This window comes from Chromatiales bacterium, from assembly GCA_024234935.1.
Taxonomy (GTDB): domain Bacteria; phylum Pseudomonadota; class Gammaproteobacteria; order Steroidobacterales.
On the sequence record JACKNI010000001.1, the window covers coordinates 1 to 57,671 of the forward strand.

The following is a 57,671-nucleotide window of genomic DNA, read 5'->3' on the forward strand; positions in this document are numbered from 1 at the left end:
GGCTATGTCGACGAGGCGCAAATGCCAAAGCTGATCGACGAGATAAATGTCTCTGGCGCACAGATCCTGTTTGTTGCACTCGGCAGCCCGAAGCAGGAACTGTGGATGGAGAAGTATCTGCCCCGGCTGCACCACATACGCGTCTGTCAGGGCGTCGGCGGCACTTTCGATGTGATCGCCGGCCGTGTGCGCCGGGCGCCGGCAGCGTTTCGCCGCGCCAATCTCGAATGGTTTTACCGCCTGATCACCGAGCCGAAGCGTGCGCTCCGCCAGGTGGTGTTGCCGCAGTTCACCCTCGCGGTATTTCGTGCCAAGCTGTCCAGCCGTTCCTGAAGCCGCTGGTATCTGCTCATGAGCAACGCCCCGCCGTCGGTCCTGCCCGGCGATCTCCTCGATTCCCTCGCTGCCATCGTCGGCCCCGACCATCTGCGTACCGACGACGAATCCCGCACCTTTTACTCCACTGATGTCTTCCGCCAGGCCGATGTGCTGACTGCCGCGGTCGTCACGCCGGGCAGTGTGGCCGAGCTGCAGGAAGTGATGCGGCTCTGCGCCCGGCACCGGACGCCAACGGTGGTGCGGGGCGGCGGCGCCTCCTATACCAATGCCTATCTGCCGGTGCGCGCCGGGACGCTGACGCTCGATATGGGCCGGCTGACCGGTATCGAGATCAACGAGGAGGATCTCTACGTGACGGTCGAGCCGGGCGTGACCTGGGCCCGGCTTTACGAGGCGCTGGCGCCGCGCGGCCTGCGCACGCCGATGTGGGGGCCGTTTTCCGGTTTGGTGGCGACGGTCGGTGGCGGCATGTCGCACCAGGCCGTGAATTACGGTTCCGGGCTCTATGGCGTGTCGGCCGAGTCGCTGCTGTGCATGGATGTGATTCTCGCCAGCGGGGAGATGCTGTCGACCGGTTCCGGCGGCGGGACGAACAGTCTGCCGTTCTTCCGCTATTACGGGCCGGATCTCACCGGCCTGTTTGTCGGTGATGCGGGTACGCTCGGCGTGAAGGCACGGATCACGCTGCGCCTGATGCAAAAGCCGGAAGGCTTTGCCGGCAGTTCCTTCGGTTTTCCCGACGGCGAGAGCTGTCTGCGCGCGCTGATGGAAATTGCGCGCCTCGGGGTGGTGGCACAGAACTTCGGGCTCGATCCGCGCCAGCAGAAGACCGCGCTCACCCGGATGGCCTCGGCCAATCCCTTCGATGCGGCGAAGTCGGTGTTTTTCTCGGCCCGCAATCCGCTGGACGGTGCGCTGCAGGTGGCGAAGATGGGCCTCGCGGGACGCAACTTCCTGCGCAAGGCGGTGTACTCGGCGCATTTCGGCACGGAAGGGCTCACGAATGCCGAGGCGCGGCTGAAGCTTGCCAGCGTGCGTGCCATCGCGGCCCGGCATGGGGCGGAGGTGGCGAATTCCATTCCGGTTTACTTCAATGCCAATCCCTTCATGGAGCTGACGCCGATCCTCGGTCCCAATGGCGAGCGCTGGAAGCCGACCCACGGCATTCTGCCGTTCTCGGCGGTACTGAAGCACCACGCGGATTTCGAGGCGCTGCTGGCCGAGTATCGCGACCGGATGCGGGAGCACCGGGTGCAGCTGACGCGCATGCTGATGACTTTCAGCACCAATGCCTTCATCTATGAGCCGACCTTCCTGTGGGAAGACGAACGCAGCATCTATCACCGGCGGGTCTATCCGGCGGCGCTGCTGCCGAAGGTGCCGGAACATGCGGCGAATCCGGCCGGCCTTGCCCTGGTCCACGAGCTGAAGGAGCGCATCCAGGAACTCTGCACCCGCAACGGGGCGAGCCATCTGCAGATCGGCAAGGATTACCCCTGGCTGGAGACCCGCAAGCCCGAAACCGGGACGCTGGTACGGCAGCTCAAGAGTCTGCTCGATCCCGAGGGGCTCCTGAACCCGGGTGCGCTGGGGTTTTAGCCTCCCCAAGGTAGGAGCGGGGGCGGACATTGGGGTATTCTGTGCGCCCCTTCCGCGATACCCGAGAGCGACTCATGGCCAGCAAGAAAGCATTTGATCTCCTTATCAAGAACGTGCGCCTCGTACGCCCCAATGCGGCGATGGTGGAGCAGGGCGATATCGCCATCAGCGACGGGCGCTTTGTCAGGATCGCGCCGGAAATCGCGGCGGCCAGCGCCAAGACCGTCTATGACGGCAAGAACCGGCTGGCCTTCCCCGGCCTGGTCGATCCGCACATGCATACCGGCATCTATTCGCCGCTGGCCGAAGATGCACTGACCGAGAGCCGTGCCGCTGCCCAGGGCGGCGTCACTTCCAGCCTCAACTACATGCGCACCGGTGGCTACTATCTGAACAAGGGTGGCTCCTACAAGAAGTTCTTTCCGGAAGTGCAGGAGATTTCAGCCGGGCGCTTCTATGTCGATTACGCCTATCACCTCGCGCCGATGGACAAGCGCCATATCCGCGAGATCCCGAGCCTCATCAATGATTTCGGTGTGACCTCCTTCAAGATCTTCATGTTCTACGGCGGTCACGGCCTGCATGGCCGGTCCTCGAACCAGCATGAGTTCCTGATGATCGGTGAGGACGAGAAGTACGATATCGCGCACTTCGAGTTCGTCATGCGCGGCATCCGCAAGGCGATGAGCAAGTATCCGGACAAGGCCGATGCGCTGTCATTGAGCCTGCACTGCGAGACGGCCGAGATCATGTCGGCCTACACGAAGATCGTCGAGGAGGAAGGCACACTGAAGGGGCTGCATGCCTACAGCGCGGGCCGTCCGCCGCATTCCGAGGGCCTGGCGATCTTCATCGCCTCGTACCTGGCCAATGAAACCGATCTGCCGAACATCAACCTCCTGCACCTGACCTCGCGCAAGGCGGTGATCGCGGCGTTGCAGATGGCAGCGGTTTTTCCGCATATCGATTTCCGCCGTGAAGTGACCATCGGCCACCTGATGCTGGATACCGACTCCAAGGCAGCAGCGCTCGCCAAGGTGAATCCGCCGATCCGTCCGCGTGAAGACGTGGACTTCCTCTGGGAGCAGCTGGTAGCCGGCAACCTCGACTGGGTGTGCAGCGATCACGCCTGCTGCAAGCACGAGATGAAGATCGACAAGAAGAAGCCGGGCAATATCTGGCTGGCGAAGTCCGGTTTTGGCGGTACCGAGTACCTGCTGTCGGCACTGATCACCGAGGGCCGCAAGCGCGGTCTGAGCTACAACCAGATGGCGAAGCTGACCAGCCTCAATGCCGCGCAGCGCTTCGGCCTGCACAGCAAGGGCGATATCGCCGAGGGCCTGGATGCCGATATCGTGCTGGTGGATCCGAACGATACCTGGACGGTGCGCGCTGCCGACTCCGAGTCACAGCAGGGCTATACGCCCTTTGAGGGCCTGGAGATGACGGCACGGGTCAAGACGACCTTCCTGCGCGGTCAGCGGATCTATGACAACGGCGAGGTGCTGGGTAACCCGGTCGGCAAGTATCTGCACCGGCCGTATTGAGGGGATCGACCGAATATCGTGGCCGTAGGAGCGGCTTCAGCCGCGATTATTTGACCAAGAGATCGCGGCTGAAGCCGCTCCTACGAGCGGGCGAGGAAGGTCGGGACGCGGATATCGTTGCTGGAGCGGGCAAAGGCGCCGGTCTTCGGGCCATCGCTGCTGTTCAGCCTTTCACCGCTGTTCTTCACGCGGACCAGTTCGGCGAACATCATGAGTATCGACAGGGTGTAGCGGCCGGCATCGGCCGGCGACATCTTGCGTACCGATACCTGGACGGCGGTTTCGCGCTCGGTCGGCGGCACGCTGTTCATGGCCTTGCGCAGGGACTCGAAGCGCGGGCGGATGGACTCGGGGATGTCGTCGGGGTGCAGGGTTTCGAGGTGCTCGACGTAGGCCGTGATCAGCCGTTGCTTGGCCGGCTCATCGGCGGTCAGGGCACGGACGGCGGCGAAGAATCGATCCGGAACCGGGCGCATGCAAGGGTTCACCTGAAAAACTTATGTACAATCAGTATCTAACAGCAAAACTATATAGGGCTTTCTGCTCCCGGCCCAACTCCCGGTGGTGGATCTGTGCGGCGCTTCACGCATGAGCGGTACCGAGCCGACGAGCAACGCAGCAGAAGCGCCGGGGCGCGATTTCATCCGCCAGATCATTGCCGATGACCTGGCCAGCGGGCGTCACCGGCAGATCGTCACGCGCTTCCCCCCGGAGCCCAATGGCTACCTCCATATCGGCCATGCCAAGGCGATCTGCCTGAACTTCGGCATCGCCGCGGAAACCGGCGGGCGCTGCTTCCTGCGTCTGGATGACACCAATCCGCTCAGGGAAGACCAGGCCTATGTGGACTCGATCGTCGACAGCGTGCACTGGCTGGGTTTCGACTGGGGTGACCGGCTGACGCATGCCTCGGATTATTTCCCGAAGATCCACGCCTGCGCCGTGCAGCTGATCGAAGCCGGCAAGGCCTATGTCGACAGTCTCACGGCGGAGCAGATGCGTGAATATCGCGGCACCCTGACGGCGCCGGGCCGGGAGAGTCCGCACCGCAACCGCAGCGTCGCTGAAAACCTCGAGCTGTTCGAGCGCATGCGGAGCGGCGAGTTTGCCGACGGTGAACATGTGCTGCGCGCAAAGATCGACATGGCGTCGCCGAACATCAACCTGCGCGACCCGGTCCTGTACCGGATTCGACGCGCCGTCCATCAGCGTACCGGCGATACCTGGTGCATCTATCCGATGTACGACTTTGCGCACACCATTTCCGATGCGCTGGAAGGCATCAGCCATTCGCTGTGCACGCTGGAGTTTGAGGATCACCGGCCGCTTTACGAGTGGCTGCTCGCGCAGCTGCCCTTGCCGGCAAAGCCGCGGCAGATCGAGTTCTCGCGGCTCAACCTGGCCTTTACCGTGACCAGCAAGCGCAAGCTGGCCGAGCTGATCGAGCTCGGGCACGTGTCCGGCTGGGACGATCCGCGCATGCCGACGATTGCCGGGATGCGCCGGCGCGGCTATCCGCCGGCCGCACTGCGCGACTTCGTGCAGCGCACCGGCGTGACCAAGAAAGAACACCTGATCCAGATGAGCCTGCTGGAAAACTGCGTGCGCGAGGATCTGAATGTGCGGGCGCCGCGGGCCATGGCGGTACTGCAACCGCTGAAAGTCGTGTTGCTGAACTATCCCGAAGGCCAGACGGAGATGCTGCGCGGGGCGAATCATCCCGACCGGCCGGAACTGGGCGAACGGGAAATACCCTTTGGTCGCGAACTCTGGATCGAGCAGGATGACTTCGCCGAGAATCCGCCAAAGAAGTTTTTCCGGCTGCAGCCGGGCGGTGAAGTCCGCCTGCGCTACGGCTACATCATCAAGTGCGTCGCCGTGATCAAGGATGCGGCCGGGCAGCTCACTGAAGTGCACTGCAGCTACGACCCGGACACGCGCAGCGGTCTGAGCGGCGCCGAGCGCAAGGTCAAGGGCACCATCCACTGGGTCAGCGCGGTGCATGCGGTAACGGCCGAGGTGCGCCTCTACGACCGCCTGTTCAGCGTGCCGCGGCCGGATGCCGGTGCGGAGGGCCAGGACTTCAAGAGCTTCCTCAATCCGGGCTCATTGCAGCTCGCCGAAAACTGCCAGCTGGAGCCCGCGCTGCAGTCGACTGCGCCGGGCGATGTCCTGCAGTTTGAACGCCTCGGCTACTTCGTTGCCGATCGTTGCGAGCACAGCGCCGCGCGACCGGTCTACAACCGCATCGTCACCCTGCGCGATTCGTGGGCGAAGCTGGAAGAAGCGGGGTAGGAGCGGCTTCAGCCGCGATGCTTTCCCCCGGCTGGAAGAATCGCGCCTGAAGGCGCTCCTACCTGGTTGTGCTGACGACCGTTACCGGCGCGCCGCGACCCAGCCCGAGGCCATCCGCGGCGCTGCCTTCCGCACGCGCAATCTCCAGCACGCCGAAGGAATTGAGCAGGGCCAGAAAGTCGCCGGGCTGCGCTTCGCCGTAAGTCCGGCAGACAGGCATGCGCCGGCCGCCGGCGAGCACTTCGGCCTTGCGCAGACGGGCGAGCAGCCCGGCATCGATGTTGGTGATCAGGTTGCCGAAGTTGTCGATCGCCACCACGGTGCCACGTATTTCCTGTTCGCTGCACAGCGGATCCTCGAGCAGCGAGGGCACGAGTTCGCCGGCCGGCGGGCCGATGTCGCTGATCGAAAAGCGCCCGGCAGCGAGTCCTGCGGCAAGCGGCGCAAAGATGTCGCGACCATGAAAGGTATGGCTCGGCACGGGCCAGCCCTGCCGGGCACGCCAGTCTTCAGCGAGACGGTGGCAGCGCGCCCCGGGCCGGCTCAGCAGGGGCTGCAGCAGGCCGTTGTCCGGCGCGAGAAACAGGTGGCCGTCGAGTTCGCCGGCGATGATGTTGCGCTGCGTGCCGACACCGGGATCCACCACGGCCACATGCACCGTCCCCGCGGGAAAGTACGCGTAGCTGCGCGCCAGCCAGAAACCGGCTTCGATCGGCCAGTGCGGCGGAATTTCGTGGCTGAGGTCGACGATGACAGCCCCGGGCAGCTGGCTGAGGATCGCACCCTTCATGACGCCGACGAAGGGCCCCTTGAAGCCGAAATCCGTCGTCAGCGTGATGATGGGTGACATGTGTCAGGTGGTGATGTCTGCGGGTCGCTGGCCGGTATTTCCGGCCTTGCCGCGACGCTGCTGCCACCGGCGGCCGATGTTGGCCTGGAGCATGAGGATGCTCGGCGTCAGGATCAGCGTGAGGATTGAGGCGAAGGTCAGGCCGCCGACGATCACGGTGGCCATCTCTGCCCACCACTGGCCGCTCGGGCTGCCGAAGGTGATCCGGCGGTCGAGAAAGTCGATGTTCATGCCGAGTGCCATCGGCAGCAGGCCGAGGATCATCACGATCTTGGTCAGCAGCACCGGGCGCAGGCGCTGGGCGCAGGTGCGCAGTACCGCTTCCCTGGCATTCATGCCGGCTTCCGCGAGCTTGTTGTAGGTGTCGATCAGCACGATGTTGTTGTTGACGATGATGCCAGCCAGCGCAATCGTGCCGATACCGCAGTTGACCAGGCTGAAGGGCTTCCCGGTGATCATCAGCCCGATCAGCACGCCACCGGTCGAGAACACCACGGCGGTGAGCACCAGCAGGGGCTGAAACAGGCTGTTGAATTCGGCGACCAGGATCAGCGCGATCAGGCCGAGACCGATCAGAAAGGCCTTGACGAGAAAGCTCGCCGTTTCCTGCTGGGTTCTCGCGCCACCCTTGAAGCGGATCGCCACACTCGGATCGAGCTTCAGCGAGGGCAGCGCCGCGGTCACTTTTGCCAGCACCGGGTCGATCTGCACGCCAGGGTCGAGATCGGCCTGTACGAGCATCGTGCGGCGCATGTCGGTGCGCATGATGGTCGGCGTGGCCGGGCCAGGTGTACGCGATACGAAGCTGCCGATCGGCACGTTGCCGGTGCGTGTGGGGATGCGCAGTTCGGCGAGCTGGTCGAGGCTGCGATCGTCGGCCGGGAAGCGCACACGGATGTCGATTTCCTCATCGGAATCGTCCGGCCGGTAAGTGCCGAGCTTGATGCCATTGGTGACCAGCTGGATGATGCTGCCGACCAGTGACACATCGGCGCCGAACTTGGCCGCCTGGGCGCGATCCACATCCATGCGCCATTCGATGCCGGGCAGGGGCTGCGTGTCTTCGGTATTGCGCACACCCGGAATCTTCTCGACCACGCCGTGTATCTTAGTCACGGCATCGCGCAGCGCATCGAGCGATGGCGACGAGGCCTCGATGGTGACCGGTTTGCCCTGTTCGGGTCCGGTGTTCGGCAGCCGCGCCTCGATGGAGAGCCCGGCGATGTCCGCGATGCGTTCGCGGATATCGGCCATGATCTCGGCTGCCGGGCGCCGCTGGTCCCAGTTCTCGAAGTTCAGGCTGATCGAACCGATCTGGTCGGCTGGCGCGCCCGCATTGCCCTTGCCGGCGGTTGCATACGCGGTCTTGATGCCGTCGACACCGACGATGCGCTGTTCGACGAGGCGTACCAGGCGGTCCTTCTCCTGGGTGGACAGGTCACCGCGTGCGCGGATGTCGACGCTGCCCTGTGGCGGGTCCACTGCCGGGAAAAGCGTGACACCGTGACCAAATGTGCCGTAAGCGATGAACACGAGGATCAGCATGGTGGTCAGCAGACCGACGGTACGACCCGGGTGATTGATCGCGCGCGTGACGACGCGCATGTAGACACCAGTCCATCCGCCGATCTCGTTGAGGTCGCCCTCTTCGGCAAGCATGAGCTGGCGGCGGTTCTCCGGCGTGAGGTGACCGGCCCGGCCAAAGATCGAGCCCAGCGCCGGGACCACGAACATGGCGATGAGCAGCGAGGCGACCAGCGTATAGACCAGCACGATCGGCATCGACTTCAGGAAGCTGCCGATCAGGCCCGGCCAGAACACCAGCGGCAGGAATGCGACGATGGTTGCCGAGATCGAGGCGAAGATCGGCCAGGCCATGCGCTTGGCAGCCTCGGCATAGGCCACGCGGCGATCAAGGCCTTCCGCCATGCGGCGATCCGCGAGTTCCACGACGACGATTCCGCCATCGACCACCAGGCCCACCGACATGATCAGGCCGAAGAAGACCACCATGTTCATGGTCATGTCGGACATGCCGATGAGCAGGAATGCGGCACAGAAGGAGCCGGGTATCGAGATCCCGGCGAGCAGGGCATTTTGCAGGCCGAGGATGCCGATCAGGCAGATCACCACCAGCAGGACGGCCACGACCACGTCATTGACCAGCTGGTTGACGTCGTCGCGCACGAAAACGGATTTGTCCCGCGAGTAGGTCAGGGAGATACCGGGCGGCCAGGACTTCTGTGCCTCGGCGACAACCAGCTTGATGTTCGCGACGACGTCCAGCAGGTTGGACCCGTTGCGCTGGACCACGCGGATGCCGACCGCCGGTTTGCCGTTCAGGCGCGAGTAGCTTTCCGCATCCTTGAAGGTACGGTGCACCTGGGCGATGTCGCGGAAATAGACCACCTTCTGGCCGTCTGTTTTCAGCGGCAGGCTGAGCAGGTCTTCGGGCGATTCGATCAGGCCCGGCACCTTGACGGCGAAGCGTCCCTGTTCCGACTGCAGGGAACCCGCAGCGACCAGCCGGTTGTTCCGCTGCACGAAGTTGAGCACATCGGCCGGCGACAGCCCGTAGCTCTCCATCGCCAGGGGATTGATGACGATTTCCAGCACTTCGTCGCGTATGCCGGCCAGGTTTACCTCCAGCACGCCATCAACCGCCTGCAGCCGGTCCTTGAGCTTCCGGGCAATGGAGTTCATCGTGCGTTCGGGCAGACTGCCGCCGAGGTTGATGACCAGCATCGGGTCGAACTGCGAGAACTTGATCTCGTTGACGGTCGGCTCACGCGCATCGGCGGGCATTTCCGCCTTGGCCTGGTCGACCTTCTCGCGGACATTCGTCAGCGCCTGTTCGATGTCGATCTCCGGCTCGAACTCGAGCGTTACCGATGCGCGGCCCTCGGTCGCCGAGGCGACCATTTCCTTGATGCCCTCGATGTTGCGCAGTTGCTGCTCGAGTGGCCGGACCAGCAGCCGCTCGGCGTCCTCGGCCGATACACCCTCAAGGACCACCGCGACGCTGAGGTAGGGGAAGTCGACATCCGGCTGTGCTTCTTTCGGAATGCCCCGGTAAGCGACCGTGCCCGCAACCAGCAGCACGAACAGTGCCACCAGAACCGCACGGCTGCGGCTGACACAGAGATCGATCAGCGCATTCATCAGTTCAGATCCGGCGTCTGGCTGGCAGCGAGAGCTTCGGTTTGCGCCGGTACGGCCTTGACCCTCTGACCGGCGGAAACATAGCCCTGGCCGACGACGATGATGTTGGCCTGTTCGGGCAGACCGGTAACCCATATGCCGTTCGCACCGGAGCGGGCGATGGTGATCTGGTGAAAGGCCACGGTGCCACCCTCGTCAACGGTCTTTACGCCAAGCTTGCCCTCGGCATTCAGCGTGAGGATGGAGGGCGAGATCCGGTAGGCAAGCACCTTGCCCGCCGGGATGCGCATTTCCGCGGTCACGCCGGCCGGCAGCTTGCCGCCTGGATTGGGCAGTTCGAGTTCAACCGTGAATGTGCGCGTGGACTCGTCGGCAACCGGTGCGATGTAGCGGATCTTGCCGCCGACTTCCTGGCCGGTGACAAGGCTCGCGGTGGCAAAACTGCCGATGCGGGCAAAACCCGCATCCTGCTCGGCGATGCTGCCGGTGACGATGAGGCTCGTGTTGTCGACGAAGGTGACCACCGGATCGCCGGCGCGCACGTAGTCGCCGATCTCCACTTTCCGTTCCTGCACCGTGCCGTCGAATGGTGCGCGGATGGTCATGTAGTCGAGGTCGAGTTGGGCGCGGGTCAGTTCAGTACGCGCCGTTTCCAGTTTGGCGAGCGTTTCGGCGAGCTGGGTGTCCGAGACGTAGCCTTTGGGTTTGAGCTCAAGCTGTCCCTTGTACGCAGCTTCCTGCTGATTGACGCCGGCCCGTGCCTGTTCCAGGCGAGCCTCGCGGTCGCGCAAATCGAGCTTCAGCAGTACGTCGCCCTTTTTTGCCATCGCCCCGCGCCGTACGCCAAGTTCGCTGACCCGGCCACTGGTTTCCGCCTTCAGTTCCACCTGGCGTACCGGGGCAGTGCGACCGTAAATGCTCAGATTGCGGGTCACTGGTTGTGCGACCTGTGCCTGGATCTGTACGCTCATGGTGCCGGCCGGGGTCTCGGCGCTGGCTGCGCTGTCTGTTTCTGCAGGTTTGTTGCTGAAGAGGCCGGACAGTAACCAGAGGCTGACGAGTATCGCGAGACCGACGGCAATGAACTTGGGGCGGCTCGTCAGCTGGTCGAAGATACGCATGCAGGATCCTTGATGGAGTCGGGTGTGGGGCGGCGACGAAACTCTAGAGGCTCGTGCCTGGCCATGCCATCAGCACCTTGCTGCAATCCGCTAGCCTGAGCTGAAGCCAGTCCGGTGGAACTGATAGTACCGTCAAAAAAACCTATATCAATCATCCGGATAGATGGCTCTTTGTGGATGACGCAGGAGGCATCGGGGCTTTGTAACTTTTTGTAACCGCAAGCGGTTGCCATCGATAACGAAGCATGAGGCGCTGCCCGCCGACACGGGATTTCCCGGATGCGCCTTTCGGGGGGCATTGTTAAGATGCATCACCCCCGCGCTTTGCCGGGACGCACAAGTTTTTTAACCGAAGGGAATCCAAAATGAGTCAGGAATTTACTCGCCGCCGTTTCCTCGCAACGGTTGCCGTCGCGGTACCCGCCGGCGCCGTGCTGATGAGTGCGACCACTGCCACCGCCGCTGATCTGCCCCACCTTGATGTCAACGATCCTTCTGCCAAGGCATTGGGCTACGTTACCGATGCGAAGAACGTCGACCGCAAGAGCCCGCTGGCGGCCCGCTATGCTGATGGTCAGCACTGTGCCAACTGCCAGGTGATCCAGGGTACGGATGGCGAAGCCTTTCGTCCCTGCGCGATCTTCCCGGGCAAGCTGGTTGCCGCTACTGGCTGGTGCAGCGCCTGGGCGAAGAAGGCCTGATCAGGGTATTCGGTGTTGCCGGTTACAAGAACTCCGGCAAGACCACGCTGATCGTCGATCTGGTGCGTGAGCTCACCCGCCGCGGTTGGCGGGTGGGCACCATCAAACACGCACACCACAGCTTCGATATCGACCATCCTGGCAAGGACAGTTACCTGCATCGGGCAGCCGGCGCGGCGGAAGTGATCGTCGCGTCGGCATCGCGCTGGGCGCACATCCGCGAACTGGCGGATGAACCGCCGGCCGGTCTCGATGAACTGCTCGGCCACATGGGTCCGCTCGACCTGGTGCTGGTCGAGGGCTGGAAGCATGGCACACACCCGCGGCTCGAGATCCGCCGCAGCGACGCTCCGGCGCCGCGGCTTGCAGGGCACGATGCCGCGATACTGGCGATTGTTTCTGATCTACCGCTGCCGGAGGAGAGCTGTCCGGTCCTGGCCCGCGGCGATGTCGGGCTGATTGCGGATTTCGTATTGCAGTCGGTGGGGCTCGCGTCAGCGCCCGTTCGGCAATAAATTCCGCTACGGGGTGTCGTCGGGATACAGCGGTGCTGTCAGCACCGTGCTGCCGGCAGGCAGCAGCTCATGCCCTTCCGGAATCACCGCCCAGCAGTTGGCCTTCAGCAAGGCGCCGATCCGGAATGACTCCTGTCCCGGCAGGATCCGTACCCGGCTGCGGGCTTCCGTATCTACAGTGCGATGCGCTTTGGCAAAGAAGCGCAGCTTGCCTCGGCTGCGCACGGCTTCGTCACAGATCGCCGGCCGGAAAACTTCGGCGGCCATGCCCTGCATGGCGCGCAGTGCGGGTATCACGAAGAAGCGCATGCCGACGGCAACCGCCAGCGGATTGCCGGGCAGGCCGAACAGGTGTTTGCCGCCGGGCAGTCGTGCATAGAGGATCGGTTTGCCCGGCCGGATCGCGACCTTGTGAAACAGGATCTCGCCGCCAAGCGAACGGACCACGTCCGGTATCAGGTCGAGCCGGCCTGCTGATACGCCGCCGGTGGTGAGAATCAGCTCGCAGCTGTCGGTGAGTGCGCGCAGTTCGTCGCGCAGGGCCGCGGCACTGTCGGCTGCCGTACTGCGTGTGATGCCGGCGATGCCGAGCTGTGCGAGCAGCGCACGCAGATAGGGGCCGTTCGCGTCACGGATCTGGCCGTTCTGCAGTTCGCTCCCGCTGGTGGCCAGCTCGCTGCCGGTGGTGAGGATCGCCATGCGTGGTGTCGCACAGACGGACGCTTCGTCCAGCCCGCAGGCGGCGAGGCCCATCAGGTGATGTGGCGCCAGGCGTGTGCCGGCATCGATCACCCGCTCACCGCGCCGGAAGTCCTCGCTCATCAATCGTACGTTCTGGCCGGGCTGCGCCGGTTGCAGCAGGCGGATGCTGGTGAGGGCCGGCCCGCCGGGCACGTGGTCCGCGATACGTTCGACCGGCACCACGGCATCGAGGCCGGCTGGGACCGGTGCACCTGTCATGATCTCCCAGGCGCTGCCAGGTGTTGCCTGCGGCGGTGCAAGCCCGGCGACGGCGGTGCCGGCGACCGGCAGGATAACGGGCTGGTTTTCGCTGGCCTTGAGCGTGTCGCCGGAAGCCACGGCATAGCCATCCATCGCCGCATTGGCAAATGCCGGCACATCGAGGCGGGCAAACAGCGCTTCAGCACTGACCCGGCCGGCGGCCTCATGCAGTGGAACGCTGTGCCGGGCAAGCACGGCTGACTCGGCGAGAATGATGCCGAGCGCTTCCTGGTAGCTGATCACGGTCGGTCCTGATGGTGCGCGGCTTGTTGCCGCTCTGTTGTACCGGTATGTTGCCACACTTCCGGGCGTCGCCCGGGCAACGCCTGAATGCGATGCGCCACGATTCCTGGAAGCAGAATGGATAGCCAAGCAAGTCACGACCGGTCTGCAGAAGAGCACATGAGCACTACAGCGGCGTCAGGCGTGACGCGTCGCGTGGTCAATCGGGATACGGCGGCGACAGCCGCGCTGCGCTGTCTGTGTTATGCCGCCTTTTCCGAACTGCTGGCCTCACCGCATGAAGTCGATGCGCGCGCGGGTCTGCTTGCGCGGGTGGGTCTCGGCGAAGCGCTGGATACGCTGCTCACCGAGGTCGGCAACTCGGACCTGCGGCAGCTGCAGGCGGAATACAGCGGGTTGTTCGAGGTCGGCAGTGAAGGGCCGCCGGTGCCGATCCGTGAGGATCTGCAGACCGGACAACGGGCGGGTACTCGCGAGGATGTGGTGCGCTTTTACGACTACTTCGGTTATGTGCTCGACGAGAAATTCTCCTGGCAGCCGGATCACTTGTCCCTGGAACTCGAGTTCATGCACTACCTGTGTTTCCGCGAGGCAGAGGGCGGGGCTGAGGTGCTCTCATACCAGCTGGCACAGGTGGACTTCGCCGAGCGGCATCTGGTTCGCTGGGTACCGCGCTTTGCTGCCGAAGTGGAAAACCATGCGCCCGGTTCGCTGTATGCGCGGGTAGTCGGCGCGTTGCGGGATTTCATCGAGGAAGATTTTGCCTGGCAGGCTGCCACGATCGCCCTGGACAGCCAGCAGTCGCCCTGATGGCCGCACCGGGGAGCGACACGGTTACATCCCGGCCGGAGCAGCCCTGGCCACGCCCGAGAGTGGCCTGGTATGCGCTCACCATTCTGGTCATTGCCTTCATCTTCTCGTTTATCGACCGCATCATCCTCGCGATGCTCGTCGAGCCTCTCAAGCAGGATCTCGGGCTCACCGATACCGAACTGGGGATTCTGCAGGGACTGGCCTTTGCGGTGTTCTACGCGGCTGTTGGATTGCCGATCAGCCGTCTGGCCGACCGCTACAGCCGTCGCGCAATCATCGGCTGGGGCATCCTGCTGTGGAGCCTGATGACGGCAGTCTGCGGCCTGGCACGGAACTTCTGGGAGCTGTTTCTGGCGCGTGTGGGCGTGGGTGTGGGTGAGGCTGCGCTCTCGCCGGCCGCCTACTCGATGATCGCCGACTATTTTCCGCGCGAAAAACTCGGTCGCGCAGTCGGCGTCTACCAGGCGGGTGCATTCTTCGGTGCCGGTCTGTCCTTTCTGGTCGGCGGACTGGTGATACAGGCGGTCAATCGGGCCGGTGCCGTGAGCCTGCCACTCATCGGTGCCGTTCGGCCCTGGCAGGTGGTGCTCTTCAGTGTCGGCCTGCCTGGCGTGCTGATCGCCTTGCTGATGCTGACGGTGCGTGAACCGGTGCGCCGCGGGATACTGGCCGGGCATGGTGCGGGCATTCCCTTTGGTACGGTGGTGCGCTATGCGGTTCAACGCTGGCGTGTCTTCGTGATGCACTTCATCGGCTTTGCGCTGCTTGCCGTGCCGATCACCACGACGATCACCTGGGGCTTCAGTTATTTCGTCCGGGTACTCGGTTTCAGCCCGCCACAGTCGGCGCTGACCCTGGGCGGTATTCTGGTCGTGTTGTCGCCGCTCGGTGTCTACAGCGGCGGGTGGCTCGCCGACATCTTCCTGCAGCGCGGTTACCGTGACGGCACGCTGCGTGTGGGTCTGCTGGCGGCGATACTGCTGGTGCCGCTCTGTGCGCTCGCCACGACGATCAGCACACCAACTGTGGCCGTGGTGCTGTTCTGTCCGCTGGTGTTTGTGGCCAGCCTGTCGATGGCAGTTGCGCCGGCAGCCCTGCAGGTGATTGCGCCGAACCAGATGCGTGCGCAGATCTCGGCCACCTGGATGCTGGTGCTCAACCTGATCACCGCAGGACTCGGGCCCACGGCGGTCGGCGTGATCACGGATTCCGTATTTGGTGATCCGCTGGCAGTCGGGTCTTCGATGGCGCTGGTCAACTGCATCAGCGTGCCGATCGGCGCGCTGGCACTGTGGGCGGCGCTTGCACCATTTCGTCTTGCAGCCGCGGAGCAGGCGGCAGCCGGCTGATACTTGGCGACGGAGCCGGCCTTTTCGTCGCTTAGCCTTTGGGTTAGCATCGCAGCACGGGGCTTCCGCTGGCTGGTCCGGTGTGCCCGTTTTCGACGCGGTGGGGGGGTTCATGAGTTTTCAGTTGATGCGGCGCTCAACCGCGTGCGGCCTGCGTGCGCAAATTCTGCTGGCGAGCTTTGCGCCGGGCTTCGTTTCACCGCTTCTGGCCCAGTCTCCCGGACCGGAGCCGGCAGCCGGTGTCACGGAAATCATCGTGACTGCGCGCAAGCGTGAGGAAAGCCTGCAGAACGTTCCGCTGTCGATTGCCGCGTTCAGCGCCGAGCAACTGCAGGGGCGCGGCCTCAACAGCGACTACGACATCGCCAATTTCACGGTCGGTTTCCGGACCCTCCAGCAGACCGGCCGCGATATCGACCGGCCGACGATCCGCGGCATGGGTGCGCCGGTGAGTCGCGGTGAGCCCAATGCCTCGTACTTCATCGACGGCGTATACGTGTCGGGCAGTATCTCCACCGCGGTGACGGGCGCCGTTGAGCGGGTAGAGGTATTGCGCGGGCCGCAATCGGCGCAGTTTGGCCGGGCGACATTTTCCGGTGCGGTGAACTACGTCACCAGGAAGCCCACCGATACCTTCAAGGGTGAAATCAACAGTCGCGCCGGTACCCACGACGACTACGGTCTCAGCGGCTGGGCCAGTGGTCCGATCGGCGACAGCGCGTTTTCATATCTCGTCTCTGGCAGCTGGTCGCAATATGGTGGCCAGTGGCGCAACGAGCTGCAGGCAGACCAGGCGGGCTACGACTCCGATCCGCGTGCGCCACTGACGCGTCCGCCCAACCTGTTTCTGGATAATGCGCCCCAGCAGGCGGATAACACCCGCCTCGGCGCGGAGAAAACCGGCGACGTGCTCGGCAAGCTGGTCTGGCGTCCGGTTGACGGGACCGAGGTGACCCTCAAGTACAATTTCACCAAGAGCGACGATTCACATTTTCCCAATCTGCTCGCCACCGATCTGAACTGCCATCTGCCGTATGCGGGTACGGAGGGTGAGCCCTGGTTTGCGACCACCAATGGCGATTACTGTGGCAAGTGGACTGCCGCAGGGCGGGTGAACCGCATCAACCTGCCGGATATCCGCGAGGGCATTACTTACCGCAACGCCGACCAGTTGCCGACACCGGAGGATCCGCATCCCGAGGATTACTCGATTGCGGGTACCGAGCCGGGCACTTTCCGGACGCAGAACCGTGTGCTGTTCGAGTATGCGCAGGACATTGGCGGGTTCTCGCTGACCACCCGCGGTGCCTGGAACAAGGACGATTTCCAGCAACTCTTCGATCTTGACCATACCGAGACACGCGCGATCTGGGGCCTGTTCCATTTCGACAACCGGCGCAATATCGAGGACAAGTCGCTTGAGGTACGTCTGGATTCGCCGGGCGATGAGCCGCTGCGTTACAGCCTCGGGGTCTACTGGTATGACCAGGATCGCGAGAACCGGCAGCGCAGCTACCCGGGCCCGGCAGTCGCGCTTAACAATTTTTTTATCGCGGGTGGCCCGGTCACCACGGATTTTCCGCCCTCGACATTCATCGATGTAAGCAACAAGGCCTTGTTTGGCAGCGTCGAGTTTGACCTTGCCGAGCGGTGGACACTGGCGCTGGAAGGGCGCTATGCGAAGGACGAAAAATCCCTGGCTGGCGGATCCTTGGGCACCTGCGCCGGTAGTCCGTCGGTGTGTACACCGGATCAGGTCGACCTGAGTTTCAGCAAATTCACGCCACGCGTAACCCTGCGCTACCAGGTGACTGACGAACTGATGACCTATTTTCTGGCTGCCAAGGGCAACAAGCCAGGCGATTTCAACAGCGAGTTCTTTCGTTCGGGCAACGATCCGCGGGCGACGAATGCCGGGCTGAACGGCTGTGTGCCGTCGGTTCCTGAGCTGGTTACGCCATGCCAGAGTACATCCCTGGCCATCGTCGAGGAGGAAGAGCAGTGGACCTATGAAACAGGGATAAAGGCGACCTGGCTCGACCGCCGGCTGAGTACCAATCTGGCGGCGTACTACATCGATTGGCAAAACCAGGGGTTGTTCACGCCCATCAAGATCCTGCAAACCAGTGGCAGTTATCTGACCACGACCGTGATTACCAATGCCGGACGGTCGGAAGTGAAAGGCCTTGAGCTCGAGACCTCGTTTCGCTTCACGGACAATCTCTCGCTGGTTGCCAACTACGGCTACACCGACTCGCGCTATATGGAAGGTTTCGATCCGGCGCTGTTTGATTCGACAGGTGATGGCGATATTTCGCACAAGCATGTGCCGGGGGTGCCGAAGCACACGCTGATACTCGGTGCCAACGTAACGGCCAACCTGCCTTCGGGCCTTGGGCTGTTCATTACCCCGGACCTCGTCGTCAACAGCAAGCGCTACACGCAGGCGGGCAACTTTTCCTGGATCGGTCAGGAGACGACGCTCAATCTGCGTGCCGGCCTCCAGTCGGAGCACTGGACCCTGACAACCTATGTGCGCAATCTGACGGATGACGACACGCCGGTTGCGGTACTCGATTTCTTCAATTTCGGCAGCGTGGACATACAACCGCTCAGGGATGCCGGCCTGATCGATGTGTACGGCAATCTGCGCAATTCGCCGATCACCGGCGATAACACCGCGGATGCGAATAATGCCAAGGATCCAAGGCTCTATGGCATCAACCCCAAGCGGGGCCGCGATGTGGGCGTGGAGTTCCAGTATCGCTTCTAGGTCTTTTTTTGGTCGGTTGTCCACGTGTTGTACGGGCGTTGTCGAAGATTGTATTAACATCATCTCCACACTGTTGTCCTGATGGAGATGTTCGATGACTGAATCCGCCACGCCCATGGTCCGGGCCGACGGCACCTACGCCACCGTGGCACTGCGCCAGGAAGCGATCACCGCCACTGCAGTGCAGACCCGCGTGCTTGGTGTCGATGGCGCCAATCCGGCGCCGGATATCCGGCGCAATCTCGACTACTTCCTCGAATGCATCGATATCGCCCAGGGCTTTGGCGGGCGCAGCGATCTTCTGCTGTTCCATGAATTTCCGATTACCGGTTTCTCCGACTGGACCCGCGACCAGCACTACAACCTGGCGATTGAGGTTCCTGGTCCGGAAACCGAACTGGTCGCGCAGCGCGCAAAGAAATACAACTGTTACATCGTGTTCGGCACCTATGCCAAGGACCCGAAGAACTGGCCGGGCCACATTCTCCATCTGATGGTGATGGCGAAGCCCGACGGATCGATCGTCACGCACTGGAAGCAGCGCAACGTGCGCGGGATGTTCCCCGGAGGCGAGCAGTACACCTCGGTCATCTACGATGTCTACGACCGCTTCGTCGAGATGTATGGCATCGATGCAGTGATTCCGGTCGAGCGTACCGATATCGGCAACATCGCGATGTCGGCGGTGCAGTTCGAGCCGGAGCTGTTTCGCTGCATGGCCTTCAAGGGTGCCGAGCTGATCTGTCGCGTCGCGACCGGCGGTTTTGAATTCGACGATATGCGGCTGACCTCCTACCACAACAGTCTGTATACGCTGATCGCCAACAACTGCGTGAACAGCGGCGAGCGCAACCCGGGCTTCTTCGATGACCAGGCCCACGGCGGGTCGGGCCGTTCGGCAATCTTCGGGCCGAGGGGCGTCGAGCTGTGCAAGGCCGGGCCATTCGAGACCAAGGTCTCGGCGCGGATTCCCATGGCTGAGTTCCGGCAGCGGCACCGGATTCCGGATCTGCACATGCATCTGTACCGGCCGGTTCTGGACCAATACCAGGAGCGCTACGCACCGGGCGGCTATATAGACTATATTCCCAAGGACAAGCGCGATGCCTTCCGCTATTTCCAGGAACGTTCGCGCTGGACTCACTACTGGTAGCAAATGAAGTGGTTGCCGCACGCAGCAAGCTGACGCCTACAAGCGAACGCACCCGCGAACAGCTGATCCTTGCCGGCGAGCGGCTGTTTGCCCAGCGCGGGCTGGACTGCGTTTCGCTGCGGCAGATCAATAGCGCGGCCGGGCAGCGAAATTCCTCGGCCGCCCACTATCACTTCGGATCCAAGGACGCGCTGGTCCATGCGATTCATGAATACCGCGGTGAGCGGATCAATGAGCGGCGCAAGGTCGTGCTGGCGCGGATGTCCGTACATGACCGGGAGCAGGTGCGGCCCCTGATCAAGGCGCTGGTCTATCCCATCGTCGCAGAGATCGAGGAGGCCGAAGGGGGTGGCAATTTCATCATTTTCCTGTCCCAGCTCTACTGCAGTCCGGCGCTCGACCTCGTCAACATGTGGCGTACTCACCTGAGTGAGAGCGTCGGGGAGGTTTATCAGCTGCTGCGCGCCGTGCTGCCGGAGATTCCCGAAGAGATGGCCGGCATGCGTTTCGGGCTGATGTGGGTTGCCATGATCAATACGCTGGCAAACCGGCAGCGCCTGAAGATGGCCAAGGGCGATGAGCCTGCCGTTTCCCGTACCCTGCCCGTGCTGCTCGTCAGCAACCTGATCGATATGCTGTGTGGTGCAGCCGCCGCACCCCTGTCAGCCGATACCGAAGCCGAGTTGCGGGAGCTCCGTGCAGCGACCAGCCGGCAGTCAGCCTAGGAACGCTGCCGCAATTACAGGCCGTGCTGGCTGAGCGGGTCCGGGCGGGTCAACAGCGAAACGAGCAGCCGCCGCAGGAAAACCCCGGGCGGCAGCCGGTCGATCGGGCCTTTTCCCTGCAGGATCCGTTCCACCAGCCATGGCGTGGCCGCCTCCGGTGAGTCGGCGATCGCATTCATCACCCAGCGGATTTTTCGCCATCGGGCTTCGCCGATGCGTTCGCGGATGCGGCAGTTCTCCTCGACGGTCATCGGCGTCAGCACGAAGCCGGGATTCAGCCAGCTGACGCGTACCGGACAGTCCCCGAGTTCTTTCGCCGTCGATTCAGTGAAATAGCGGGCAGCGACCTTGGTGGTGCCGTAGACGGTGAGATCGTTCTGCTTGCGGCCGTCGTAACCGAAGCCCACGGTGTTGTATATCGCGCCGCCACCCTGCCGCAGCATTCCGGCCAGTGCAACCTGGGTGCCGTGCATCAGTCCCTTCAGGTTGACGTCTATCGCTCGGTCGATCCAGTCGGGCGGCACGCTGTCGAGCCGGATCACCGGCGGGCCGACGCCTGCATTGTTGAGCCAGAAATCGATGCGCCCGAAGCGTGCGACAGCGGCATCCCACAGTTTCTGCAACTGTTCGCGCTGGCTGACGTCACAGGGCTGGCTGGCAACGAGTTCCGCCATGCCGAGCCTGCTCACCGCCGAATCAAGTCGATCGCCGGACAGATCTGACAGCATGACGCTGCATCCGCGCGCCACGAATGCCTGGGCCAGACCGTAGCCGATGCCGCTCGCGCTGCCGGTGATGACGACTACAGGTGTCTGCCGCATGACGGTGTTCCGGATCCCCGAGTGCACCGGTCTATGCGGGAAGGCTGACGGGCGGTCCGTCGACGATCAGTACCTGAAAGCGCCCGGTACCTTCGCGCAGCTTTTTGGCCTGCTCGTACTCGGGCGAGTTCCAGAAGCGCAGCGCGTGTTCCCGGCTCGGCCACTGGGAAATCAGCGCGCTGGGATGGTCGCACCAGCCGCCTTCCAGAAAGGTACCACCGGCGCCGCGCAGCAGATAATGCCCGCCGAACTGCTTCACGAGTGCGGGAACCACGCTGGCGTAGTCGGCCAGAAAGCGCTCCCGATTGTTCAGTTCAGCGAGAACGATCATGTAGCAGCATTGGGTCATGACAGTGTTCTGCCTGGCGTCTGGACTCAGTTTAGCGATACCGCCCGCCTGACGTTCGCGGTGCAGACACAATGCTACAGTACGACGGTCCGGCCTGCATGTTCTGGCATGGTATCGACCGGCCATCTGAAACCTGATTCCGGAGTGAGCGAGTGAGCAAGCCGATCCGCACCGCAGACGATTACATCGCCAGCCTTCGTGGCCGACAGTTGCGCGTGTTCCTGTTTGGCGAACTCGTATCCGAACCGGTCGATCATCCGCTGATCCGCCCCTCGATCAATGCTGTCGCGGAAACCTACGATCTGGCTATCCGTAATCCGGAACTCGGCACTGCGGTCTCTACCTATACTGGTGAACGCATCAATCGTTTCCTGCATGTGGCCGGCGGTGCTCACGATCTGGTCATGCAGAACAAGATGCAGCGGCGCCTCGGCCAGCTGACCGGCACCTGTTTTCAGCGCTGTGTGGGCATGGATGCAATCAACGCCCTGCATTCGGTCACCTTCGAAATCGACGCCGCTCACGGTACTGGATACCATCCGCGCTTCATTGCCTTCGTTACCGAAATGCAGCGCGCCGGTTATGTGATCGGCGGCGCGATGACCGATGCGAAGGGTGACCGGAGCAAGGCGCCGCACGAGCAGGCCGACCCCGACATGTTCGTGCACGTCAGCCGGCGTACGGATGAGGGTGTGTATATCCGCGGAGCGAAAGCGCACCAGACCGGCTGCATCAATTCACACTGGCTGCTGGTCATGCCGACCATGCGACTCGGTCCCGCCGACGAGGACTATGCGATCGTCGGTGCCGTACCCGTCGATGCCCCCGGCATCACCTATATCTATGGTCGGCAGTCCTGCGATACGCGGAGCATGGAGGGCGGCGACATCGATCCGGGTAACCGGAAGTTCGGCGGCCAGGAAGCGATGATCATCTTCGATGACGTGTTCATCCCCTGGGAGCGCGTCTTCATGGACCGTGAAACCGGCTTTGCGGCAATGCTGGTCGAGCGGTTCACCAGTTATCACCGGCGCAGCTACGTCTGCAAGTCCGGGGTCGGCGATGTGCTGATCGGTGCGGCCGCGACCATCGCCGACTTCAATGGCGTGGAGAAGGCTTCCCATGTGCGCGACAAGCTCGTCGAGATGACGCATCTCAACGAGACCATCTACGCAACCGGTATCGCCGCAAGCCATCAGGCGCATGCGCTCAAGTCGGGGGTGTATATCTGCGACGACATGCTGGCCAATGTCTGCAAGCATCACGTGACGCGATTTCCCTATGAAATCAGTCGCCTGGCGCAGGATCTTGCCGGCGGCCTGATGGTGACCCAGCCCTCGGAGCAGGATCTCAATCATCCGGAGATCGGTGCGCTCATGCGCAAGTATCTGCAGGGGCGGGCGGATATCCCGACCGAGGATCGGCTGCGCATCCTGCGGCTGATCGAGAACATGACGCTCGGACGCAATGCCGTCGGCTATCTGACTGAATCCCTGCACGGCGCGGGCTCACCGCAGGCACAGCGCGTACAGATCCTCCGGCAGATGCAGCTCGACTTCAAGAAGGAACTCGCGAAAGCGCTCGCCGGTATCGGGTCCGGCGGCGAGGTGGCGGCGGAGTTCGTCGACTATATGGCACGGGTCTTCAATCAACCATCCGACGGGTAGTCTGGCAATGCTGCGGTTCCTGGCTGTTTTCGCCATCTTTCTCCTCTCACACCTGATCGCGGCCACGCCGGCCATTCGCCGGCGGCTGACCGGGCTGCTGGGGGAAGCCCTGTTTACCATCTGTTATTCAGCGATGTCCCTGGCGCTCTTCACCTGGCTGATCCATTCAGCCGCACAGGCACCCTACATTGAACTCTGGCCACCGAAGGCGTGGGCCTATGCCATCACGGTCGGACTGATGCCGATTGCAGCCCTGTTGTTCGGTGCGGGCCTCCTGGAACCAAATCCGTTTTCCATTGCCTTCGTGGCGACGCCATTCGATCCGGAGAAACCGGGCGCCGTTGCAATCACGCGTCATCCCCTGCTCTGGGGTCTGGGTCTCTGGGGGCTCGCGCATGTACCGGCCAACGGTGATCTCGCAGCGGTGCTGATGTTTGGCGGGCTCGGTTCATTTGGTTTTATCGGCATGTGGGCTGTGGAAAACCGGAAGCGCAAGATGCTCGGTGAAGAGCAATGGCAAAAACTCGCCGGGCCGACCTCGCTCGTGCCGTTTGCCGCACTTCTGAGCGGACGTGCCCGCTGGCCGACCGACGGGCGCACGCTGATCGGCGGTGCGATCGCACTGGCGCTCGTGGCCTGGCTCTTGCTGGGCGGTCATTTCTGGCTCTTCAGGCGCAATCCGCTCGCCATGTTCTGACCCAGCCCTTAAGCTGCGTGGCGTGCAGCATGGCGAATGTTCATTGACAGCTTTTGACGACATGCCGGCGACGCTGGCGGCGCTGGCGAAAAAGCATCTCTACCGCCGCCGCCGCGTGGTCGAAAGCCCGGCCGGTCGGGAACTGGTCGTCGACGGCCGGCGGCTGCTGAATTTCTGCAGCAACGACTATCTGGGGCTCGCCGCAGACCAGCGCGTATGCGCCGCATTCAAGGCCGGCGTGGACCGCTGGGGTGTTGGCAGCGGCGCGTCGCATCTGGTGTCTGGTCATACCGCAGCCCATCAGGAACTCGAAGTCGCACTGGCCGGTTTTACCGGCCGGCCGCGTGCATTGCTCTTTGGCAGTGGCTATGCGGCGAATGTGGGCACGCTCAGTGCCTTGCTCGGTCCGCGCGACCAGGTCTTTGAAGACCGTCTCAATCACGCCTCGCTGCTGGATGGGGGCTGGCTCAGCCGGGCGAACTTCGACTGGTATGCCCATGCCGATATGACCGACCTCACCACCCGCCTTGAGGCTGTTCAATCGGAACGACGCAAGCTGATTGTCAGCGACGGCACCTTCAGCATGGATGGCGACCTGTGTCCGCTCGACAGGCTGATCGCGCTGTCGAAGCAGTATCGCGCATGGCTGATGATCGATGATGCACATGGTTTCGGTGTGCATGGCGTACAGGGCTGTGGCGTGGTGGACCCGGAGCAGCATGACTGCGGCGATGTGCCGGTCCTGGTCGGTACGCTCGGCAAGGCTTTTGGCACGGCCGGTGCATTTGTGGCCGGCAGCGAGACGCTGATCGAAACGCTGATCCAGCGCTCGCGGCATTACATCTACACGACGGCGATGCCCGCAGCAGTCGCCGTCGCGACGCTTGAGAGCCTGAGGATCGCGCGGGCGGAGGAGTGGCGGCGCATGCGGCTTGCCGGGCACATAGCGCGGTTCCGGCAGGGCGCCGGGCAGCTCGGCCTGCAGCTCCTGCCTTCGACCACACCGATCCAGCCGGTCATCATCGGCGCTGCCGCGGCGACCATGCAGATCGCTGCGGCACTCGAAGCGCGCGGCGTACTGGTCGGCGCCATACGGCCGCCGACAGTACCGGCAGGGACCGCGCGGCTGCGTATCACGTTCTCCGCGCTGCACGAGTCGGCCGACATCGACCGCCTGCTTGCAGCGCTGGCCGAGGCCGCAAAAACATGAAGCCTCGCCGCTATTTCATCACCGGCACCGATACGGGCGTCGGCAAGACCCAGGTCACGGCAGCACTGTTGCTGGCGGCAAAGGCGCATGGTCTGCGTTCCCTCGGTGTGAAGCCGGTGGCTGCGGGCTGCGTACCTGCAGACGGGCGGCTGGTGAACGAGGACGCCCTGTTGTTGCAGCGCTGCTCGAGTCAGTCGCCTGACTATGCGGCCGTGAATCCCGTGGCGCTCGAGCCGGCGATAGCACCACATATTGCCGCCGAGCGTGCCGGTATTTCGCTGCGTGCGACAGCGCTGGCGGACCAGGTGCGCGCACAGGAGGCGAGCGGGGCGGATGTGCTGCTGGTCGAAGGTGCCGGCGGCTGGCTGGTACCCCTGAACCAGACCGGGACGATGGCTGATCTCGCTGTCGCGCTTGGCTATCCGGTGATACTCGTGGTCGGCATGCGGCTCGGTTGCATCAATCATGCCCTGCTGACCGCACAGGCGATCAGGGCTTCGGGCCTGGAGCTCGTCGGCTGGGTGGCAAACTCCGTGGCGGCGGAGATGGATTGTCTCGCCGGGAATGTGCGCGCGATTGAACAGCGGCTGCCGGCACTGAGAATGGGGACGGTACCTTTTTTTGCTGGTGGCTGTACGCCCGAACAACTGAATACCTGGCTCGATGCGACCAGCCTGTTCGGATCTTCATGATGTCTGACTTCGATCGCGAGCACATCTGGCATCCCTATACCTCGATGACGGCGCCGCTGCCGGCCTATCCTGTGGCCTCGGCTTCCGGTACAAGACTCAGACTTGAAGATGGCCGGGAACTCGTCGATGGCATGTCTTCATGGTGGTGTGCGATCCATGGCTACAACCATCCGGAGCTGAATCGCGCGCTCACGGAGCAGCTCGGCCGCATGGCGCACGTGATGTTCGGCGGACTGACGCACGAGCCGGCGGTCAGCCTCGCGCGCCAGCTCATCGCCATCACGCCGGAGCCGCTGCAGCACGTGTTCTTCAGCGACTCCGGTTCGGTGTCGGTGGAGGTCGCCATCAAGATGGCGCTGCAGTACTGGCAGGCGCAGGGGCGGCCGGACAGGTCGCGCCTCCTCACCATCCGTGGTGGCTACCACGGCGATACCTTTGGCGCGATGGCGGTCTGCGACCCCGTCAATGGCATGCACGAACGCTTTGCATCCGTATTCCCGCAGCAGCTGTTTGCCGACCGGCCGCGCAGCCGTTTCGGCGAGGCGCTTCGGTCGGGCGACATCGAGAGTTTCGAAACTCTCATTGGCATACATGCTGGCGAACTGGCCGCCGTGATCCTCGAGCCGATCGTGCAGGGCGCGGGCGGCATGTGGTTCTACTCGGCTGACTACCTGAAAGCCGTCGGCAGACTGTGCCGGCAGCACGATGTGCTGCTGATCGCGGACGAGATAGCCACCGGCTTCGGCCGCACCGGCCGCCTTTTCGCCTGTGAGCATGCGGGCGTGGAACCGGACATCCTCTGCCTGGGCAAGGCGCTTACGGGTGGCTACATGAGCATGGCGGCCACGCTGGCAACCCGGCGCGTCGCGCATGGCATTTCGGCTGACGGCGGCGTGCTTATGCACGGGCCGACCTTCATGGCCAATCCGCTGGCCGCTGCGGTGGCTGCGCGCAGCACCGCGCTGCTCCTCGAGAGTCCGTGGCAGGCCCAGGTGCAGGCAATCGAGGCGCAGTTGGGTGCGGAATTGCGCCCGCTCGCGGCCCATCCGGCCGTCGCCGATGTGCGTGTACTCGGTGCGATCGGCGTGGTCGAGACGAGACAGCCGGTGCCGGTCGCCGAGCTGCAGCGCTGCTTTGTCGAGGCCGGGGTGTGGATCCGCCCCTTCGGCCGACTGATCTACCTGATGCCGCCGTATGTCATTACGCCACCAGACCTGCGCCAGCTCACCCGCGCAATCACTTCGGGGCTGGATCTCCTGCCGGCCTGACCGGTGCCGAGACCAACCTCGTATCCAGAGACGGAGACCGCAGAAATGAAAATCGACATTATTCTCGAGCCGGATGTGACGCCGGCAGAGATCACCGAGCTCGGCCTGCAGGCGGAAAGCCATGGCATCAATCGCATCTGGGTACAGAACTATTCAGCAGCGCGCGACTGTTTTATGAGCCTCGTGCCACTCGCACTGGCGTCGACGCGTATCGGCATCGGCGTCATGGTGGTGAGCCCCTGGGAGATGCATCCGCTGAAGATGGCCAATGCCCTGCTGACACTGAACGAGTACAGCAAGGGTCGTGCCGCGATCTGCGTTGGCGGCGGTGCCGAATGGAACGGCGTCATGAGCATTCCGATCACGCGTCGGGTGCGTGCGGTACGCGAGGCTACCGAACTGCTGAAGAAAGCCTGTGGCGAGCGGAAAGTGACGAACTACAAGGGTGAGATGTACAAGGCCAGCCATTTTTCGGCCGCATGGGCGGACGATGTGCCACCGCTGATCTATACCGGTGCGGGCCAGGAGCAGATGATCCGCATGAGCGCAACCCGGGCTGATGGCATCGTGCTCAGCGATGCGGTGCCGAAGTTTGCCGCCGCGGCGATGGGCTTTGTCCGTGAGAGCCTGCCGGCCCGCGAGCCGTCTGTCGGTCCATTCCGGGTCAGCAATTTCTGGGCATGGCACGTCAAGGCTGACCGGGAGGCGGCGCTGAAAGAGGCGCGGCGGGAACTGATCATCCGCAGCTGGCTCAGTCCGCATCATATTGGCAGCTTCATGAGCGACGAGGACTGCAAGTACATCCAGGCGCACAAGGCGGCGTTCATCACCGCCTGGCGTGACCGGTCTGGCGACATCAAGGGCGTTCCGCAGCGGATCATCGATGCCCTGATCGAGGGCATCACCACGACTGGCGACCCCGGCGAGATGGACCGGCACATCGCGCGGCTGGGCGAGTTCAGGGACGCGGGCCTCGATGAACTGGCGTTGCGCCTGCATGATGATCCCGCCGAGGCCATTGCACTGATCGGCAAGCACGTGGTGCCGGCACTCCGCTAGCCGGCCGTCCGGCATGTGGAAGATGGCGACAAATCTGTCGCCGATGTTCCGTATTCCGGTTTAAAATCCGGACCTGTCCAAGTTGGCGCCTGAACGCGACACTTCTGAACCATGTCTGTTTCATTTCTCTCTGGCGTGTTTGCGCCGGTGCGCCGGTTTGCGGCGCGTCGTGGCGGCGTGCCGCTGCTGGTGCTGTTCGTAACGGTGGCGCTGATTGCGCTGCTGCTCGCAACGCGACCCAGACTGGTACCAGAGCCACATGCCGAGCGGGTCTGGCCGGTCAAATCGGTGGCGATCAGCCGCCAGAGCCTGCGGCCACAGCTCGCCTTGTTTGGCGAGATCGTGGCGGGCAGGCGCAGCGAGCTGCGCGCGCGGGTGGCTGGCCCGATTACGCAGATCGGCAGGAACTTCCGCGAAGGCGGTCTCGTCGCGGCCGGCGAACTGCTGCTCGAAATCGATCCTTTTCACTACCGCACCATGCTCGCCGAGCGTCGCGCGCAGCTGCACGAGGCGGAAGTACGCCTCGACCAGTTGCAGCGCGAGTACCGCCGGATCGAAGCGCTGTATGTCGATCACACGGTTTCCGAGCGCGACCGCGACAACGCCGAACTCAGCCTGAAGCAGCAGGAAGCCGTCGTCGAGCAGCGGCGTATCGATGTCGAACGTGCGGAGCGTGACCTTGCCGATACGCGACTGCTTGCGCCGTATGCGGGCGTCGTCGGCAAGGTCAATGCCAACCTCGGCAAGCAGCTCGGCATCAATGACAAGGTGGCGGAGCTGACTGATACCGGCCAACTCGAGGTTCGCTTCTCGCTGTCGAATGCCGAGTACGGCCGTCTCAGGAGCAGCGGCGAGGAACTGGTCGGACGGACGGTCACCGTGACCTGGAAGGTCGGCGATGCCGATCTCGGCTATCAGGCGAAGATCGCCCGCATCGGTGCCGAGATCATTTCCACGACTGGTGGCGTGGATGTCTATGCGGTACTTGAAGACGGCCTGCGCGCGGATCTGCGGCCCGGCGCCTTTGTCGCGGTCAGGGTGCCGGACAGGGAGTACGCCGATGTGTTCGTTGCGCCTGAGAGTGCGCTTTACGGCGACGACATGCTTTATGTGATCGTCGACAGCCGGCTCGCCGACCGGCGTATCGAACTGCTCGGTCATGACGGTGACCAGATCATCTTCCGCTCCGCCGGTGAGCCGGCGCTTGCCGATGGTGACCGCGTGGTGACGACGCCGCTGCGTGAGGCTGGCGTCGGCGTGAAGGTCATCGAGCGGAAGGCCGCTGACTGAGCATGGAAGAGCGCGGCCTGATAGCGACGTTTGCTCGCCATCCGGTGGCGGGCAATCTGCTGATGTGGGTGCTGATCCTGTTCGGCATCTGGGGAGCCGGCAACATATCCCGCCAGGTACTGCCCAATTTCACGATTGAAAAGATCCGCGTAACCGTGCAATGGCCCGGCGCCAGTCCGGAGGACATCGAGAGCAATGTCCTCGAGGCCATAGAGCCCGAGATCCGCTTCCTCGAGAAGGTCAGCCGCGTCGATTCTGTCGCGTCCGAGGGGCACGCGGAGATCATCATCGACTTCGACAACGGCGTGAATATCTCCAAGGCGCTGACCGATGTGCAGTCGGCGGTGTCGCGGATCACGACCTTTCCGCAGGACATGGAACGGCCGGTCGTCTCGCAGATCGTCAACAGCGACCTGGTGTGTCGCATCGAAGTGTCCGGCCCGTTTTCGGAGAATTCCCTCAAGCGTTATGCACGGCGCATTCGCGACGACCTGCTGGACCTCGGGCAGTCTGAAGTCCGCATGACCGGTCTGCGCAAGTCGGAAATCCATGTGGAGATTCCGGGTGACACCCTGCGTGCGCTGGATCTGACAGCCGGTGACATCGCGACGCGCATTGCCGGTCTGAGCCTGGACATGCCGGCAGGCAGCATCGAGAGCGGCAGTGTCTCGCGCCAGCTGCGCACCGAGCATCTGGCCCGCACGGCGCGCGAACTTGCCGCCATCGAGGTGGTCTCGCGCAGCTCCGGCGAAAAGCTCGCGCTGCGTGATATCGGTACGGTCAGCGAGGCTTTCGAGGAAGGTGGCGTTTCACGCCGTACCGGCGACTACCAGTCCGTCGGCATGATGGTCATGCGTTCGCCCGGGGTCGATTCCGTCGAATCGCAGCAGGTGATCGCTGCCTACATCGACAAGATCCGGACTGAACTGCCGCCGACGCTGAAAGTCGACATGTATGACGTGTTTGCCGACCAGGCGACGCAGCGCGTGAGGATGGTTATCGAGAACGGTCTGCAGGGCGTCGTGTTCGTGCTGCTGATCCTGTTTCTGTTCATGAATGCACGCATTGCGTGGTGGGTCGCCTGGGGCATTCCGGTATCGGTGCTGGCTACGCTGGGTGCGATGGCGGCACTGGGCTTCACGCTCAATCTGATCAGCATGTTTGCGATCCTGATGGCGATCGGCATCATCGTCGACGACGCGATTGTCGTGGCCGAAAGCGCCGAAGTGCTGCATCGGCGCGGTTGCAGTCCGGACGAGGCGGTGATGACCGCGGTCAAACGCATGGCGCCGGCCGTGATCGCGGCCGGCCTGACGACCATCGTGGGGTTCATGCCGGTGCTTGCCATCGGTGCGACGGTCGGCAAGATCATCCGTGAGCTGCCGCTCACCGTCTGCCTGGCCGTGTCGTTCAGCCTGATCGAGTGCCTGTTCGTCTTGCCGATGCATCTCCGGCATGCGCTGATCCGGCTCGACAAGCAGGGTGGCGCAGACGTGAATCCCTTCAGCGCCAGTCTGGCCCGGGGCGGCAGCGGAATCGGGCGCTGGCCGGCGCTGGCGGGCTACCGGCTGGTCGAGGCGCGTGAAGGGTTTCTGGTTCGCTTCCGGGCGTTTCGTGAAGGCCGTTTTGCCCGCTTTACGGCGCAGTGTTACCGGCATCGCTACAGTACGGCGCTGGCCACCGTTTGCACACTGATCCTCACCGTCGCGATGTTTGCCACCGGCCGGGTGGGCTTCGAGTTTTTTGCCTCGCCGGAGACCGACCTGTTTTTCGGCAATTTTTCCTTCACGCCCGGCACGCCGCGCGAGCAGACGGCAAAGATGGTCGAGGAGATGGGCCGTGCCGCGCGCGCGGCTGAGGCGAAACTGACCGGTGGCAAAGGCGGACTGATCCGCTACCAGGTTGGCAGCATCGGCACCAACGAATCGCGGCCGGGAGAGGCGATACAGACCGGTGACCATGCGGGCGGTTATACGGTAGAGCTGATTTCCGGTGACCTGCGCGACGTACACAACGCGGCATTCATCCGTGCCTGGCGTGAGGAGGTCGGGCTGCTGCCCGGCGTCGAACGATTGAGCATCGTGGATCTCAGCGCCGGTGGCCCACCCGGGCGCGATCTCGACATGCGTCTTTCCGGCGCGCCCTTGCGGGTACTCAAGGCTGCCGCTGTTGAACTGCTGGAACGGGTTGCCGATGTGCCGGGCATCGATTCAGTCGCCGATAATCTGCCGTGGGGCAAGCAGGAACTGGTGCTGGAACTCACGCCTGCCGGCCGTGCGATGGGCTTTAGCACGCAGGGCGTCGCCCGGCAGGTGCGCGATGCCTTCGAGGGGGCGATTGCAAAGCGCTTTCCGCGCGACCAGGAAGAGGTCATCGTGCGGGTCAAGCTGGCCCGCACCGGGAACAGTGCGGACACGATTCGCGACCTCTATCTGCGCGCGCCGGATGGTTCGGAAGTGCCCCTGCCCGAGGTCGTGGATCTCAAGTCAAGGGTCGGTTTTTCGGAGATTCGTCGTGAGGACGGCCTGCGTCAGGTGGCCGTGTCCGCCGACGTGGACTACGACGTAACGACCACGAATGAAGTTGCCGCACTGCTCAGGGCATCGGTGCTGCCCGAACTGATGCGCAAGTATGGTGTGCAGGTCGAGTTCAAGGGCAAGGCGGAGGAGCAGGCGCGCGCACTCGGCGAATTCCGTACGGCGCTGATGCTGGCCCTGTCCGGCATCTACATCATTCTCGCCTGGGTGTTTTCGAGTTACACCCGACCGCTGGTGGTCATGGCGATCATTCCCTTCGGACTGGTCGGCGCCGTCTTCGGTCACTGGGTGATGGGCTACAACATCAATATGCTGAGCCTGCAGGCACTGCTCGGCCTGTCCGGGGTGCTGGTCAACGATTCGATCGTGCTGCTGCAGACCACCGAAGAGTACCGTGCAGGTGGTGCGGTGTTTTCCGATGCCGTCATGCAGGCAGTCCGTGACCGTCTGCGCCCGGTGATCCTGACCACCGGCACGACCATCGGCGGCGTGGTCAGCCTGTTGTTCGAAGGCAGCCTGCAGGCGCAGCTGGTACAGCCGATTGCCGTGACGCTGATCTTCGGTCTGCTGTTTTCACCATTCCTCGTATTCCTGTTCGTCCCCGCCATGCTCGGCATCGGCGAGGATCTGCGCCGGTGGCGGCGCGGTGACGGGGAGCGGGAGGCTGCTCCAGCCAGCTAGCCGCGCCACATGCGCGAGAGCACACCATCGTGCCGGATGTACTCGTGCCAGAGCGCTGCCGATATGTGCAGCAGCAGGATTGCGGCACCGACCTTCCAGCAGCTTTCATGGATTTCGCCAAACAGGTCGCTGGTAAAGGGCGAGCCGGGTGCAGCCTGCGGCACGATGCGAAACACATGGTCCCAGCCGAAGAAGTAGATCGGAAAATCACCGGTCCAGGCCGAGAGCGCGGCCCAGCCGCTGAGCGGAAAGATGAACAGCAGCGCATAGAGTGCGATATGCGTCGCCCGGGCGACGAAGCGCTGCCAGGCGACGAGCGCGCGGGGCAGTGCCGGTGACGGATTGCCGAGCCGCCAGGACAGTCGCAGCATGACGAGGATCAGTATCAGGAAGCCGTTGGTGTTGTGCGCCTGCGAGAGTCTCATCACCAGAGCCGGGTCGCCGTGTCCGGCCTGCCAGGCATCGTAGGCATCGACCATCAGAAAGCCGAGCGGCAGCTGGACGAGGATCATGGCGGCGATCAGCCAGTGCAGGCTGCGTGTGACAAGCCCCCAGCGGTCAGGTGTGTTGCGCAGCATGGCCGGGCGCTTACTCGTAGCGCAGCGCCTCGATCGGATCCAGGCGTGCGGCTTTGCGCGCCGGCCAGATGCCGAAGAACAGGCCGACGGTCGCACTGAAGCCGAAAGCCAGTGCGACTGCGACTGGCGAGACCTGGGTATTCCAGCCGACGAACTTTGCCAGCAGTGCGGCGATGCCGCTGCCAAGCAGGATTCCGGCCAGCCCGCCAAGCATGCACAGCACCATCGCCTCGATGATGAACTGCAACATGATGTTGCGCCGGCTGGCACCCAGCGCCTTGCGTATGCCGATTTCCCGGGTGCGCTCGGTAACCGTCACCAGCATGATGTTCATGATGCCGATGCCGCCGACCACCAGGCTGATGCTGGCGATACCCGCGAGCAGAATGGCGAAAATGTTGGCTGCAGCCTCCCGCACGTTGAAGAACTGGCGCGGGTCGGCAATGCTGAAGTCGTTGTCCTTGCCGGGCAGGATCTGGTGTTCGCGCCGCATCACGCGCTCGATCTCGACGATGGCCCGTTCCACGCTCACGCCTGGCGCCATCTGCGCGCTGATCGAATCGAGCTGGTCGGTACCGAACACCCGGTAGCGGGCGGTATAGAAGGGAATCCAGAGCTGCTCGTCCACATTGCGAAAGCCGCTGGCACCTTTCTCAGCCAGCACACCGATGACCGTGAACGCCAGGCCCTTGATGTAGATCGTCTGGCCGACGATTGCGCTTTCGGTGCTGCCGAGCTTTGCCGGCACCGACGCGCCGAGAACGGCGACGGTGCGGCGGTTTGCATCATCGGCATTGCTGAACAGGCGACCGGAGGACAGGGTATAGCCCTGTACGGCGGAGAAATTGGCACTCACCCCGACCACGCGCAGGTTTTCATTGCGATTGCCCAGCTTGGTCTGTGGTTGACCGCCGATTTCCGGGACCACGGCGCGTACCGACGGTGCGTCGCTGGCAATGGCCGCTGCATCCTTGATGGTGAGCTTTGCGCCGCTCTGGGCGACGCCCATGCGCATGAAGCTGCCGGCGCGAACGCTGAGCACGCTGGCGCCGAGCGCATCGATCTGCGCATCGACTGCAGCCCTCGCGCCGGAGCCGATGGCGATCATGGTGATCACGGAGGCGACGCCGATGATGATGCCGAGCATGGTCAGAAAAGCACGGAACAGGTTGGCGCGTACCGATTGCAGGGCCACCAGGATCATTTCCGTGATCAGCATGGCATCACTCCTTCTTGGTGTCGCTCATGCCGGGCATGCCGGTGAACTTGCGCATCTGCTGCTGAAAGCGCTGCTGTGTTTCAACCAGGCCGGAACTCGGCAGCATGTAGACCTGATCTGATTCCTTCAGTCCGGCGAGTATCTCGCTGTAATCGAGGTCGGTGATGCCGGTGAGTACTTCGACGGCAACCGGCTTGCCCTCGCGCTGGACAAAGACCCAGTAGTGATTGCGGAACTGATAGCCGCCGGCAGTACCGCCGGCGGGATCGGCCTTGGCCTGGGCCGGGAGTGCATTGTTCTTCAGTTGTTCGCGCGCGGTTGCTTCGTCGAGGCCAACCAGACTCGCCGAGGTGGCCAGGTCGCGGTCCGTACGCAGCGCATTGGTCGGGATCGCCAGTACGTTGTCGCGTTCCGTGATCAGGATCGAGACGTCGGCGTTCATGCCGGGCTTCAGCAGTCCGGCGTCATTGTTGAGCACGATGCGCACGGCAAAGGTGGTCACCGTCTGGTCGGCGCTGGCCTGCGGTTCGATCTTGAGCACCTTGCCCTTGAAGGGCTGGTTCGGAAACGCGCTTACTGTCACCACCGCGGTCTGTCCCGGGCTGATCTTGCCGATATCGGTTTCGTCGACCAGCGCACGGACCTGCACGCTGCTGAGGTCGGCCATCTTGAGCAACAGCGTGCCGCCGCCGACGTCCATGATGGGGGAGGAGATTACCTGGCCTTGCTCGACCAGCTTCTCGATGATCGTGCCGGTGATCGGGGCGCGCAGGTCGGTGTCATCGAGCTGTATCCTTGCGGTTTCCACGGCCACATTCGCGCGCACGACGTCGGCTTTCGCATTTGCCAGTTCCAGCTGTGACTGCTCGTACTCGACCTCATTGAGGATCTTTTCTTCGAGCAGTTTTGCCGAGCGCTTGTTTTGCGCCTCGGCAATCGAGCGGCGTGCCTTGGCCGCCTCCAGTTGGGCCTGCGCCTGGGCCAGCGAGTTGCTCGGATTGCGTTTGTCGATCTGTACGAGCAGCGTGCCGGCCTTCACGAGCTGGCCGGTCTCCGCCTTCAGGTCGAGGATCTGGCCGGAAGCCTTCGACTTCAGTTCCACGGTGAGTGCCGGCTCGATCTGCCCGGCCGCTTCAACGGCCACTCGTATGTCACGCTTGCTGACTGCTACCGTCTCATAGGTGGTTTGCGCCTGGTCTGCAGGGCGCCCGCAGGCGGTGAGCAGGACGATGATCAGGGCCAGTGGCCAGAACTTCTGCTTCATGAGGAACCTTCTTGCCGGTTGATGGTGTCCGATTCAATCTGCCCGTCGAGCAGGCGGATCGTGCGGTGGGCGTTGTTGGCCACGTCGCTGTCGTGCGTGACCATGACGATCGTGTTGCCGGCAGCATGCAACCCGGCAAACAGTTCGAGGATATCGTGCGCGGTGATTGAATCCAGGTTGCCGGTCGGCTCATCTGCCAGCAACAGGCTCGGGCGCGTCACCAGCGCGCGGGCCACGGCGACGCGCTGGCGCTGGCCGCCGGACAGCTCGGACGGCCGGTGCCGGATACGCTCCTGCAGGCCGACCTGCTCGAGCGCGAGTCGTGCCCGTTCGATCCGTTCGCGACGCGAAACGCCGGCATAGATGAGCGGCAGTTCGACATTGTGCAGGGCGTCGGCACGCGCCAGCAGGTTGAAAGTCTGGAAAACAAATCCGATCTCGCGGTTGCGCAGGGCGGCGAGCTGCGAGTCATGCAGGTTGGAAACCAGGTTGCCGTTAAGCCAGTACTCGCCACTGTCGGGGCGATCCAGGCAGCCGATGATGTTCATCAGCGTCGACTTGCCGGAACCGGAGGGCCCCATGATCGCAACGTACTCGCCGCGCCTGATGGTGATGTCCACGCCGCGCAGGGCACGGATCACCGTATCGCCCATCGGAAAACTGCGTTCCAGCTGACGTATCAGGATGACCTCGTCGGCGGCGGGTGTATTCATGAATTGCCGCTCCCGAGTCTGCGGCGATTGAGGTAGCCAGCCAGCCGCAGCAGACGGGCCGGCAGATGCCGGCTTTGCCACGCGCCTGCCGCAGCCTTGTTGGCTTCGGCCAGCGTCGGATAGATGTGCACGGTGGAGAGGATCTTGCGCAGGCCGAGGCCATGGCGCATGGCCAGCACAAACTCGCTGATGGTATCGCCGGCATGGGGACCCACGATGGTCGCGCCGAGAATCCGGTCGCTGCCGCGCGGGGTTATCAGCCGGATGAAGCCGCGGGCCTCGCCATCGGCGATGGCGCGATCGTGTTCGTCGAGGGCGTGGCTGGTGACTTCGATGTCCAGGCCGGCAGCCCGGGCCTCGGCCTCGGTAAGCCCCACGCGAGCCACTTCGGGATCGGTGAAGACGGCGGCCGGCATCACGGTGTCGTCGACACGAAAGCGCCAGAAGCGGCCCCACAGCGCATTCATGGCGCAGTACCAGGCCTGGTGGGCAGCGGCATGGGTGAGCTGCCAGGGACCGGCCACATCACCGCAGGCGTAGATATTCGGCAGGCTGGTCTGCATGTATTCGTTGACCGTGATTGTGCCGTTCGGGTTCAGTGCGATGCCCAGCGCTTCGAGTCCCAGCCCGCTCGTTCGCGCCGTGCGGCCGGTGGCGATCAGTGCCATGTCGAAGTCCAGCTCCAGTTCGCGGGTGCCATCGCTACAGTGTAGCCGTCCCCCTTCCGGGCGTCGCTCAAAGTGTTGCGCTGCCCAGCCTGTGAGCAGCTGTATACCCTCGGCGGCAAACTGTGTGGCGATCGCGGCAGATATGGCATCGTCTTCGCGGTTGAGCAGGCGCGGCAGCCGCTCCACGAGCATCACCTCGCTGCCGAGCCGCCGGAAGGCCTGGGCGATCTCGCAGCCGATCGGCCCGCCGCCGAGTACCAGCAGGCGCCGGGGTTGCGCGCCGAGATCCCACAGGCTGTCCGAGGTGACATGGGGGATATCGCCGAGCCCCGGGATCGGTGGCAGGGTCGGACTGCCGCCGGTGGCGAGCACGATGCTGCGCGTCCTGATCTCGCGTCCGCCGACGGCAACGGTCCATGGTGAAGTGATATGCGCCTCGCCCCTGACGCACTCCACGCCGAGCGCCGTATAGCGCTCCACCGAGTCATGCGGTTCGATGCGGGCGATCACCTCGCGGACCCGCTGCATGATGCGGCTGAAATCCGTACCCGGCGTCGCCGGGTTCAGGCCAAACTCGGCGGCGCGACGCTGGTAAGCGGCCAGCCGTGAGGAGCGGATCAGTGCCTTGCTCGGCACACAACCGCTGTTCAGGCAGTCGCCACCCATCGCGCCGGATTCAATCAGCACGACCTTGGCGCGCGCTGCGGCGGCCACATAAGCGCTGACCAGGCCGGCTGCGCCCGCGCCGATCACCACCAGGTTGGCATCGAAGCGACGCGGCCGCCTGAAGCGTGCATAGCGTTGCCGTACGCGGAGCATCGCCACCAGCCGGTGCGCCAGCAGTGGAAAGATGCCGAGCAGCGCCAGGGAAGCCAGCAGCGCGGGTGACATGATGCCGCTCACCGAATCGATGCGTCCGAGCTGTGCCCCGGCGTTCACGTAGATCAGCGTCGCCGGCAACATGCCGATCTGGCTCACCCAGTAAAAGCTGCGCGCGGGCAGCCGGGTCAGCCCCATCACGGCATTGATGACGAAGAAGGGAAAAACCGGTACCAGGCGCAGGGCAAACAGATACCAGACGCCTTCCTCGCGGATGCCGGCGTTCACGCGTTTCATGCTGGCGGCAAAGCGGCGTTCGACCAGTGGCCGGAACAGGAAACGGGCAGCGAGCAGGTTCAGCGTTGCGCCGATGCTGCTGGCAAAGGACACCATTATCAATCCCTGCAGTGTGCCAAAAATTGCACCGGCTGCCGTCGTCAGCAAGACCGCGCCGGGAATACCCAGCGCCGCGGTCAGCACATAGAGCAGAAAGAAGCTGCCACCGGCAGCCAGCGGTGCAGCCTGCACGCGACTGCGTATGTCGGCCAGCAGCTGCGGCAGGCTGCCGGGCCCTGAGCCGGTTCCCGGCCACAGCCACCAGACGCCGGCGACGATGCCGGCGCCCAGCAAGGCGCCGATGATGAGCTTGCGATTCATTTGCGCCACAATGCCGGAGCAGCCGCGCGCTTTACAAGCATGAGGGGAGCAACAGCATGACCGACTATCGCCAGTTCTACATCGATGGCCAGTGGGTGGATCCACAGCAGCCGCAGGACTGTCCCGTCATCAATCCGGCCACCGAACAGCGCATTGCCACGATTTCGCTCGGCGGCCCGGCCGATGTCGATCGTGCGGTTGTCGCGGCCCGGCGGGCTTTCGAAGCCTATGCGCACAGTACGGTGGCAGAGCGCAGTGCGCTCATCGGGCGCGTGCTCGATGCCTATCGGCGTCGGCAGGATGAAATTGGAGCGGCGATCAGCGAGGAGATGGGTGCGCCACTTGCCTTTGCCCGCCGCTCGCAAGCAGGAATCGGCGCTGCACATCTCGCCACGATGCTCGAAGTGCTGCAGACCTTCCGCTTCAGCGAAGAGCGCGACGGCATGCTGCTGCTGCGCGAGCCGGTCGGCGTGTGCGGGTTTATCACGCCCTGGAACTGGCCGATCAACCAGATCGCCTGCAAGGTGGTGCCGGCTCTGGCGGCCGGCTGCACGATGGTGCTGAAGCCGAGCGAGATCGCACCGCTGTCTGCCAGCCTCTTCGCGGCAGTGATCCACGAAGCAGGCGTGCCGCCGGGGGTTTTCAATCTCGTCCACGGCGACGGGCCGGGGGTGGGGCAGGCGATCGCGGCGCATCCGGACGTCGACATGCTGTCTTTTACCGGCTCCACGCGTGCGGGAATCGCGGTTGCCAGGGCCGGGGCCGATACGGTGAAACGTGTGCATCAGGAACTGGGCGGCAAGTCGCCGTTGCTGATTCTGGATGAGCAGAGTCTGGAAGCTGCCGTGCGCTGGGGGGTGACGGACTGCTTCAGCAACAGCGGCCAGAGCTGTAACGCGCCGAGCCGCATGCTGGTGCCTGCGGCGCTGCACGGGCGGGCCACTGTGCTGGCAAAGGCGGTCGCTGAAGCCATGGTGGTCGGCGATCCCCGTGATGCAGCCACACAGCTCGGCCCGGTCGTGAGCCAGACACAGTTCGACAAGATCCAGCGCCTGATCCAGGCCGGCCTTGATGAGGGCGCCACGCTGGTATGTGGTGGTCCGGGCCGGCCGCCGGGACTGACACAGGGCTTCTATGTACGCCCCACGGTGTTCGCGGCTGTGCGCAATACCATGAAGATCGCCCGTGAGGAAATCTTCGGTCCGGTATTGAGCATCCTGCCGTATGGCGACGAGGCCGAGGCAATCCGTATCGCCAACGATACCCCCTACGGCCTTGCCGCCTATGTGTGGTCTGCTGATCCGGCTGATGCACGGCGCGTCGCCGGCCGGATCCGTGCCGGGATGGTACACATCAACGGCGCGGACCTGCCGCTCAATGCACCCTTCGGCGGCTTCAAGCAGTCCGGCAACGGTCGCGAGTGGGGCGAGTTCGGCCTGGCTGACTTCCTCGAGCTGAAAGTGGTTGTTGCCTGACTCGCCGTCGCTACTCCGAACCGCCGAACTTGTAGCGGGCGCGGATGCCTATGACGCGCGGGTCCGGTGCGAAGGCGGCACGGAACTGCGGCAGCTCGACGGTAACGGTCTTGCCGGGTTCGTAAGGTGCCTGGTCGCCATCGCTGGGGTCGCCGCCTGGATCATCAGAGGGTGGTTCGCGTCCGCTGATGTCGATACCGCTGCCGAGTATGAAGCAGCAGGAGAGGCTGGGGCCGCCGAGTACCGAAGCCACCGTGTCATCGTCAAAGACGTTGGTGACGTAGCCCATGACTTCCCAGTTGCGACCGCGCATGCCGAGACGCAGGTCGACATTGGTATCGGGCTCCACCCAGTTCTCGTTGGTGGCTTCGATATAGCGCCGGGCAACCCACATGAAATCCGTTTCGGCGAAGAAACTCAGGTCTTCAGCCAGCGGCAGGTTGTAGGCGATCGAGCCGGTGAACTTGCCTTCCGGCGCATCCTCGAGTTTTTTGCCATCCAGGCTGACCAGGCAGACGGTGCTCTGTCGGCCCACTTCCTTCATCCTGCAGCTGTTGGCGGCGGAGATGAAAGTGAATGAGGTGTTTTCAACCTCGGCACCCACGTACTGGGCGTCCAGCCAGGTATAGGCACCGTTGAACTGCCAGTTGCCGCCGAGGAAGGTGGCTTCCGGTGCCCAGGTGGCCTCCAGTTCCAGGCCGTAGACTTCAGCGCCGTCCACGTTCTCGAGCTTGTTGACCAGACGGTCACCGACGGTATTGAGCACCGAGACCAGCGTCTGCTTGTCGGTGAAGTCCTGAAAGAAGAACGCGGTGTTCAGTATCAGGGTCCGGTCCAGCCATTGGCTCTTGGCACCGATTTCCCAGACCACCAGCTTCTCCGGCTTGTACTCCAGCAGCTCGCGGTTGAGGCCACTGCTGCCGATACTCAGCGTGGCAAAGCCGCCCGGCTTTTCCGCCCTGGACCATGAGGCGTAGGCGTTCAGGTCATCGTTGACCTGCCAGCTTAGCGTCAGCTTGGGCGAGAACCAGCTGTCGTCCCTGGAGATGCTCGATACGCAGAAGGGGTTGAACATGTCGAAGGGATCGCCGCCGCCGGCATCGAAGTTTGCCAGGCGCTGCTGAACGGCGGGGTCGGCCAGGCAGGTGGCGGGGATGGCTGAACGGTAGGTGTTGCCTTTGAGCGGACCGCTGGTAAACAGATAATCAGGTGCCCAGATGTCGTAGCCGGTGCCGGCCCGGACGGCGTCAGCCGAAACGATGGTGTAGTTGCCGCTGGCATCCCATTGCTGACCGTTATTGGGCGCCTCGAAGTTCGCCTTGCTGTAGAAAGGTCCGTACTGGCCGAACAGGTAGTCATCGGTACAGGGCCGGAAGAAGATGCCGCAGGGTACCCAGCTGCCGGGACCGCCGGAAGCATTCGGGTCGAGGAACAGCGGGCCTGTGACGTCCACCGTCTCGACGCTGTAGCGGCCCTCAAAGGTGCCCTTGATGCTGTCCGTGAACTCGTATTCGACCATGCCGAACAGCGAACGATGATCGGTGTCCCGGTCGGCCGGGCTCACCGCATCCTGAATGTAGCCCTGGATACCGTTGTAGGGCTGACCGTCAGTGTAGTTGAAACCACCACGCGCCAGCGGAGCGACGGCACGCTCTGCATAGCCGTAACAACTGGTGCCGGCCAGATCAGGCCGGGTATCGAACAGACCGAGTTCTTCGAAGGTCTGGCCGGTCACACTTGACCAGGCGCAATGGCTGCCCGAGGCCTGCAAGGTCACCGAATAGGTGTCGTTGTCGACCTCTTCGTTCCAGTACAAGGCACCGATCGTGAGTTGAGTGGGACCATCGAGGTTGGTCCGGTACATGAGTTCCTGGCTGAACTGGGTGGTGGTCTTGTCGGTGTCGACCGTAAATGCGTTCGGGTTGCCGTCGAGGTAGCCGCCACCGGTGAGTGGCGAGATGCTGGCTGGATCCGGGCTGAAAGCGAACTTGCCGTTATCGGCTGATTCAACCGCGTCTTCCTTGATATAGCCGGTGCGGAAGGTCAGCGTGCCCTTTTCCAGTTCCCACTCGCCGATCATCGACAGGCGGATCAGTTGCCGGTCGATGCCCTCGTAATCGTCGTTGGTCCACGGGTTCGGACTGACGGCGATGGCCGACTTGTCGAACTTTCCCGGTGCGCCGTTGAAGCCTGCCACGGCGGTTTCGCAATATGGGCTGCTGTAAAGCACAGGGTTTGGCGCCTGACCGATGGGTACGGTGAGCGTGGGGCCGGCAGGCGTGTAGTTCGGGTCATACAGCCGGTTGTTCCGGTCGACCAGGGCAGTATTCCAGGTCTTGCTGGACAGCCGCTCGAAGCAGCGGAACAGGGCAGGGTGGACGATGCCGCTCACCGGGTCGGTATAAGTGCTGCTTGCCGTCGTGGGTACCACCGTTTCGGTGTTGAATTTCATGAAGGCAGTGGCTGCCGGTCCGGTCTGCTGATCCTGGTATTCAGCCCGGAACTTGAGGCTGAAGGAATCGGTCAGCTGTGACTTGGCGCTGAGCGCGAGGCCGTATCCTTCGTCGTCACCGAGGCTGTGGCCGGTGATGGTGTTGTCGTAAAAGCCCGGTTCGTCCCAGACCGCCGCGTTGAAACGCAGGCCGAGCTTGTCGCCAAACACCGGTCCGCTGAGGCCGAGCGTTGCGCTGTACTGGTCGTCACCGTTGGCATCAGCGGCGACCGTCGCTTCGAATTCATCGGACGGGTCCTTGGTGATGTACTGGATGGCGCCCGCAAAGGCGCTGCGTCCGTACAAGGCCATCTGCGGGCCCTTGACGACCTCGATGCGCTCGATGTCCACGAGTCGCGTGTTGAGCAATACACCGCCGCCCGAGCTGCTGATGGCTTCCGTCGAGACGTCGATGCCATCGACCAGCACGGCGACGTTCTGGCGGCCGCGGGTCGGTGACAGGCCGCGGATGGTGATGCGGGTATCGCTCGTCGAAGCGCCTTCGTCGAATTCGATGGAGGACAGGCCCTTGGTGATGTCGGCGACGCTGCTGATCGCCTTGCGGTCGATTTCTGCCGCGTTGATCGCGTTTACCGCGATGGGGACCTCCTGCAGGCTTTCTTCACGCTTGCGGGTGGTGACGATGACTTCTTCGATCTGTGCCCAGCCGGTGACCGGCAGCGTGAGCAGTGCCGGGCTGCAGGCAAACGATGTGACGACCGCCAGCGTACAGCTGCGACGAATAATGGCCATGGTCTTCCCCCTTCAATCTTCTGCAGGAGCCCGTTGCGGTTGTTGGTCGCCGTGCGGGCAGTGTTATCCGGTCAAAGATAGCCGCTGCAAGTTCCTGTAGCAAAAGGAATCTGCATCATGAGCGTCGTTGACCGTATGTTGACCTGATGTTCACGAACGGATCGCGCTGGGTCTGAATCTAGCATAAGGTCGGCGTCTGTTTTGTCCCTTCAGGAGTCAGGCATGCGCGAGCTGCTGCACCAGTTCATGAACCGCCGGATCTCCCGTCGCAGTTTCAGCAAGGGTCTGGCAGCTCTGGGGCTCAGTGCTGCGGCCGTGGAATCCGTCGTGCATAACATGGCGGCAGCCCAGCAGCCGCCCGCCGCTGAAGGCGTGTCATTTACGGGTACCGGCGCCGAGGTGCTGGTCGAGACACTGCGCGCAGCCGGCGTCTCGTATGTGTTTGGCACCACAGCCACTGGCATGTCGGCATTTTTTGATGCGCTCACCCTGCGGTCGGAACCGCAGATGATTCTCGCCCTGGCGGAATCCCAGGCGACCAGCATGGCGCATGGCTACGAGCTGGCGACCGGCCGGACCTCGGTGCTGATCGTGCCGGGTGTGGCCGTGCCGAGCACCATGAACAACCTCTACAACGCCTGGAAGGATCGTTCCGCGATCCTCGTGCTCGCTGACGGCACCAGCAACTATTTCGAAGGCCGCAATGGCTTTCAGCAGATGGACAACTGGCTGGAGTCCATGGTGGCCTTTACCAAGTGGCGCTGGGAGCTGCGCAACGAACGGCAGATCGCGGAGATGATCCGCCGGGCCATCAAGGTCTCCGGTACGCCGCCGGGCGGGCCGGTGCATGTGCGCATGTCGCTCGACCTGCTGGGCATGAAAAACGTGAAGCAGACGATCTGGCCGCAGGCACGTTTTCAGGCACCTGTGGAAATGCGGCCCAAGCCCGAACTGATCGAGCAGACTGCCCGCCTGCTGATCGAGGCCAAGGCGCCGATGCTGTGTGCAGGAGCCGAAGTGACGCGGGCCGACGCCGGCGATGAGCTGATCAGCCTGGCAGAAATGCTCGGTGCGCAGGTGGCGCAGGGCTACAGCGTATACAGCGACTTTCCGTTCCGGCATCCGCTGTTTGCCGGTTTTTACGGGCTGGGAATTCCGCGTGACCTGGCCAAGACGGATGTCTTCGTCAATCTGGGCGGGCCGATGCCCGATCCGACTGTCTTTGCGCCGCCGCCACCACGTGCGGCGAAGCTCGTCCATGCGCGCATCGAGTTCAGCGAGATCGGCAATACCTATCCGACGGATGTGGCCATCGCTGCCGGCATGAAAGAGACCCTCGTTGCACTCAATGACGCGGTGCGCGGCATGGCAACTGCCGACCGGTTGCAGAAGATCGCTGCCGGACGTCTTGTTGCCGCACGCGAAGCGCAGGCAGCGGCCGACGAGCGGCGCAAGTCGGATGCGCAGGCGTACTGGAATGCAAGCCCGATGTCGTGGCCGCGCGTGTCGGCCGAGCTCGAACTGCAACTTGAACCGGATGCGATCATCGTCCCCGAACTTGACTACAGGTCGCCGTTTTACTGGCTGGATCTGGATCGCGGCAAGAAGCGGCTGATCGGCCAGACGACGGGCTTCGCGCTGGGCTGGGGTATCGGTGCGGCGCTGGGTGTGAAGGTTGCCCGACCGGACCAGCAGGTGGTCTGTCTCGTCGGCGACGGTGCGCTGCTGTTCGGTCAGGTCGAGGCACTATGGACCGCAGCGCGGTACGAGATACCGGTGATCATCGTCGTGATGAACAATCGCAGTTACGATAACGAGCGCAATCGAATCCAGAACAACTCGCCGCTGTTGTCGAACCAGGATACGCGCGATCTGTGGAAGGACGTCAGTTGCTATCTCGGCGACCCGCTGGTGGATTTTTCCGGGCTGGCCAGGAGTTTTTCCATTCCCGCGGAGCGGGCGACCGATCCTGCCGGCTTTCGCAAGGCACTGAAGCGGGCGATCGCCGTGACGCGCGAGGGACGGCCGTATCTGATCGATGCGATGCTGATGCAGCTCGATCGCCGAGGCGTCCGCACCGAGCAGACATGGCATCCACAGCTTTCGATTGCCGCCAACCGAACCCGCAAGGTCTGAACAGGAAAACGCATATGGAATACCGCAATCTGGGCCGCTCCGGTCTGCAGGTCTCCGTCGTCGGTCTGGGCTGCATGCCCTTCGGCATGTCGATAGAGGAAGAGGCCGCAGCCGGTATCGTGCACCGCGCGATGGAGCTGGGCATCAATTTTTTCGATACCGCAGATATCTACGGTGATCGTGGCAAGTCGGAAGTCTGGCTGGGGCGGGCACTCGGCAAGCGCCGGCCGGAAGTCGTGATCGCGACCAAGTTTGCGGGGCCGATGTCCTCGTCCCGGCGCGACATGCAGGGTGGATCGCGCCGCTATATCTGTGCGGCGGTGGAGGCCAGCTTGCAGCGGCTCGGGACCGACTACATCGATCTGTACCAGATGCATTTCCCGGATACGAAGACGCCGGTCGAGGAGACCCTGCGCGCACTTGATGATCTGGTCCGCCAGGGCAAGGTGCGCTACATCGGTCATTCCAACTACGCCGGCTGGCAGCTCGTGGAAGCGGACTGGACGGCAAAGGCACACAACCTCAACGCCTTTGTTTCGGCACAGAATCGCTGGAGCCTGATCACACGCGATATAGAGCGCGAGCTCGTGCCGGCGGCCAGCGCCTATGGCCTCGGCATCCTGCCGTATTTTCCGCTGGAGAGCGGTCTCCTGACCGGCAAGTACCGCAAGGGCGTACCGCTGCCCGAGGGCAGCCGGCTGGCGAAGTGGGGTGCCTTTGGCAGCAGTGCATTTTCCAGTGAGGCCAATCTCGACATCGTCGAAAAATTCAATGCGGTGTGTGACAAGCATGGGATCCGGTTGCTGGACCTCGCCATGGCCTGGCTGGTCAGTAAACCGGTGGTTGCGAGTGTGATTGCCGGTGTGACGAGTATCGCGCAGCTGGAGCAGAACGTTGCTGCGGGTCTCATGAAGTTGCCTGCGGCGGCGATCAGCGAGGCTGAGCAGATCACCGCGCCGCCGGTCGCCGGCTTCGGTCCGCCCCGTCGGTAGGAGTAGAAGCGGCTTCAGCCGCGATCCGGACGCGACACCGGATCGCGGCTGAAGCCGCTTGTGTCTTTCTTCCCGGTTAATCTCAAGGCGAGAGCGGAGTACGGCAGGCCGATGAGCCGGAGTGCTGCGAGCACGTGTAGGAGCGCAGGCCGCCGTACCCCGTACTCCCGCCGTCAAGCCCGAACAGTTGCTCGAGTGTCAGCTCGAAACCGCACAAGCGTGGGCCAGGCGAGAGTGCTCTCAGGGCTGAGTTTAACGCGGGGAGAAGCACATGACAGCGTATGTCGGGATTGATGTGGCCAAGGCCACGCTGGTGCTGTGTCTGCAGCCGGAGGGGCGCACATGGAAGCGACCCAATACACCAGCAGGGCGGGCGCAGGTGGTGGCAGAACTGCAGGCGGTGCAACCGGAACGGATCGCCCTGGAAGCCACCGGTGGCTATGAACGGGCCATCTGGCAGCAGCTGCAAGCCGCTGGGCTGACCGTGGTGCGACTGCAGCCACGACGGGTCAAGGCCTTGGCCCGGGCACTGGGCTGGCAGGCCAAGACGGATCCGTTGGATGCCGCCTTGCTGGCCGAGGCCGCCCGGATCCTGGTGGTGCCGGTGACGATGGCGCCCGATGCGGCGACCGAGGCCTTGCGGGCGCTGGTCGATCTGCGTCGACAACTGGTCAGTCAGCGCGACGACAATCAGCGTCGACTCAAGCAGAGTTCCGCCGTGGTTGCCCAGCGGGTGCTCAACCGGATCAACGCCAGCCTGCAGCGGGAGATCCACCAACTCGACCGCAAGATCAAGGCGCAGCTGGCGGTCACGGCCACCACAGACCTGGCTACAGCGCCAGGCGTGGGACCGGTCTTGCAAGCCACGCTGGCGGCACGACTTCCGGAACTGGGCCGCTTGGGTCGCCGGCAGATCGCGGCGTTGGTGGGCATTGCACCGTACAACGCGGACAGCGGAGCCCATCAGGGTAAACGGCATATCCGTGGTGGCCGCGCTGACCTGCGGCGCGTGCTCTACATGGCTACCTTGGCTTCCATCCGTGCCAACTCGATAATCGCCACGACCTATCGGCAGCTGCTCGCCCGCGGGAAACTCAAGAAAGTGGCCATCGTTGCCTGCATGCGCAAGTTGCTCATCATGCTCAACGCCATGGCCCGCGACCACACCACTTGGGCACCACCGACCCTCTCAGGTGTGGCCTGAAAAAAAGACAGTTGCTCCTACCTCTTCCACACACGGCAGAGGTTGTGGGCCGGAGGCTGCGTCCGTATCCTCTGCCGGCGTTTTGGCTTTCGATCGGGCGAGGTGTATGAGCGACCAGCAACTGATGTTCGTGTTTCCGGGGCAGGGCTCCCAGTATCGGGGCATGGGCAGCGATCTCTATCGCGATTTCGCCACCGCCAGGCAGGTTTATGACCAGGCCAGCGAAGTGCTCGGTTTCGATCTCTGCAAGCTGTCCTTCGAGGATCCGGCCGATGAGATCGGCCTGACCCGCAACACGCAACCCGCACTGCTGACCCACGAGATCGCCTGCCTGAAAGTCTTCACCGAGCTGACCGGCGGGCGTGTACAGCCTGCGCTGGCGGCCGGGCACAGTCTTGGTGAATACAGTGCGCTGGTTGCCGCCGGGGTGCTGGAATTTGCGGATGCGTTGAAACTGGTGCGCCGGCGTGGCGAGCTGATGGGTGAGCACGGCGAAGGTGGCATGCTGGCGCTGACCCTCGATGTCGAGACGGCACGGCCACTGGCCGACCGGCATTACTGCCAGGTCGCGAGCTGCAACCTGCCCGACCAGACGGTGGTCGGCGGCCGCGATGCCGATCTCGACGCGCTGGCCGCGGATCTCGCGGTGCAGATGCCACGCAAGCGCGCCATACGCCTCGCGACCGAGGGCGCATTTCATACCTATTTCATGGTCGCGGCCGCACGCCTGTTCCGCGCCGACCTGGATGCCACGACTTTCTCGGCACCAAAGCTTGGCGTGCTGTCCAACTACACGGGCGGTGTGCATGAGCCTGCACCAGACACGATTCGCACACGGCTTTTCTTCCAGCTCTTCAATCCCGTCAACTGGGTGGGTTGCCTGAATACGGCCATCGCCGCGCAGCTGACCAGCTTTGTCGAGTTCGGTGGTGGTCTCGGCAGCGGTGATGGCCCGGAAAGCAAGCGGCCGAATCTGGAAAGCATCATCCGCAAGACGCTGAAGACGGCGGAGCTTGAGGCCCACCATGTCGCCGCGATCAACAGCGATACCTTGCGGGCGGCAGCCGCCTCGTTCGCTGGCTGAGCGCTGCGGAATGCCCGATCTCATCGCCCAGTTCATCGATATCGCCCTGCACCTCGATGTGCACCTGGATGCCCTGGTCGGCGACTACGGGACCTGGGTGTATGCGATCCTGTTCCTGATCGTGTTCTGCGAGACGGGTCTCGTCGTGCTGCCGTTCCTTCCCGGCGACTCGCTGCTGTTTGCTGCCGGGGCGCTGACCGCTTCCGGGCGTCTGGACTTCAGCCTGCTTGCGCTGCTGCTGATCGTGGCGGCGATACTCGGCAATACGGTCAACTACTGGGTTGGACGGCTGGTCGGGCATGAGCTCAAGTTGCGTTTTCCACGGCTGATACGCCAGGATCATCTGGACAAGACCCACGCCTATTTCGAACGCTACGGTGGCAAGACCATCGTCATCGCGCGCTTTGTGCCGATCGTGCGCACGGTAGCGCCCTTCGCGGCCGGTATCGGGCAGATGAGTCATCTGCGCTACCAGATCTACAACGTGATCGGCAGCCTGCTGTGGGTGCTGTTGCTTGTGCCGGCCGGCTATTTCTTCGCCAACGTGCCCTTCGTGAAGAACAATTTCTCGGTGGTGGTGCTGGGCATCGTCTTTCTGTCGATCCTGCCGGGCATCATCGGCGTGGTTCGCGCGTGGGCCGCACCAAAGCGCGGGATCTGAGATCCGCACGGGACTCCGTGAAACGCAGAGGGGATTCAGGGCATGCCGTCGCGCAGTCCCTGATAGGTGCGCAGGTCGACAATCTCCGCGGACGACAGCCCGGGATCCGGTGACTCGCCGGAATTGAGGATATCCCGGCTGGTGAGCGGTGTATTCAGCCGCTGTTCAAGCCAGCTGGTCAGCGACAACCAGCTGAGCAGGTCCTTCTTGCTGCGCGAACTGTGCATCTCGTGAATGCTGATGCCCTCGTCGGCCGCATGCACATAGTTCTGGCTGTCGCGCAGGGCGCCGATGATGGGAATCTGCAGGCGGTCAAGAAAAGACATGAGCTTCTTGAATCCCAGCGTGTTTTCCCGCACACGGTTGGCTACCACGCCGAGCCGTCCCATGCGTCGGCTGACCTTCGCAACCAGCAACAGGTCAGCGATCAGCCGCGAGGCTGCGTGGATGTCGATCGAAGAGGGCAGGACGGGCACCAGGATTGCGTGCGCTCCGGGCGTGAACTCGGTGAGCTGCGCCGTGGTCATGGCAGCAGGTGTGTCGATCACCAGGTAACGGATCTCGTTTGGCACCCGCAGCTGGAAACTGCGCGTCATTCCCATCCGGGTTTCATAGGCAGCGATGCCGTAAATCGCCGGCTGGTCCTTGGGGCGCTTCTTCAGCCAGCGAATGCTGGACGCCTGCGGATCGAAATCCATCAACGCCGTGGGGCGGCCTATGGACGCCAGGTAGCCTGCCAGGTTGATCGCGAGCGTCGTCTTGCCCGAACCGCCCTTGGGATTCAGGACGACGATCTTGCGCAGCTCGCGATGACTGGGAATGCTCAGTGCCATGGGACTCCGCCTGTTCCTCAGGCTTCTTCTATTTCGACCAGCGTACCGCAAAAATCCTTCGGATGGAGAAACAGGACCGGCTTGCCATGGGCCCCGGTCTTCGGTTCACCATCGCCCAGCACGCGGAGGCCGGCGGCTTTCAGCCGGTCGCGGGCTGCCAGGATGTCTTCCACCTCGTAACAGAGATGGTGCATGCCACCGGCCGGATTGGCCTGCAGAAAGCGCGCAATCGGCGAATTCTCGCCAAGCGGGGCCAGCAGTTCGATCCTGGTGTTGGGCAAATCGACGAATACGGTCGTGACGCCGTGTTCCGGCAGGTCCCGGGGTGCGGACACCCGTGCGCCGAGTGTGTCCCTGTACGTGGCTGTCGCGGCTGCGAGGTCCGCGACCACGATCGCCACATGATTGAGTCGTCCGATCATTTCAGCTTGCCGTCCTTCCAGAAGTTCTGTACCAGTTCCTGCGCAGCGACGCGCGGCGACAGTTTGCCTGCTGCGACCGCCTGTTCCAGCGTCTGCATGCGCGCAGCCGCTGCAGGATCTTCACGGAGCAGTGCGAGCAGGCTCTCGGCCGTTTCACTCCACAGCCAGCGCCGCGCCTGGCTGGCTCGCGCAGCGGTGAAATCACCGCTGGCCTGCATCGTATCCCGGTACTTTTCGATCAGCGTCCAGATCCGGTCGATGCCCCGGCCTTCGAGTGCCGAGCAGGTCTCGACCGGCACCTGCCAGCGTACCGAACGCGGGCGCAGGAACCGGAGCGCGTTGCGGTAATCAGCGGCCGAACGCTCTGCGGCGGTCGCAAGCTCGCCATCAGCCTTGTTGACCACGATGAGATCGGCGAGTTCGACGATGCCGCGCTTGATGCCCTGCAATTCGTCGCCACCACCGGGGAGCAGCAGCAGCAGAAACAAATCGGTCATCCCGGCAACGGCGGTTTCGGACTGGCCGACGCCGACTGTTTCGACGATCACGACGTTGAAGCCGGCGGCCTCGACCAGCAGGATGGTTTCGCGCGTATGGCGTGTGACGCCGCCAAGCGTACTGCCGGCGGGCGACGGGCGAATGAAGGCCTCCACCCGCCGCGACAGGGTTTCCATGCGCGTCTTGTCACCGAGTATCGAGCCACCCGACAGGGCAGAGGACGGATCGACGGCGAGTACGGCGACCTTGTGGCCCTTGTCGATGAGGTGATTGCCGAAGCTCTCGATGAACGTGGACTTGCCGACGCCCGGTACGCCGGAGATGCCGATGCGGATCGACTTGCCGGCCAGTGGCGTCAGGACTTCGAGCAGCCGGTTTGCCGGTTCCCGGTCGTCGGCGCGACTGGATTCAACCAGCGTGATGGCCCGGCCGAGCGCGCGCCGGTCGCCAGCGCGCAGAGCGGCCGCCAGCTTTTCCGGGTCCCGGGTCGAATCGTTGGCCGAAGTCGGAGCCGGCATCGCAGTCAGTCTCAGCCAAATTCAACGATGGGCTGATCGACGACCAGACTCTGGCCCTGTTCGACCAGCACCTTGGCAATGGTCACATCATCAGTGGCGCGCAGACTGTTCTCCATCTTCATGGCCTCGATCACGGCGATTTCCTCGCCGGCCTTCAGTTCCTGGCCCACCGTTGCGGTGAGGCGGACGAGCAGACCGGGCATGGGCGACAGCAGGAACTTCGACAGGTCCGGCGGAGTCTTGGCGATCATCAGGCGATTCAGTGCCGCGGTACGCGGCTCACAGACCAGTGCATCAGTTTGCGCACCGCGGTGGGTGAGCCGATAGCGCACGCCGATGCGGTCGAGTTGCAGGCAGGCCTGCTTGCCGTTGACCTCGACACGCACCAGTGCCTCGCCAAAGCGCCAGGCAGTCAGCACGCGGAAAGTGGTATTTCCCAGACGGACTTCACAGCCATCACCGAGTGACAGCACGGTGACCGGATGCTCGTCCTTGCCGATGCAGACCACGAAGTCGCTGCCAACGCGCCGTTCATGGCTCGGCAGCTGCCCCGACAGCTTCGCCGCACGGCCCATCAGGCGGCGGTGAATCGTGGCGGCCACGACGATGGCCAGTTCCGGGTCGGCCCGTGGCACATCGGCAGTGTGGAATCCGTCCGGATATTCCTCGGCGATCAGGTTGGTGCTGAGCCGGCCTTCACGGAAGCGCGGGTGCGAAATCAGCGCATTCAGAAAGCTGATGTTGTGCGACACGCCGCGGATGTAATAGGCATCGAGTGCCTCGCCCATGCGCTCGATCGCCTGTTCGCGGTTGTCGCCGCTGGTGATCAGCTTGGCAATCATCGGGTCGTAGTACATCGAGACTTCGCTGCCTTCCTCGATGCCGGTATCGACACGCACATGCGTGTTCGCGGCAGGAGGCTGGCAACGGACCAGGCGGCCGATCGACGGCAGGAAGTTGCGGAAAGGGTCTTCGGCGTAGATGCGCGACTCGATCGCCCAGCCGCTGATCTTCACGTCCTTCTGCTTCAGGGGCAGTTTTTCGCCGGCGGCGACGCGGATCATGAGCTCGACCAGATCCAGACCGGTGATGATCTCGGTCACCGGATGCTCGACCTGCAGCCTGGTGTTCATCTCGAGGAAGTAGAAGTTGCGGTCGCGATCGACGATGAATTCCACGGTGCCAGCCGATTCATAGTCCACGGCCCTGGCGAGCGCAACCGCCTGTTCGCCCATGGCCTTGCGGGTTTTCTCGTCCAGAAAGGGCGAGGGGGCTTCTTCGATGACTTTCTGGTGGCGACGCTGGATCGAGCACTCGCGCTCGTTCAGGTACAAGGTGTTTCCCTGTGAGTCGGCCAGTACCTGGATCTCGATGTGGCGCGGCTCCTCGATGTACTTCTCGGCAAACACGCGGCCGTCGCCGAAGCTGGATACCGCTTCGTTGGTTGCGCGCTGAAAGCCGTCCCGGCATTCCTCGTCATTGCGCACCACGCGCATGCCCTTGCCGCCGCCGCCGGCGCTGGCCTTGAGCATCACCGGGTAGCCGATCTCTCGCGCGATCTTCACCGCGTGTTCAGGGCCATCGATGACATCGGTATAGCCGGGAATCGTATTGACGCCGGCCTTCTTGGCCAGTTTCTTCGATTCGATCTTGTCGCCCATCGCGGTGATCGCATGCGGCTTCGGGCCGATGAAGGCCACGCCGATCTTCGCCAGGGCTTCGGCGAAGGCGGTCTTCTCCGAGAGGAAGCCGTAGCCGGGGTGCACGGCTTCGGCGCCGGTGCTCCTGCAGGCCTCGACGATCGTGTCGATCACCAGGTAGCTCTGGGCAGAAGGTGCCGGGCCGATGTGGACCGCTTCGTCGGCCATGCGCACGTGCATCGCATTGCGGTCGGCGTCGGAATACACCGCGACCGTCTTGATGCCCATGGCGCGGGCGGTGCGGATGACGCGGCAGGCAATTTCGCCGCGGTTCGCGATCAGGATCTTTTTGAACATGATTGGCTGAAAACCGTAATGGACTTGTTCAGAGCGGGATGTTGCCGTGCTTGCGCCACGGGTTGTCGAGTTGCTTGTCGCGCAGCATCGACAGGGAGCGGCAGATCCGTGCGCGCGTCCGGCGCGGCATGATCACATCGTCGATATAGCCGCGGCTGGCAGCGATGAAGGGATTGGCGAATTTCTGCCGGTATTCTTCGGTGCGTGCGGCGATCGCCGCCGGGTCGCCGATATCCTTGCGGAAGATGATCTCTACCGCGCCCTTCGGGCCCATCACCGCGATCTCGGCGCTGGGCCATGCGAGGTTGACGTCGCCGCGCAAATGCTTCGAAGCCATCACGTCATAGGCACCGCCGTAGGCCTTGCGCGTGATCAGCGTGATCTTGGGGACGGTGGCTTCAGCGTAGGCATACAGGAGCTTGGCGCCGTGCTTGATGATGCCGCCATATTCCTGTGCCGTACCCGGCATGAAGCCCGGTACGTCGACGAGCGTCAGGATCGGAATATTGAAGGCATCGCAGAAGCGCACGAAGCGCGCGCCCTTGGTCGACGAGTTGATGTCCAGACAGCCGGCCAGCACCATCGGCTGGTTTGCCACCACGCCGACTGTCGAGCCTTCCATGCGGATGAAGCCGATGACGATGTTCTTGGCATACTCCGGCTGCAGTTCGAAGAAATCGCCTTCGTCGGCCAGCTTGACGATCAGTTCCTTGATGTCATAGGGCTTGGCCGGATCCTCCGGGACGAGGCTGTCGAGCGATATTTCTTCGCGGGTCGGCGGGTCCTCGCAGGGCCAGACCGGCGGCTTCTCGCGGTTGTTGGCCGGCAGAAAATTGAAGAAACGCCGCGTGTTCAGCAGCATCTCGACGTCGTTTTCCATCGCCAGATCGGATACACCGGAACGCGAGCTGTGGGTGATGGCACCGCCGAGCTGCTCGGCCGTGACTTCTTCATGGGTTACGGTTTTCACGACATCCGGACCGGTGACAAACATGTAGGCGCTGTCCTTCACCATGAACACGAAGTCGGTAATGGCAGGCGAATAAACCGCGCCGCCGGCACAGGGGCCCATGATCAGCGAGATCTGTGGAATCACGCCGGAGGCCAGCATGTTGCGCTGGAAGACCTCGGCATAGCCGCCGAGCGAGGCCACGCCTTCCTGGATCCGTGCGCCGCCGGAGTCATTGAGACCAATCACCGGTGCACCGACCTTCATCGCCTGGTCCATCACCTTGCAGATCTTCTCCGCATGCGCCTCGGAAAGCGAGCCGCCGAAAACCGTGAAGTCCTGGCTGAAAACGAAGACCAGCCGGCCATTGATTGTGCCGTAACCGATGACGACACCGTCGCCGACGATCTTCTGCTCGGCCATGCCGAAGTCGGCACAGCGATGCTCGACGAACATGTCCCATTCCTCGAAGCTCCCCTCGTCGAGCAGGAGGTCGATGCGCTCACGGGCGCTCAGCTTGCCTTTGGCGTGCTGGGCCTCTATGCGCTGCTGGCCACCACCGAGCCTGGCCAACGCGCGCTTGTCTTGCAGTTGCTGGAGAACGGATTGCATGCATGCACCCTTGTGCTTTTTCTGTGCGGAACTATTTCCGGGCAGCTTGCGCTGACCGGTGCCGGTTGCGGATGAGATCCAGTACTTCAGCCGCAGCCCGTGGAATATTGGTGCCGGGGCCGTAGATTGCGGCCACGCCCGCGGCCTTGAGCATGTCGTGATCCTGTGGCGGAATCACGCCGCCGCATACCACCAGCACATCGCTGGCGCCCTGCGCACGCAATGCCTCAATCAGTTGCGGGACGAGCGTCTTGTGGCCCGCTGCCTGTGACGAAATACCGACGACGTGCACATCGTTTTCGACGGCATGCCGTGCAGCTTCGTCCGGTGTCTGGAAGAGTGGTCCGATGTCCACGTCGAAGCCGATATCCGCGAACGCAGTGGCGATTACCTTGGCGCCACGATCGTGTCCGTCCTGACCCAGCTTGACGACCAGCAGGCGCGGCCGCCGGCCTTCCTCCTGTGCGAAGGCAGCGACCTCGTGCTGGATCCGCGCGAACCCGTCATCGCCTGTATAGGCTGAACCATAGACGCCGCTGATTGAATGAATGATGGCGTGATGCCTCCCGTAGACCTGCTCCAGCGCGTCGGAGATTTCTCCGACCGTGGCGCGCGCCCGTGCCGCAACGACGGCAAGTTCCAGCAGATTGCCGCTGCCCTGTCTCGCTGCCTCCGTCAGGGCGGCAAGGGCAGCGTTGCACGCTGCCGGGTCCCGCGATTTCCGCAGCGTCTGCAGCCGCTTGACTTGCGACTCGCGGACCGCGCTGTTGTCGATGCTGAGTACTTCGATTTCCGGTTCGTCATCGCGCTGATACTTGTTGACACCGACGATGACTTCTTCCCCGCGGTCGATACGCGCCTGGCGGAGTGCTGCCGACTGCTCGATACGCAGCTTGGGCATGCCGGAGCCGACAGCCTTGGTCATGCCGCCGAGCGCTTCGACTTCGTCGATCAGTTTGCGTGCCTCATCGGCCAGCGATGCGGTCAGGCTTTCCACATAGTAGGAGCCGGCCAGCGGATCCACGACGCGGGTGATGCCGGTTTCCTCCTGCAGCACGAGCTGGGTGTTGCGGGCAATATGTGCTGAAAACGGCGTGGGCAGTGCCAGCGCCTCGTCGAACGAGTTGGTATGCAGGGACTGCGTGCCACCCAGCGCTGCAGCCAGCGCTTCCACAGTGGTGCGTATCACGTTGTTGTAGGGATCGCGGCTGGTCAGGCTGACGCCGGAAGTCTGGCAGTGGGTGCGCAGCATCAGGGACTGGTCGTCTGCGGGTGCAAACAGCTTCTGCATGTACTCGGCCCAGAGCAGGCGTGCGGCACGCAGCTTGGCGGCCTCCATGAAGAAGTTCATGCCGATGCCGAAGAAGAAAGACAGGCGCGGCGCGAAATCGTCCACCTTCAGCCCGCTCGCCAGTGCCGCACGAACGTACTCGATGCCGTCGGCCAGCGTGTAACCGAGTTCCTGCACGGCTGTCGCACCGGCTTCCAGCATGTGATAGCCGGAAATCGAAACCGAGTTGTATTTCGGCATGTGTTTCGAGGTGTAGGCGATGATGTCGGCGACGATGCGCATCGAGGGTTCGGGCGGATAGATATAGGTGTTCCGGACCATGAACTCCTTGAGGATGTCGTTCTGCAGGGTGCCGTTGAGTCTGGCCTGCGCAATACCCTGTTCTTCAGCGGCGACGATGTACATGGCCATCACCGGCAGCACGGCGCCGTTCATCGTCATCGATACCGACATGCGGTCGAGCGGGATGCCGTCGAAGAGGATCTTCATGTCCTCGACGGAATCGATGGCAACACCGGCCTTGCCCACATCGCCGACCACGCGCGGGTGGTCGGAGTCGTAGCCGCGATGGGTGGGAAGGTCAAAGGCGATCGACAGGCCGGTCTGCCCGGCAGCGAGATTGTCCCGGTAGAAACGATTGGATTCTTCGGCGGTGGAGAAGCCGGCGTACTGCCGTACGGTCCAGGGCCGACCGGCGTACATCGTGGCGCGCGGGCCGCGTACAAAAGGCGCGAAGCCGGGCAGACTGTCCAGATGTTCGAGGCCGGCCAGGTCCTCGGCCGTATACAGCGGACGCACCGGAATGCCTTCAGGCGTCTGCCACGTCAGGCTGTCCGGATCCTTGCCCTTGCTTTCCCTGGTCGCGAGCTTGTTCCAGTCCTGCCTCGATCGCTTGCCGAAGTCTGCCATTCCATCATCCCGTAGCCGGCGCACGGCTGCGCCGCTTGATTGCAAGATGCAGGGCGAGCACCCGTTGTGCTTCCTCCGCGTGCAGGCCTTCGATCATGCGGCCCTGCATGACCGCTATACCGCTGCCGCGCGCGGCAGCGGCCTCCCAGGCACGGATCAGTTCGCGGGCAGCCTCAAGCTGCGTTTCCGTGACGCCGAAGACTGCATTGGCAGCGTCGATCTGTCCCGGATGAATGAGGCTCTTGCCGTCGAATCCCAGTGCCTTGCCCTGCTGGCAGGCAGTGCGAAAGCCGGGGTGGTCGCCAATATCGGTGAAGACGCCATCGAGTATATCAAGACCCTGTGCCCGGGCCGCCAGGATGCAGTGGCCGAGGGCCTGCAGCAGGCCGCTGCGATCCGGGCCGGGATCGACGCGCAGTCCCTTGGCAAGATCGGCTGTGCCCATCACGATTGTTGCCAGGCGATCACTG

45 protein-coding genes (1 of these 45 running past the window's edge) are annotated in these 57,671 nt (G+C 63.4%); 25 read left to right on the forward strand and 20 right to left on the reverse strand.

The features are described 5' to 3' along the window. The 3 genes from H6979_00005 to H6979_00015 form a co-directional block, all read left to right on the forward strand. Nucleotides 1–333 (forward strand): WecB/TagA/CpsF family glycosyltransferase (locus H6979_00005; protein MCP5138228.1); only part of this gene is annotated, 333 nt, incomplete at its 5' end. 18 nt (nt 334–351) lie between these two features. Next, nucleotides 352–1,938 (forward strand): FAD-binding oxidoreductase, encoded by a 1,587-nt coding sequence (locus tag H6979_00010; protein MCP5138229.1) that lies wholly within the window; start codon nt 352–354, stop codon nt 1,936–1,938. A gap of 74 nt (nt 1,939–2,012) precedes the next feature. Beyond that, complete coding sequence (locus H6979_00015; GenBank protein ID MCP5138230.1) at nt 2,013–3,485, forward strand: dihydroorotase family protein; 1,473 nt, start codon at nt 2,013–2,015, stop codon at nt 3,483–3,485. Nucleotides 3,486–3,565: 80 nt separating this feature from the next. Here H6979_00015 and H6979_00020 read toward each other — a convergent pair whose 3' ends face one another. Beyond that, nucleotides 3,566–3,961 (reverse strand): hypothetical protein, encoded by a 396-nt coding sequence (locus tag H6979_00020; GenBank protein ID MCP5138231.1) that lies wholly within the window; start codon nt 3,959–3,961, stop codon nt 3,566–3,568. 112 nt (nt 3,962–4,073) lie between these two features. Here H6979_00020 and H6979_00025 point away from each other — a divergent pair, with 112 nt between their 5' ends. Then, complete coding sequence (locus H6979_00025) at nt 4,074–5,780, forward strand: glutamine--tRNA ligase/YqeY domain fusion protein (GenBank protein MCP5138232.1); 1,707 nt, start codon at nt 4,074–4,076, stop codon at nt 5,778–5,780. Between the two features lie 58 nt (nt 5,781–5,838). Here H6979_00025 and H6979_00030 read toward each other — a convergent pair whose 3' ends face one another. Genes H6979_00030 through H6979_00040 form a run of 3 tightly spaced genes read right to left on the reverse strand, consistent with a single transcriptional unit; the run spans nt 5,839 to nt 10,913 of the window. Next, a complete protein-coding gene (locus tag H6979_00030; protein ID MCP5138233.1) occupies nt 5,839–6,630 on the reverse strand; it encodes an SAM-dependent chlorinase/fluorinase in 792 nt (263 codons plus the stop codon). A gap of 3 nt (nt 6,631–6,633) precedes the next feature. Beyond that, nucleotides 6,634–9,792, reverse strand: coding sequence for an efflux RND transporter permease subunit (locus H6979_00035; protein MCP5138234.1), 3,159 nt, complete (start codon nt 9,790–9,792; stop codon nt 6,634–6,636). Then, nucleotides 9,792–10,913: an efflux RND transporter periplasmic adaptor subunit gene (locus H6979_00040; GenBank protein ID MCP5138235.1), complete on the reverse strand. Its 1,122-nt coding sequence runs from the start codon at nt 10,911–10,913 to the stop codon at nt 9,792–9,794. The genes H6979_00035 and H6979_00040 overlap by 1 nt, the downstream gene beginning before the upstream one ends. Nucleotides 10,914–11,278: 365 nt before the next feature. On the opposite strand from H6979_00040, the gene H6979_00045 reads away from it, so the two are divergent. Together H6979_00045 and mobB are read left to right on the forward strand one after the other, a co-directional pair. Then, entirely contained in the window at nt 11,279–11,614 is a 336-nt protein-coding gene (locus H6979_00045; protein MCP5138236.1) for a high-potential iron-sulfur protein, read from the forward strand. After that, complete coding sequence (gene mobB / locus H6979_00050; GenBank protein ID MCP5138237.1) at nt 11,614–12,129, forward strand: molybdopterin-guanine dinucleotide biosynthesis protein B; 516 nt, start codon at nt 11,614–11,616, stop codon at nt 12,127–12,129. The genes H6979_00045 and mobB overlap by 1 nt, the downstream gene beginning before the upstream one ends. Before the next feature lie 6 nt (nt 12,130–12,135). On the opposite strand, the gene H6979_00055 is transcribed toward mobB, so the two are convergent. Beyond that, nucleotides 12,136–13,374 carry a molybdopterin molybdotransferase MoeA gene (locus tag H6979_00055; GenBank protein ID MCP5138238.1) on the reverse strand — a complete coding sequence of 413 codons (1,239 nt, stop codon included), beginning with the start codon at nt 13,372–13,374 and terminating at the stop codon, nt 12,136–12,138. 159 nt (nt 13,375–13,533) lie between these two features. On the opposite strand from H6979_00055, the gene H6979_00060 reads away from it, so the two are divergent. The 5 genes from H6979_00060 (at nt 13,534) to H6979_00080 (ending at nt 20,187) form a co-directional block, all read left to right on the forward strand. Next, complete coding sequence (locus H6979_00060) at nt 13,534–14,184, forward strand: molecular chaperone TorD family protein (protein ID MCP5138239.1); 651 nt, start codon at nt 13,534–13,536, stop codon at nt 14,182–14,184. Beyond that, a complete protein-coding gene (locus tag H6979_00065) occupies nt 14,184–15,536 on the forward strand; it encodes an MFS transporter (protein MCP5138240.1) in 1,353 nt (450 codons plus the stop codon). Before H6979_00060 ends, H6979_00065 begins: the two co-directional genes overlap by 1 nt. 112 nt (nt 15,537–15,648) lie before the next feature. Beyond that, nucleotides 15,649–18,309 (forward strand): TonB-dependent receptor, encoded by a 2,661-nt coding sequence (locus tag H6979_00070; GenBank protein ID MCP5138241.1) that lies wholly within the window; start codon nt 15,649–15,651, stop codon nt 18,307–18,309. A 94-nt stretch (nt 18,310–18,403) separates the two neighbouring features. Further along, the gene (locus tag H6979_00075; protein ID MCP5138242.1) at nt 18,404–19,462 is read left to right on the forward strand and encodes a hypothetical protein; all 1,059 of its coding nucleotides are present in this window, start codon (nt 18,404–18,406) and stop codon (nt 19,460–19,462) included. 8 nt (nt 19,463–19,470) lie between these two features. Continuing rightward, nucleotides 19,471–20,187, forward strand: coding sequence for a TetR/AcrR family transcriptional regulator (locus H6979_00080; GenBank protein MCP5138243.1), 717 nt, complete (start codon nt 19,471–19,473; stop codon nt 20,185–20,187). Between the two features lie 14 nt (nt 20,188–20,201). On the opposite strand, the gene H6979_00085 is transcribed toward H6979_00080, so the two are convergent. Further along, nucleotides 20,202–21,008: an SDR family oxidoreductase gene (locus H6979_00085; GenBank protein ID MCP5138244.1), complete on the reverse strand. Its 807-nt coding sequence runs from the start codon at nt 21,006–21,008 to the stop codon at nt 20,202–20,204. A 31-nt stretch (nt 21,009–21,039) separates the two neighbouring features. Beyond that, entirely contained in the window at nt 21,040–21,357 is a 318-nt protein-coding gene (locus H6979_00090) for a DUF1330 domain-containing protein (protein ID MCP5138245.1), read from the reverse strand. A 164-nt stretch (nt 21,358–21,521) separates the two neighbouring features. On the opposite strand from H6979_00090, the gene H6979_00095 reads away from it, so the two are divergent. From H6979_00095 to H6979_00130, 8 genes are all read left to right on the forward strand, one after another. Further along, nucleotides 21,522–23,024 (forward strand): 4-hydroxybutyryl-CoA dehydratase, encoded by a 1,503-nt coding sequence (locus tag H6979_00095; GenBank protein MCP5138246.1) that lies wholly within the window; start codon nt 21,522–21,524, stop codon nt 23,022–23,024. Nucleotides 23,025–23,031: 7 nt separating this feature from the next. Further along, on the forward strand, nt 23,032–23,721 hold the full coding sequence (locus H6979_00100) for an NnrU family protein (protein MCP5138247.1): 690 nt from the start codon (nt 23,032–23,034) through the stop codon (nt 23,719–23,721). Between the two features lie 61 nt (nt 23,722–23,782). After that, nucleotides 23,783–24,931, forward strand: coding sequence for an 8-amino-7-oxononanoate synthase (gene bioF / locus H6979_00105; protein ID MCP5138248.1), 1,149 nt, complete (start codon nt 23,783–23,785; stop codon nt 24,929–24,931). Beyond that, complete coding sequence (gene bioD / locus H6979_00110) at nt 24,928–25,623, forward strand: dethiobiotin synthase (GenBank protein ID MCP5138249.1); 696 nt, start codon at nt 24,928–24,930, stop codon at nt 25,621–25,623. Before bioF ends, bioD begins: the two co-directional genes overlap by 4 nt. Beyond that, nucleotides 25,623–26,891 carry an adenosylmethionine--8-amino-7-oxononanoate transaminase gene (gene bioA / locus H6979_00115; GenBank protein MCP5138250.1) on the forward strand — a complete coding sequence of 423 codons (1,269 nt, stop codon included), beginning with the start codon at nt 25,623–25,625 and terminating at the stop codon, nt 26,889–26,891. Before bioD ends, bioA begins: the two co-directional genes overlap by 1 nt. A 45-nt stretch (nt 26,892–26,936) precedes the next feature. Further along, nucleotides 26,937–27,950 (forward strand): LLM class flavin-dependent oxidoreductase, encoded by a 1,014-nt coding sequence (locus tag H6979_00120; protein MCP5138251.1) that lies wholly within the window; start codon nt 26,937–26,939, stop codon nt 27,948–27,950. Nucleotides 27,951–28,061: 111 nt separating this feature from the next. Next, a complete protein-coding gene (locus H6979_00125; GenBank protein ID MCP5138252.1) occupies nt 28,062–29,240 on the forward strand; it encodes an efflux RND transporter periplasmic adaptor subunit in 1,179 nt (392 codons plus the stop codon). A 2-nt stretch (nt 29,241–29,242) separates the two neighbouring features. After that, nucleotides 29,243–32,458 carry an efflux RND transporter permease subunit gene (locus tag H6979_00130; protein MCP5138253.1) on the forward strand — a complete coding sequence of 1,072 codons (3,216 nt, stop codon included), beginning with the start codon at nt 29,243–29,245 and terminating at the stop codon, nt 32,456–32,458. On the opposite strand, the gene H6979_00135 is transcribed toward H6979_00130, so the two are convergent. From H6979_00135 to H6979_00155, 5 genes are read right to left on the reverse strand one after another with little or no spacing between them, the layout of a single operon-like run. Beyond that, the gene (locus H6979_00135) at nt 32,455–33,036 is read right to left on the reverse strand and encodes a cytochrome b (protein MCP5138254.1); all 582 of its coding nucleotides are present in this window, start codon (nt 33,034–33,036) and stop codon (nt 32,455–32,457) included. The two genes, H6979_00130 and H6979_00135, sit on opposite strands and share 4 nt — an antisense overlap. Nucleotides 33,037–33,046: 10 nt before the next feature. Continuing rightward, nucleotides 33,047–34,255, reverse strand: coding sequence for an ABC transporter permease (locus H6979_00140; protein MCP5138255.1), 1,209 nt, complete (start codon nt 34,253–34,255; stop codon nt 33,047–33,049). Nucleotides 34,256–34,259: 4 nt separating this feature from the next. Then, nucleotides 34,260–35,519 (reverse strand): efflux RND transporter periplasmic adaptor subunit, encoded by a 1,260-nt coding sequence (locus H6979_00145; GenBank protein ID MCP5138256.1) that lies wholly within the window; start codon nt 35,517–35,519, stop codon nt 34,260–34,262. Next, nucleotides 35,516–36,232, reverse strand: a complete 717-nt coding sequence (locus tag H6979_00150) for an ABC transporter ATP-binding protein (GenBank protein MCP5138257.1) — start codon at nt 36,230–36,232, stop codon at nt 35,516–35,518. Before H6979_00150 ends, H6979_00145 begins: the two co-directional genes overlap by 4 nt. Next, complete coding sequence (locus tag H6979_00155; GenBank protein ID MCP5138258.1) at nt 36,229–38,376, reverse strand: FAD-dependent oxidoreductase; 2,148 nt, start codon at nt 38,374–38,376, stop codon at nt 36,229–36,231. Before H6979_00155 ends, H6979_00150 begins: the two co-directional genes overlap by 4 nt. A 56-nt stretch (nt 38,377–38,432) precedes the next feature. Between H6979_00155 and H6979_00160 the strand changes: the two genes are divergently transcribed. Then, on the forward strand, nt 38,433–39,851 hold the full coding sequence (locus H6979_00160; GenBank protein MCP5138259.1) for an aldehyde dehydrogenase family protein: 1,419 nt from the start codon (nt 38,433–38,435) through the stop codon (nt 39,849–39,851). Between the two features lie 10 nt (nt 39,852–39,861). On the opposite strand, the gene H6979_00165 is transcribed toward H6979_00160, so the two are convergent. Then, complete coding sequence (locus H6979_00165) at nt 39,862–43,095, reverse strand: TonB-dependent receptor (protein ID MCP5138260.1); 3,234 nt, start codon at nt 43,093–43,095, stop codon at nt 39,862–39,864. A gap of 222 nt (nt 43,096–43,317) precedes the next feature. On the opposite strand from H6979_00165, the gene H6979_00170 reads away from it, so the two are divergent. From H6979_00170 to H6979_00190, 5 genes are all read left to right on the forward strand, one after another. Next, a complete protein-coding gene (locus H6979_00170; GenBank protein ID MCP5138261.1) occupies nt 43,318–45,231 on the forward strand; it encodes a thiamine pyrophosphate-binding protein in 1,914 nt (637 codons plus the stop codon). 14 nt (nt 45,232–45,245) lie between these two features. Further along, entirely contained in the window at nt 45,246–46,223 is a 978-nt protein-coding gene (locus H6979_00175; protein MCP5138262.1) for an aldo/keto reductase, read from the forward strand. A gap of 271 nt (nt 46,224–46,494) precedes the next feature. Continuing rightward, nucleotides 46,495–47,427 (forward strand): IS110 family transposase, encoded by a 933-nt coding sequence (locus H6979_00180; protein MCP5138263.1) that lies wholly within the window; start codon nt 46,495–46,497, stop codon nt 47,425–47,427. 106 nt (nt 47,428–47,533) lie between these two features. Next, nucleotides 47,534–48,511, forward strand: a complete 978-nt coding sequence (locus H6979_00185; protein ID MCP5138264.1) for an ACP S-malonyltransferase — start codon at nt 47,534–47,536, stop codon at nt 48,509–48,511. A gap of 10 nt (nt 48,512–48,521) precedes the next feature. Then, entirely contained in the window at nt 48,522–49,172 is a 651-nt protein-coding gene (locus H6979_00190) for a DedA family protein (protein MCP5138265.1), read from the forward strand. Between the two features lie 35 nt (nt 49,173–49,207). Here H6979_00190 and H6979_00195 read toward each other — a convergent pair whose 3' ends face one another. The 7 genes in view from H6979_00195 to H6979_00225 are tightly spaced (at most 31 nt apart) and all read right to left on the reverse strand, a layout consistent with a single transcriptional unit that may run on beyond the window. Then, complete coding sequence (locus H6979_00195) at nt 49,208–50,005, reverse strand: ParA family protein (protein ID MCP5138266.1); 798 nt, start codon at nt 50,003–50,005, stop codon at nt 49,208–49,210. A 17-nt stretch (nt 50,006–50,022) separates the two neighbouring features. Continuing rightward, entirely contained in the window at nt 50,023–50,427 is a 405-nt protein-coding gene (gene mce, locus H6979_00200; GenBank protein MCP5138267.1) for a methylmalonyl-CoA epimerase, read from the reverse strand. Next, nucleotides 50,424–51,443, reverse strand: a complete 1,020-nt coding sequence (gene meaB, locus H6979_00205) for a methylmalonyl Co-A mutase-associated GTPase MeaB (protein ID MCP5138268.1) — start codon at nt 51,441–51,443, stop codon at nt 50,424–50,426. The genes mce and meaB overlap by 4 nt, the downstream gene beginning before the upstream one ends. An 11-nt stretch (nt 51,444–51,454) precedes the next feature. After that, on the reverse strand, nt 51,455–53,440 hold the full coding sequence (locus tag H6979_00210) for an acetyl/propionyl/methylcrotonyl-CoA carboxylase subunit alpha (protein ID MCP5138269.1): 1,986 nt from the start codon (nt 53,438–53,440) through the stop codon (nt 51,455–51,457). Between the two features lie 28 nt (nt 53,441–53,468). After that, nucleotides 53,469–55,001, reverse strand: a complete 1,533-nt coding sequence (locus tag H6979_00215) for an acyl-CoA carboxylase subunit beta (GenBank protein ID MCP5138270.1) — start codon at nt 54,999–55,001, stop codon at nt 53,469–53,471. Nucleotides 55,002–55,032: 31 nt separating this feature from the next. Beyond that, nucleotides 55,033–57,201 (reverse strand): methylmalonyl-CoA mutase, encoded by a 2,169-nt coding sequence (gene scpA / locus H6979_00220; protein ID MCP5138271.1) that lies wholly within the window; start codon nt 57,199–57,201, stop codon nt 55,033–55,035. Nucleotides 57,202–57,205: 4 nt separating this feature from the next. Further along, a protein-coding gene (locus H6979_00225; protein MCP5138272.1) for a CoA ester lyase crosses the window boundary here: on the reverse strand, nt 57,206–57,671 show its 3' portion. Its footprint extends 431 nt past the window's final position; the window shows 466 of its 897 coding nt (coding positions 432–897); its start codon lies beyond the right edge, outside the window; the stop codon is at nt 57,206–57,208.

Bases quoted from the DNA above. Each gene is read 5' to 3' on its own strand.
- H6979_00125 (MCP5138252.1), top strand. From the start codon at position 28,062: ATGTCTGTTTCATTTCTCTCTGGCGTGTTTGCGCCGGTGCGCCGGTTT.
- bioD (MCP5138249.1), top strand. From the start codon at position 24,928: ATGAAGCCTCGCCGCTATTTCATCACCGGCACCGATACGGGCGTCGGC.
- H6979_00010 (MCP5138229.1), top strand. From the start codon at position 352: ATGAGCAACGCCCCGCCGTCGGTCCTGCCCGGCGATCTCCTCGATTCC.
- H6979_00045 (MCP5138236.1), top strand. From the start codon at position 11,279: ATGAGTCAGGAATTTACTCGCCGCCGTTTCCTCGCAACGGTTGCCGTC.
- mce (MCP5138267.1), bottom strand. From the start codon at position 50,427: ATGATCGGACGACTCAATCATGTGGCGATCGTGGTCGCGGACCTCGCA.
- H6979_00090 (MCP5138245.1), bottom strand. From the start codon at position 21,357: ATGACCCAATGCTGCTACATGATCGTTCTCGCTGAACTGAACAATCGG.
- bioF (MCP5138248.1), top strand. From the start codon at position 23,783: ATGCCGGCGACGCTGGCGGCGCTGGCGAAAAAGCATCTCTACCGCCGC.
- H6979_00100 (MCP5138247.1), top strand. From the start codon at position 23,032: ATGCTGCGGTTCCTGGCTGTTTTCGCCATCTTTCTCCTCTCACACCTG.
- H6979_00120 (MCP5138251.1), top strand. From the start codon at position 26,937: ATGAAAATCGACATTATTCTCGAGCCGGATGTGACGCCGGCAGAGATC.
- H6979_00140 (MCP5138255.1), bottom strand. From the start codon at position 34,255: ATGCTGATCACGGAAATGATCCTGGTGGCCCTGCAATCGGTACGCGCC.
- H6979_00135 (MCP5138254.1), bottom strand. From the start codon at position 33,036: ATGCTGCGCAACACACCTGACCGCTGGGGGCTTGTCACACGCAGCCTG.
- H6979_00035 (MCP5138234.1), bottom strand. From the start codon at position 9,792: ATGAATGCGCTGATCGATCTCTGTGTCAGCCGCAGCCGTGCGGTTCTG.
- H6979_00060 (MCP5138239.1), top strand. From the start codon at position 13,534: ATGAGCACTACAGCGGCGTCAGGCGTGACGCGTCGCGTGGTCAATCGG.
- H6979_00130 (MCP5138253.1), top strand. From the start codon at position 29,243: ATGGAAGAGCGCGGCCTGATAGCGACGTTTGCTCGCCATCCGGTGGCG.
- scpA (MCP5138271.1), bottom strand. From the start codon at position 57,201: ATGGCAGACTTCGGCAAGCGATCGAGGCAGGACTGGAACAAGCTCGCG.
- H6979_00015 (MCP5138230.1), top strand. From the start codon at position 2,013: ATGGCCAGCAAGAAAGCATTTGATCTCCTTATCAAGAACGTGCGCCTC.
- H6979_00025 (MCP5138232.1), top strand. From the start codon at position 4,074: ATGAGCGGTACCGAGCCGACGAGCAACGCAGCAGAAGCGCCGGGGCGC.
- H6979_00030 (MCP5138233.1), bottom strand. From the start codon at position 6,630: ATGTCACCCATCATCACGCTGACGACGGATTTCGGCTTCAAGGGGCCC.
- H6979_00145 (MCP5138256.1), bottom strand. From the start codon at position 35,519: ATGAAGCAGAAGTTCTGGCCACTGGCCCTGATCATCGTCCTGCTCACC.
- H6979_00210 (MCP5138269.1), bottom strand. From the start codon at position 53,440: ATGTTCAAAAAGATCCTGATCGCGAACCGCGGCGAAATTGCCTGCCGC.
- meaB (MCP5138268.1), bottom strand. From the start codon at position 51,443: ATGCCGGCTCCGACTTCGGCCAACGATTCGACCCGGGACCCGGAAAAG.
- H6979_00070 (MCP5138241.1), top strand. From the start codon at position 15,649: ATGAGTTTTCAGTTGATGCGGCGCTCAACCGCGTGCGGCCTGCGTGCG.
- H6979_00150 (MCP5138257.1), bottom strand. From the start codon at position 36,232: ATGAATACACCCGCCGCCGACGAGGTCATCCTGATACGTCAGCTGGAA.
- H6979_00160 (MCP5138259.1), top strand. From the start codon at position 38,433: ATGACCGACTATCGCCAGTTCTACATCGATGGCCAGTGGGTGGATCCA.
- H6979_00185 (MCP5138264.1), top strand. From the start codon at position 47,534: ATGAGCGACCAGCAACTGATGTTCGTGTTTCCGGGGCAGGGCTCCCAG.
- H6979_00020 (MCP5138231.1), bottom strand. From the start codon at position 3,961: ATGCGCCCGGTTCCGGATCGATTCTTCGCCGCCGTCCGTGCCCTGACC.
- H6979_00180 (MCP5138263.1), top strand. From the start codon at position 46,495: ATGACAGCGTATGTCGGGATTGATGTGGCCAAGGCCACGCTGGTGCTG.
- H6979_00170 (MCP5138261.1), top strand. From the start codon at position 43,318: ATGCGCGAGCTGCTGCACCAGTTCATGAACCGCCGGATCTCCCGTCGC.
- H6979_00190 (MCP5138265.1), top strand. From the start codon at position 48,522: ATGCCCGATCTCATCGCCCAGTTCATCGATATCGCCCTGCACCTCGAT.
- bioA (MCP5138250.1), top strand. From the start codon at position 25,623: ATGTCTGACTTCGATCGCGAGCACATCTGGCATCCCTATACCTCGATG.
- H6979_00065 (MCP5138240.1), top strand. From the start codon at position 14,184: ATGGCCGCACCGGGGAGCGACACGGTTACATCCCGGCCGGAGCAGCCC.
- H6979_00040 (MCP5138235.1), bottom strand. From the start codon at position 10,913: ATGCGTATCTTCGACCAGCTGACGAGCCGCCCCAAGTTCATTGCCGTC.
- H6979_00165 (MCP5138260.1), bottom strand. From the start codon at position 43,095: ATGGCCATTATTCGTCGCAGCTGTACGCTGGCGGTCGTCACATCGTTT.
- H6979_00155 (MCP5138258.1), bottom strand. From the start codon at position 38,376: ATGAATCGCAAGCTCATCATCGGCGCCTTGCTGGGCGCCGGCATCGTC.
- H6979_00085 (MCP5138244.1), bottom strand. From the start codon at position 21,008: ATGCGGCAGACACCTGTAGTCGTCATCACCGGCAGCGCGAGCGGCATC.
- H6979_00075 (MCP5138242.1), top strand. From the start codon at position 18,404: ATGACTGAATCCGCCACGCCCATGGTCCGGGCCGACGGCACCTACGCC.
- H6979_00215 (MCP5138270.1), bottom strand. From the start codon at position 55,001: ATGCAATCCGTTCTCCAGCAACTGCAAGACAAGCGCGCGTTGGCCAGG.
- H6979_00195 (MCP5138266.1), bottom strand. From the start codon at position 50,005: ATGGCACTGAGCATTCCCAGTCATCGCGAGCTGCGCAAGATCGTCGTC.
- H6979_00175 (MCP5138262.1), top strand. From the start codon at position 45,246: ATGGAATACCGCAATCTGGGCCGCTCCGGTCTGCAGGTCTCCGTCGTC.